The organism is Peribacillus sp. FSL K6-5616 (assembly GCF_038008245.1).
Taxonomy (GTDB): domain Bacteria; phylum Bacillota; class Bacilli; order Bacillales; family DSM-1321; genus Peribacillus; species Peribacillus frigoritolerans.
The window spans coordinates 1373243-1430913 of record NZ_JBBOYT010000001.1 but is presented as its reverse complement, the minus strand read 5'-3'; the positions used below and the strand labels follow the sequence as shown (position 1 = coordinate 1430913).

The following is a 57671-nucleotide window of genomic DNA, read 5'->3' as shown; positions in this document are numbered from 1 at the left end:
TTAAGAAGAAGATCAAACACAAATCCCGTATTCAATAAAGTATACGGGATTTTGTTTAAGGTTAACCTTAAGTGAATAATATGACTAGAAAATTCAAATAGTCTAACTCTCTCGTGGCTATCTTAGTCCATATTGACTTGGACTTGCCCAAAACTTTCGAACTTCTGAGTAAAATAACTTGTTGTAAGATCAGAAATATGAACTCCAGTATTCCTTGTTGTATGAATAAAGCGACCCTCCCCTAGATAAATACCGACGTGGGTTATCTCTCGACTTAAGTCTGTATCTCTAAAAAATACTAAGTCCCCTGCCTTTGGTTCTCTGAGTTTCGGCAGCAAGGAATAATAGTCCGCTGCCGAACCACGTTTAAGGGAAATGCCCTGCTCCTTCATGGCCCAATAGATAAATCCGCTGCAATCCATTCCAATCATAGGATCATATTCTCCGAAAACATAGGTAAATCCACGTAGAGTATAGGCATACTTTATGACATCATAAGCTTTATCATAGGAAGCCTCTTGATTTGCATAAAATGGATACAGGGGACTGCTGTATATTTGAAGATACTGTCCCTGCATCAAGCTATCAGTTGGTAAAGCGTTACGCTTTTTGATTGTATCCACCGATACACCGTAATTATCCGAGATACTTTTAAGGGTCTCATTATTTTGAACGACATGCTCCCCTTTTGGTGTATACGTTTTATACTCGACTTGGTATTGTGCAAAATATTTTTCTGTAGTAGATCTCACCTGAACTGTCTCTGCTCCGTATCCAGAATTAACGAACTGATTTCCCCCCAGAAAGATCCCTGCGGTCACGGCTTTTGAACTTCCCTTTTCCAGAAAAAATATAATATCTCCAGCCTTAGGCGCATTTGTATCCATTCCTTGCTTATAATAGCCTTCAACTGACAAACGGTCGATAGGCACCTTTTGTCGGGAGAGCACCCAATGAATCAATCCGCTAGAATCAAATCCTTTGATAGGTGTCTCTTCTCCAGCCGTTTTTTTAAATCCTGTAAAAGATTTAGCATAATTCCCAATTTGTTTCCCTCTCTCTGACCACTGATAGTTCGAAGGAGTATAAGCAGTCTGAATGGTTAACTTCTGGCCAATATATAACTTACCATCCGGTAAACCATTCATATTCATTAATTGCTCTGTCGATATATCATAGATCGCTGCAATCGATTCTACCGTTTCTTGAGAGGATACAGTATGCACTCGATCTGCTGCTTCAACTTTTAAGCCAGATAAAAAAGAAAAACTAACCATGCCTAGTAATAAAATCAACATACTACCTAATATTCTTTTCGCCATTAAACCCTTCCTTTATCAACAGATTTTGTTCCTTCTTAAGGAAATCATGTAATAAAATATCAACTTTACAACTTTAACATAAAAATACTATTAATTGGATTTACTTACCCTATTATTATTGAACTAAATATAATTTATATAAAGGGATGGAAATGGTGTATACATCTACTAAAAGATACCCGGACGTATATAAAAGTTATAGAGAGCTATTAAGCGATATAGATCGTAATCTAATAATACGATTGGCCTTATTATCTTCTCCCCAACTGCTTGTATCGTTCCTTCTTCCAAGGAAATGTTTTTAGCATTCCCGGGAATTTTTTCATTATATGCAAAAAAAGAGCCCTCCAGTAGAGTTGAGTAATCTAAACCACTCAACTTACAGAAGAAGCTCTATTAGGCACCTCAAACCTAAATTGACTGATTGAGAGACCGAGCGAATAATCCTTAAAATTTATACTGCCGTATATCCGCCGTCGACCATTAGGCTAGTGCCAGTAACAAATGATGCATCGTCACTTGCAAGGAAGAGAACGGCTTTAGCCACTTCTTCCGCTCTGCCTAAACGGCCGATTGGATGTAAATCAATCAAACCTTGTCTTATTTCACCTTGTGCTTCGGCAATAAGTGGTGTATCAATATATCCAGGGCAAACTGCATTGACACGAATGCCATCTTTCGCATAAGTCGCACCTAATGTTTGTGTCAATAGTTTGACACCGCCTTTAGCAGCAGAATAGGCTGTTACCCCCGGTTTCCCTGCATGGCTATGGATGGAGCCTGTATTGACAATGGCGCCGCCAGTAGATTGTTTTTGCATTTGCTCTATCGCATATTTATCGGATAGGAAGACACCGGATAAATTAATATCAATCGTTTTTTGCCATTGTTCATAGCTTAACTCATGGATGTTTCCGTCTCTGGCAATTCCTGCGTTTGCGAACATGATATCCAGTTTTCCATATTTGTTAACCGTCTCTTCGATCATATTCTTTACGTCATTTTCATTCGTCACGTCAGTTTTAACAAAAAGAGTATCATACCCTTTTCCATTTAACTCTTCTGACACAGCTTGTCCATGATCAGCAAAATCGGCAATGACCACCTTTGCTCCTTCTTCTGCAAATAATTGAGCCGTACTTGCTCCAATCCCGCTTGCTCCCCCTGTTACGATTGCCACTTTGTTTTCAAGTCTCATCATATTACCAGATCTCCTTTTCTTATTTCCTACGGATTCCTTGAGCAACAGAAATCTCCATCCCTAGAGGTTCTCCCTGGACGACCATTCTTATACAAACAAAAAGCTGATGACAATGTTGAAATAAAATGGCCATCAAATAGCTTCATTCTGTGTTCATACATTTATTTTACTCCTTACAATTTGAATTACTATCCTATAAAGTGCTGTATAATAATAGGGTTAGTTCCCCCTTTTTATAGGGTATTTTGTTTTTAGGAGAAGGAATTCACATGGCTCATCCCTTTCATGCATATGAAGAAATAACATGGCAGCAATTCATATTATTCATTAAAAGTCATAACAAACGGATTGAAGAAAATATCAATATTCATTTGAATCTAGAGCCCTTCATATTAGAACCTGAACGTAAGATGATACAAACATTACTGGAATCATTTTTACTATTTTTATCCGCTCCAAATATCGACGACATAAAAGACACATACGAAGAGCATTTGGATACTTGGCTTCAATCACATTTACCCCTTTTAAAGGATAATCATTTCAGCATGTTCCGATTGATCTTTGAAAAGGCCATCGTTACCTCATTGGTAAACCTGAAACATGCCCAAACCCTTTCCATCCTTATGTTCTTATTATCCATTTTCTCTCATCTCATCCATAGCTATAACAAGTGGACAGGCGACGAACCGGAGCAACACCACAAAACCAAACAAGAGAATGAAGAACTTAAGAGACTGCAGCTACTGGACCAATTAGATGAACTTTTAATTATCTCAGCAGGATTTAAGGATTTTGCTTTTATCCTAAAAAAATGTGAAGATTTCTTTAACTATAAAAGATGTGTTTTTTATGCTTATATTCCTTGGTCCAATCAATTATACGGCACCATTGGATCCGAGCTGCCAAAAGTTCAAAGCATGAGGGGGCAACTCAGCTCCAAGCAATCCATGGTGTTCAATTCAAAAAAGCCGGTATTTTTAAAGAATCCCCATAATTACATTAAAGAGGAACATATACAGCTATTTAATCTTTCATCTGTCATCTTTGTACCGATTGTTCATGACCAGCAAGTGTTCGGCTGGCTGACCTTTGATCAATTAGGGGAGGAATTCGATTATTCAATGGATGAACTGACTTTACTTGAACAGGTAGGAAAACGGCTCGGTTTATATTTATCAAGAAAGGATGATGAGGTATCAATAGGTACCGACATACAATTGACGGAACGTGAATCCATGATTTTATATTTGCTGGCTGAGGGCTATAACAATAAAAAAATGGCCGAATTGCTGCAATTAAGCGAGCATACAGTTAGAGATTATGTAAGCAGTTTAATGACAAAGTTTAAAGCTAAGAACCGTACACAGGCAGTCGTTTATGGTTTTCGGTTAGGCCTACTGAAGTAAAATTGAATTACTGATTTTTATGACGATTTGTCAACATTACAGAATCTATAAAGAACCAAAAAAAGACCGAAAAATATTTTCGGTCTTTTTGAAATTTTCATTCATTTCAAAAGAATATACTTTATTTACCTTCACTTTTTTTCACTGTTTTTCCAGATAAAAACCATCCGCCTATAGCGATAAGAAGCATGACTGACCAAAAGATTATATTCCAAATCGGTCCTTCAACAAAATCGTGAGAGATAATGTGCACGGCTGGATGCGCAAGGGTATGCATTAATAACTTAACCCCTACCCAACCAACGATTAACATGGCTGCCGTTTCGAGGCTTGGTCGCTCCGTCAGTATCTTAACGAAGTATCCTGCCGCAAACCGGATGACGATTAAACCTGCAATGGCCCCTAATAAAATAACAATGAACTTTGCCCCATCCATACCTCCTATATCACCCATTGGCGTATCTGGCAAGGCAATCACAAGAGCGACAGCAGCTAAAATGGAATCAATAGCAAAAGCAATATCAGCTAATGCAATTTGCGCAACGGTCATACGGTAGCTTTTCCCTTTTTTTTCTTTGTCACCGTGGTCCCTTTTTAGTAAATGCTTTAATGAAATGAAAATCAAATATGCAGCCCCAATTGCTTGAACTTGCCAAACATGGAAAAGGTACGAAATGATGAAGATTGCACCAATCCTAAATATAAAAGCCAAAAGCAACCCAATATTAATCGCTTTTTTTTGCTGTTCTTTTGGTAAATGCTTTGACATTATGGCTAAAACCAATGCGTTATCAGCAGATAATAAACCTTCTAAAAAAATTAGAATAATTAACACCCAGCCATATTCCAATAATAACGATAGTTCCATGATACCCCCCTAAAAGCATGTATAAGAATGCGTATATGACTTCAAACCCAACAACACTTTCTCCTCCAATATTGTCCCATCTTCTCTTCTTCCTTATTCAATCCTTCCGTCCAATTAGCTTCATTAAAATAAGGTACCGAAGCCACTCCCAATTTAAAGTAAAGCATCCGTCAGCTCTATAATATTCTTTTATGCTTAGACTTCATTCCAATTAGGAAAAGTTAGGATTTACATCTTCGCACTCCGAAAAGCTCCAACTCAATTCCTATTCTGCCATTAAATGATATTTCTGTAAAATGTTTTGTGATGTTCCTTGCGTCTGCAATTGTACCGGGGAAATATTCGTAACAAAAACATATTCACTTTCCTTTGACTCAATATTTTAAGATTAAGAATTCCCATCTTTTCATACAAGCTTAATTAAAAAAAGAGCTACGGCGGATGTTCCTTATATGCAACCTTAAACAAATGAATAAAATCAAGGCTTTTTCTAAATAATAGGAAGACTAATTAACAGGGAGGGATTTATATGGATGCTAAGCGTATAAAGCAGATTCTTTCGTCTTCATCTGACATTGAGGTTAGATATAATGGGACTTCAGTTTGGATTGATAATTTAAATGAAGATGGAAGAACGGCTACAGTACATCTAAGAGGCCCATTAGAGGAAAGATCAGACGTAGCAATAGACGAACTTAAAGAAATATAATATCCATGTTAAAATAAGCTCCTCTTAATAAGAAGAGCCAGTTTGTCTACAGTAAATTAAGGTTTTGTACAAACGTTGATCTACTCTCCAGGCATTCGCTTTCCGCGGGCGTTCCGGGAAGCCTCCCCGGCGCCTTTGCGCCTGTGGGGTCTCCCCTGGACTTGCTTTTCCCGAAGGAGTCTCGCACACCCGCTCCCCTCTACTTTGTTTTTCCCTTTTGAAAGAACCCATACCCCTCGTATTAAAAAATTCCTTTACTCATTTCAGCCTTAATTTTTGACCGATATAAATTTTGTTTGGGTCTTTAATTCCGTTCAGACTGACAAGCGAGTTTACGGTTGTTTTATGTTTTTTTGCAATGAAGCTAAGTTTGTCGCCTTTTGTTACAGTATAAGTTGAGGTTGTTTCAGTTTTCAATGCACGGGGTTCGTCAGTCCTAAAAGTATTTATGGTATTTGTAAAATCCCTATAGGCTATATTCAAATCCACCTTTGTGCTGATCCCACTTACCTTACCTGAATCAGAATGCTGCCAAATGTCCGTGCTGCGTCCCAACGTCCTGTTGTATCTGGCAATCCAAAAAGCGTAGTTCTTCAACCTTGATTCATCTAAAGTATTTTCGAGAAAGTATTTACCAGTATACAGCATAGCCGTGTATCCAGCTTTTTCAATGGCTTCTAAAAAAGCGATCGCGGCATCGGTCAGCGTTTTTTTATTTGCCTTTTTTTTATTTTCTTCAAGATCAAGAACAACAGGGTAATTTAAAGCAAAAGAGCTGATTGAATCTAAAAAATAAGCAGCCTCAGCCTTTGCTTCTGCAACAGTTGCAAACTTTGCATAATGATAGGCCCCGACTTTCAATCCCGCTGCCAATGCTAGTGGTGCATTTTCTTTGAAATAGGAAAGCTTAGAATAACTCGTTCCCTCTGTTGCTTTAATGAAAACGAACTTCACGCCTGTCTTTGCAACTTCCCCCCAATTTATAGCACCTTGCCAATGTGAAACATCGATTCCCTTGATATATTCCATATTAAAGTCCTCCTTAAGGAAACAACCCTATGGGGGTAAATGTTTTATCATTTTAACATAACCCTTATAAAAACATCATAAAGTGAAAAATGCAGTCCTGTTGCCCACGGCCAACTTTATAATAAGATATTTGATTGAGTTAAAACAATTATAAATCTTTAAATTTGGCTCTTTTCGTAAAGATTGTTGTTTTTAAAACGAAACTATTTAAGGTTGATTGGAGCGGAAGTGCGAGACTCCTGCGGGAACAGCGGGACAGGTGAGACCCCACAGGCGTTTACGCCAAGGAGGCTCACCGCCCGCCCCGCGGAAAGCGAGCATCTGGAGGGGAAATCAACCACACCGCACTACTTGGTAAATAGCAACATAGTATGTTAAAACAGCCTTAAATTTAGATTGAAAGCAAAGTAATATGTTGTTTCCTTTTGTTTTAAAATATTATTTTATGCTATACTGATTTTATTAATATCAGAAGGGATGATGGGTGGCCGATGATTAACTAATCTTATTTTTAAAATTTGAAATCGCATATTTCAAATCATACAAAATAGGATTAGTCTGCCCATTTTCTATAAATTTTAGAGCTATCGTGAAAATAGCTCTTATTTGATAATGCACAGGTACGACTAATCCTTCCATATGAACTGGGAGGATTTTTTTCATTCTCCCTTAAAGAGAGGGATGGATTATATGAAAGAACTTTTAAAATTAACCAATATTAGTTATGAAGTATTGGACCTGAACATTTTTGAAAATGTTAATGCTACAGTTCAACAGGGCGAGATCATCGGTATCATTGGTAAAAATGGTGCCGGAAAATCTACGTTGTTGCAATTAATCAACAATGATTTAAAGCCTGCACATGGACAAATCCAATGGCTGCAGCAAGACGTGAAAGTTTTTATGGTTGAACAAGAAGTCGAGTCCCATTCTTCAGAAGATAAGACGCCTTCAGAAGTTAAATTACTTGATAAAATGCAAGTACCAAGCCATGACTTCCCACTACTAAGCGGGGGAGAAAAACTGAAAGCCCGGTTAGCAAAAGGACTTTCCAAAGATGCTGACCTTTTACTATTAGATGAACCGACGAACCACCTTGATGAGGAAAGTTTAGAATTCCTCAAAGGACAAATTAAAAATTATGGAGGTACCATCATTTTTGTTTCTCACGATCGTTATTTTTTGGATGCTGTAGCAACGAAAATTTGGTCGATTGAAGATAAAAAGCTAATTGAGCACAGAGGGAATTATTCTAGTTATATGGAGGTTCGGAAAAGACTTACACAACAACGTGAATATGAAAAACAGCAAAAAATGATTGAACGGATTGAGGGACAAATGAAAGAAATCACTTCTTGGTCAAAAAAAGCCCATTCCCAATCGACCAAAAAGGAAGGGATTAAGGAATACTATCGCGTAAAAGCAAAGCGCATGGATGCACAGGTAAAATCTAAACAAAAGCGTCTTGAAAAAGAGCTTGAAAAAGCAAAAACTGAACCTGTTGAGCCGGAATACACTGTACGCTTTTCAATTAATGCAAAAAACAAGATGGGAAAACGTTTTTTGGAAGTTAAGAATTTAACTAAGTCTTTTAACGGTCGAACACTATTTAAAAACGTCAATTTCACGATTCAGCATGGTGAGAAGGTTTCCATAATAGGTCCCAATGGCAGCGGAAAGACGACATTATTAAAAATAATCCTTGGACATGAAACTTATGCGGGCGATGTATGGATTTCACCATCTGCGAAAATAGGCTATTTGACGCAGGAAGTGTTTGATTTACCACTTGAACTAACACCCGCCCAGCTATTTCATAAAGAAACTTTCGAGTCTAGAGGGCACGTTCAAACTTTAATGAAGCATTTAGGCTTCACGGTATCTCATTGGACAGAACCCATTAAGAATATGAGTATGGGTGAGTGAGTAAAATGTAAGTTAATGGAATATATATTAGAGGAAAAAGATGTGCTCATTTTGGATGAACCGACAAATCACCTGGACTTAGCTTCACGGGAACAACTTGAGGATACCTTAGCACAGTACACCGGAACGCTACTCGTCGTTTCGCATGATCGATATTTTCTCAAAAAAACGACAAGCAGCAAACTCGTCATATCGAATAATCACATTCAAAAGCAATTGTATGAATCATACGCAAAAAGAGATGATCTAGAAGAACTTCGACTAACGCTTGAAACAGAAAGACAAGAAGTTTTAGGAAAGCTTAGCTTTATGACTCCAAACGATAAAACGTACACAGAACTCGATAAGAAGTTTAATGAGCTTACGAAAAAAATAAATGAACTTGGTGACAAATGACTATCAACTGTAACTTATTGAAACTGATAAATTAAATGTAGAAACCCTTAGAATGATTTAAGTCTAAGGGTTTTTTAGATAGGCTCTTTTCGTAAAGATTGTTGTTTTTAAACGAAACTATTTAAGGTTGATTGGAGCGGAAGTGCGAGACTCCTGCGGGAGCAGCGGGACAGGTGAGACCCCACAGGCGTTTACGCCGAGGAGGCTCACCGCCCGCCCCGCGGAAAGCGAGCATCTGGAGGGGAAATCAACCACAACTCACTACCTGGTAAATAGCAACAAAGTATGTGAAAACAGCCTTTAGATAAGACTCAAATCGTCCAGGATTTTTGTACACCCCTCAGTTCGAAATCCATTTCCCTTCCTTTATACTCGCTTACTTTTCTTCAAGAACATGGATGAATCACGTTATTTCCCCTACAAGAGAAAACAAAAAAACTCACCGGTTTGAGGTGTTAAAAGGATATCGGTAATGATAGGATTTGCAATTTGAACAGAATAATAATGCCCCCTCGTTAATATGCTTTTAATGATGGATTTGTTAAAAGGGGGCATTAGTTATGAATGAGAACACACAGGAAACCACCAATATGAGGAATAACTCGGGAATGTTTGTTGCACGCTCTTTAGATGAGATTCGTTTTTGGTCAAGAATAATGAAGGAACACTCTTTATTTCTAAGACTAGGTTTCAGATGTGAAGATACACAGTTAATTGAGGAAGCTAATCAGTTTTATCATTTGTTTGAACGGATAGAACAGCAATCCCATTCATTAACAAATCAAGCTGATCCCGAACAGATCAGGAGATTTAACGCGGAGGTGCAGCAAGCTGCTACAGGCATATTTTTATTTAAAAGGAAGGTATTGGGATTAATACTCACCTGTAAATTGCCTGGTGCAAACAACTTCCCACTTTTAGTCGACCATACAAGCAGGGAAGCCAATTATTTTAGAAAACGATTAATAGAATTAAATGAGGGTAAATTGAAACCACTTGCAGATGCGATCATCAAGGAAAATGTTTTCTTTTTAAGAATAATGGCGGATCATGCAAAATTCATCGGACATCTCCTTGATCCATCGGAAAGAAAGTTGGTGGATATGGCGCGAAACTTCAGTAATGATTTTGATCAATTAGTCTTTCAAGCTGTAGACTTAGAGTCCATGAAACCGCAATCTCAAACCGCCCCTCTTTTGGATCAATTTCTAGATCAGAACCGTGTTTCCGTCGTATCACTTCGGGACTTTAAGAAAACCGCCAGGGATTTAATCGAAGAATGCAAAATCAAGAGCATTATCCATCCACTGTTAGCTGATCACGTTTTCCGTGAGGCCGAACGCTTCCTTGAAATCATCGATATGTTTGAATCCCACCTTACAGGTGAAACATACAATTAATTAGAGGTTTTTATATTATTGCTATTATGGATTAATATATTCAAATAAAAATTGACCCTTCTCGATATCGAGTTTGTCTACAGTTTTTTTTGCTTGTATAAATTTGGACGTTGCTTTCCACTTCAGGCACTCGCTTTCCGCGGGCGGTCCGGGTGCCTCCTCGGCGCACATGCGCCTGTGGGGTCTCCCTTGGACTCGCTATTCCCGCAGGAGTCTCCGCACCTTCCGTTCCAATCCACTATGTTTAAAAATTTGGATAGAACTCCTTTTTCCTACAGTCTTTTTTGTTTTAAAATAGATTTATTAAAACTTGTAGTGATGAGGATTCTATCGAAACATCATTCTATTTAACGAGATCAACTTGAAATGATTACTTTAGACCAACTGGTGCCGGCGAACTATTTGGTGCGTAAAATTGAGGCTTCCATTGACGTCACTTTCATTTATGACTTGGTGAAAGATATGTATTCAAAGGTAGGACGCCCAAGTATTGATCCAGTTATTTTAGTTAAACTGACATTCATTCAATATTCCTTTTGTATTGGGAACGATTGAACACCTTAATACACATGACAGTCATATTTTGGAGCCACTTATTGAGCAAGTGTTTGAGAAAGTTGGAAAACCAGAGCAGTTGCCGCAGGTGCAGCTTATCAAACACCAACGATTACAAGCTACCTATTTAACAAAGAAATCACACCTGCTTTACCCTATACACGTCCTCGAACAAAAGAAGGATCCTATCGCAAACATGACTATGTTTACGATGAACACATTGATTTTTACCTTTGCCACTTCGGGCGAAACTTTAAAGTACTCAAACAACAAATAATGAGGGCTATCGCGAGTACAAATCGTCAAAACAAATTTGTGCAACATGCTCATATATATATCACGGTGTACAGAAAGCAAAGACCATCAAAAAGAAGTGACACGGAATATCTGGCAAGCAAGGTATACGTTGGACAACTTTAAAGGGACTTAAAAATTGTCGATGCAAGCGATGCTTTAAAGAAGATGGCCACGAGGACATGGCAAGGTCCTAAAATGGCATAACATAGTGACTCCAAGAGCCTAAATCTATTAACCTTTGGTCAAAATGTCAAAGGGAATTTTAAAAGGGGTTCGAAATTTTTTAATTCCGAACCCCCTTTGTCTACAAACTGGGCCCTTCTCGATATAGAGAAGGGCTTTGATATGTAAAAAGTTAAGATTGGGAGTTCACCAATGTTTCAAGTTTCTCTTTATCAGAAACAGAAATCCATGGTAAATCCTGATTGACATCATTAATACCAGGTTGGATAACGCGGCTATTTAAGAGGTCACAAATACACTCATTTATTAATTGGATATCCTGGTCTGATATTTTCCGGTTATATGTAGCGGCTCCTGTTTGTGTGGTCATCCCCCCTATCAAGCCTCTTTGATTTAATGAACTCCTGATCACTTCTCTGATAGCCTCTAGACTAGTCAACGGAAATACATCAAGGTGCTTAACAATCATTCTAAAAATATCCTCTCTAGATAAATCCTGTTCAAAATGTTGTCTCAAATAATCCACCCCCATTGGTCAAAACATTCTCCAAATGAAACGTAAAATCCTCCTATTAAGAAAAACCATTTAACAAATCCCAAAACAAAAAACCCTCTCAATTAAGAGAAAGGCTTTTAACAATGGAGGAGTACCACTTAGGGGGTAGTACAATATTATAATTATCGCCAAACGAATACATTTATATTCACCCCTTCCTCAATTTGGTGAAAACAACTTTACCTACCATCTAGACATTGAAAAATGACGCCTTAGTCGTTCCCACTCTGCCCTTGCATTACTTTTTTTCTTTGTTCCATGACCATTCTTAAATCCTTCTATAATAAGATCCCTATTATAACGGCCCTTTAATGTTTTTTGAATGGAAAATAGCGTTCATTTTCCATTGATCGGAGTGCCGCCATTGCATCATATTAAGGGGTTTAATTGATTAAACGGATGGATGGTCCTATCTTTTGAATTATGGATGCCTCTTACACTATTTAATTTTCACCATGTTTCTGATATGCTTTTATCAATTGAAAAAAGAAAGGTGTAGTTACAATGTTAAAGGAATTCAGAGAATTTATTACCAAAGGAAACGTTCTCGATCTTGCGATAGCTGTAGTAATGGGTGCTGCTTTTGGAAAGATCGTTTCATCACTAGTAAATAATATTATCACACCGCTAATAGGAATTTTATTAGGTGGGGTCAATTTTGCTTCGTTATCTATCACAGTTGGAAAAGCAGATGTTCAATACGGTCAATTTGTCCAAGCTGTGATTGATTTCTTGATCATTTCATTCGCGATTTTCATGTTTATGAAGGTAGCGAATTCTCTTATTAGAAAAAAACAAGCGAACGAGGAAGAGGTATTGGAAGCGGTACCTGCATCCGAGCAATATTTAAAGGAAATCCGTGATCTTTTACAAAAAAATGCACGGCAGGATGAAACATCATAATTATATAAAGAATCAGTGAAAAAGTGCAGAAGTAGTCAAAAATCAGAATAAGCAAAAGCCCCTCTCTTAATTGAGAGGGGCTTTTTAATGTCATAATGAACTACGTATACGTTACTATAACAAGACAAGCGACACTTATTAAATAACCGTGTGTCGGAATTCGTAAAGCAAAGTGACAGTAATGTTGGCAATCAAAAGAGGCTCTCTATCAACCCAATAGCAAGTACTGCTGTAATAATTTTTATTATATGAACAGAATTATCCCCTCCCCCTGCTTCTACATATTATTTATCGGCAATATTTATCGCGTAAAGCAAGGGTATACTTAACCGATTGCTCTGTACCTTTTTCTTGATCTTCAATCATTTGTTCTAAAAGTTCTTTTGGAGGATAATAGTAATCCAATGGTTTAATGACACTTAAATCATAAGGAGGTTGTTCGACTTTGAAAGCTCCTTCTCCAACCGCAAAGACTCCGCCAGCACCAAGCTCTCTCTTGAAATTAACAGCATATGGAAAACACATTTCAACGTTGATTCTAGTTAGGGTAGATTTCTCAACCAGTATTTTAAAACATTCTTCAGTATCAATATTGCCTGTCCCTACTGGTACACCACATACCCTATAATCCTCGCCATCATGAATGATAATATGATCTTTAAAATGGGTTGTGAATGCATATGGCGCTAATTTTCTTACAGCTTCAACCGGATCCTCCCATGCCATCATTCCGTTGCCCACATCACAATGAGCGCTAACCCAAGGGCTGTTGACTTCATTTATTATTTGGATAACCTCAACTGTTAACTCTTCCTCATGATTTTCCACAGCTAGTTTTATCCTGTATTTCTCCAATAATGGTACAATTTGTTTGATATCTTCTGGTGCTTTTTTCAATCTTTCCGGATCATACTCTCCTAAGCATGCATACGTACGAATCACATCCGCTCCGATTCTATGTGCTGCCTTAATGACTTCTTTTAGATGTTCCGGATCGCTTCCATTTGTGTCTATTTCAGCGAAAAATCCATACTTTTGAATTTCTTTTCTTACTCTGTCTAAATATTCCGGTTCAAATGATTCTAAAGTGCCCCATCCTGACAACCCTGGCCATGGAACAATATTGATCATGACTCCGTCTAATCCCAATTCAGCTGTTTTTCTGATAAAACCGAAAATATCCATTCGCCCTGTAATAAATTGCAAGTGATAGCTTTCTGTTTCTAATCCAATTTTCATTTTTTCCCCACCTTCAATTAAGTATTTAATTTTTTTGTTGATTTTCTTTTTTCTTGTTTACGATTTTATCTAGCTGTTTCAAAAAGTATTTTTCGATTAATGTCCAGAAGTCATTTTAATACCTATAGCCCCTGCAATGATACACATAATGAAGAGGTTCAATCTTAAACTTCTAGGTTCATTAAAGAAAATCATTCCTGCTAAAACACTTCCAACTGAGCCGATACTGGTCCATATTGCATAGGCAGTCCCGACTGGAAGAGAAGTTAATGACAAGGATAGAAAATAAAAGCTTAAACTACCCAAAAAAAGACACGCTACAGAGGGGAGCAATTTTTTAAAGCCGTCTGCACGTTTCAGGCTAATAACACTACCAATCTCGGCAAATCCGGCAATAATAAGAAAAAACCAAGCCATTGAATCATCCCCTAACCTTGTATATCAGTTCATTTCCTTTATTGTTTAGGCTCTGCTGGATTAACTTTTATTCCAATCATCCCCAATATCATTAAAGCCATAAAAAATACTTTCAGTGGATTAATGGTCTCACCCAAAAAAAGCATCCCAATTACTACAGTTCCAACCGTTCCCAATCCAGTGAAAATGGCGTAACCAGTTCCTAAGGGTATTGAATGTAGAGCTTTTGAAAGTAAAAAGAAACTAAAGATTATAATAACTACCGTAAATATACTAGGTATAATTTTGGTGAATCCGTGTGAATATTTAAGACCAATCACCCAGACAATTTCCAAAAGTCCTGCCATTATGATATATATCCATGCCATTTTATCGCTCTCTCCTTTGGCATTGACACTTATTTTTGAACCACGAAGTTCTCCATATATCGATAAATCGCATAAGCTACCCCATTTTCATCATTATTAAGGGTTGTCGTTGTACAAACAGTTTTTATGACATCTTTTGCATTTCCCATCGCTACGCTGTATCCAACTTTCTGGAACATGGATAAATCATTGTTGCTGTCCCCGATTGCCATTGCCTTATCTAATGAGCCATTCATCAAGAAAGCCAATTTTTCAAGGGCTATTCCTTTTGAAGCTCTTTTACTGGTAATTTCAATGTTATGATCAGCAGATGAAACGACCATCAACTCATCAAACTTTTTGAATTGGTTCCAGGCTTCCTCTAATTTATTTTCATCAAAAGAACATGCTAAAATGTTATAGAATTCTTCCTCCTGTTTTAAGATATCATGATAGTTTTCAACTAAAACATATCCAAACTGGTCAAATTGCCTTTCCGCTATTTCAACTAATTCTTTCATATCTGGATTCAAATCTGCGCTTTTCAAACTTTTAATCTCGTTATGGAACTGTTCTCTTCCTTTTTTAAGAGTATAGATGGCTTTATCAGTGAACACTTCGTAATAATAATTCCGTTCATCTAACCATTGGAGAATGGATTCAACACGATCTTTAGTTATCGTAATAGAAGAAATGCACTTTGCGCTTTTTGAATGAATGGTTGCTCCATTTGTCCCGATTACAAATGGGGATATCCCGGCTTTTTCACATATTTTTTGAACGTCAAAATAAGCCCGTCCTGTTGAAATAACTACTTCAAAGCCTCTATTTTGGGCATATTGAATCGCCTTTATATTTTCTTCACTAATTTCATTCTGGTCGTTTAATAATGTTCCGTCTAAGTCTATCGCAATGAAACTCATGCTATATAGCTCCTTTTCATTCTATCTATTAAATTTTCTTTCTAGCTTTTTTTTGCTGCTATCAAAAAAAGAGAGTACTCCCTCTTCCATCTCTTTTATGGGCTATGCTTGAATCCAATTGACTTCCTCTAATTTTGAATCATTTCTCCATTCCTCTGGAAATGGCTGCTCGCAGACAATCACATCTACTTTTTCTAGAGGACAAACTTTACAAAAGGTGTCGACACCGATTTTAGAGTAATCCGTTAGCAATATGACGTGCTTTGATACCTCGACCATTTTGCGTGAAACTAATGTTTCACGTAAATGATAATTACTAACACCACTTTGAATGGAAACACCGCCAGCTGAAATGAACGCTTTATCGATATTAAATTGATTTAACATCTGTTCAGTGAGACCCCCGCATATGGATTGATGCTTTGGATCAATTTGTCCTCCCAGTAATAGAATTTGTCCTGTAAACTTATTTTGATTGAGCAATTCGGTCAACACAGACGACACAGGAAGAGAATTGGTTAAAATCGTAATGTCTTTTTTATTTTCAATACACTGGGCAAATTCAAGCATGGTTGTACCTACATCAATGGCAATCACATCTCCGTTGGAAATGAGTTCCACCGCTTTTTTCCCAACCTTGATTTTCGCTTCTTGATTCACCGTTGTACGCTGTGTAAATGGAGGCTCCTCAAATTCAAAGACTGTTTTAATCGCTCCACCGTAAACCCTCTTTAACAGTCCTTTTTCCTCTAATATCATCAAATCGCGTCGAATCGTTTCCTCTGAAACATTAAATTGATCAACTAATTCTATTACTTTTACTTTTCCCATTTTGTTAAGTTCTTTTAAAATTTCATTCTTTCTTTCTTCAGGCAAAACAGACATATTTCTCCCCCTAAATCATCAATACTTTATAACATAATGCATTCTTTCTTCGGTACAAGAATTTGAACGCGTGCTCCTTGCTCAAACATTTCCCCACGGTGGTGAGGATAGTCTACATGAAAAGCGCACTCCTCTGTTTCTACTTCATATCTTAAAACATTACCTGCCATGGTAACATCTTTAATAAATCCTTTAATCCCCCAATTCCCTTGTAAGTCCAAGCTGTCTTCACCAACAGAAACTAATTGTAAAACTTCTGGACGAATGGCAACTTCATTCCCTTTTAATTCTTTGGTGCGAACAAGTTTTCGGAAAACTTCCATATTACAGACATTATAATTCCCGATAAATTTGGCAACAAATGTATTGACTGGAGAAGTATAAATTTCTGAAGGAGAACCGGATTGAACAACTTGTCCTTTATTCATGACAAAAATTCGATCAGACATCGTCATTGCTTCTTCCTGATCATGTGTAACAAAAATAGTTGTGATATCTAATTCTTTCTGTATTCTCTTTAATTCTTTTTGCAAACTTTTTCTAATCTTAGCATCTAATGCGCTTAACGGCTCATCCAGAAGCAGTACTTTTGGCTCCATGACAAGCGCACGGGCAAGAGCAACCCTCTGCTGTTGTCCACCAGATAATTGATGAGGATAAGACTCTTCTTTTCCTATTAAATCAACCATATCAATCATATTTTTCACTTTTGACTTAAGATTTTTCACCTTTTTCATTTTAAGGCCGTAAGCGATATTATCAAAAACATTCATATTCGGGAAAAGCGCATAAGACTGAAACACCATTCCGACTTCACGCTGACGCGGTGATAAATCAGTAATATCTTTTCCATCAATTAAGATTCTTCCTACATCAACGTCTTCAAGTCCCGCAATGGAACGTAATAATGTACTTTTTCCGCACCCGCTTTGCCCAAGAAGTGTAGCAAATTCACCTTTTTTTAATGTTAAAGAAATATTATTTAAAACTAATTGATTGTCATATCCCTTAGTCACTTGTTCGATGGTTACATAGCTCATTAGTTTTCACCTTCTAAAGTAGTATTTTATGACGGTATTTTTCTTAAAAAAATGAAGGAATTCGCTTCTTATTTTGACCCGACAGGATTTCTTTTGTTTCTAAACGTAAGCTTTAATACAGTCCCCGTTAAAAGTAAAATCATTGAATAATAGGTAATAACAATTGCACTTGTTAAGTGACCACTGCTGTTTAGTTTGTCGGACAGATAAATTTGAAGGGTTTCGAATCGGCCCCCGACAAGCAAATTGGCAAAAGCAAACTCACTAAATAAAAGAGAGACAGATAATAAAGTAGACACTAAAATTCCAGATATAATATTTGGAAACACCACCGTACGAAAGGCTTGGAATTTTGTGGCACCGAGTAATTCAGCTGCATCAACAAGTTGTACAGCATTAAGCGTACGAAGGCTGTTACGAATTCCTTGATACATAAATGGTAGAATGGTTATGAAATAAGCACCAATTAAAATCCAAGGTGTTCCGGCAATTTGAATCGGTCCAGCAGAATATAGCTTGATTAATCCAACGGCTCCAACAATCGGAGGAACTCCATAAGGAAGCATGGCTGCGGCTTGGAGCAATCCTTCCCATTTACTGAAATATACCGTGATAATAAAAATTGTCGGAAGCATAATAACAACACTAAGACCTACAGACATGACAATTAAAAACAGTGTTCGTCGGAAAGCATCATAAAACCGTTCATCTTGAAACAATTCAATATACCATTTCAGCGTATAACTCTCAGGTAAAATCGTATGATCCCATTTACCAGCAATCGAGAATAAAAGTGTACCTACAAGCGGAATTAATAAATATATAACTAGTAATCCAACAAACAATTTATGAAATGTCAATGAAGACTTCATCGTAAATCCCTCCTAACTCTACGCATCATTCGTTCATTGAACCACATCGCCCCTATCATGGTCGTTGCTAGAAGGACTCCCAATGCACTACCTAGCTGCGGCTTTAATGCAACATCACTAGCAACTAGAGAAGCAATTTGCAATGACAATATGTTATAGTTGCTGCCCACCAATGCATAGGCTGTTGCGTAGGCTCCCATCGCATTAGCAAACAAAATACTGAATGTACCTACAATACTAGGTAAAAGAACTGGAACCCCTATCCGAAGCCAAAATGAAAATGTTGACCCTCCTAATAATGAAGATGCTTCTTTCCATTGTTGCCTAATTCCTTGATAAGACGGGTAAATGAGCATAACGGCAAGCGGAATTTGAAAATAAATATAAACAAGAATGAGGCCTGTCCAGGAATATAAATTAAAATCTGCAAACAGGTCCCAACCAATCTTGGCAAATAGCAACGTAAACAACCCATTGTTTCCAAGTAAGATAATATATGAAAATGAAAGGGGAATCCCTTCAAAGTTCGACGTCATATTGGTAACCATCAGTAGTCGGTTTTGTATTTTTTGAGAGAACTTTGTAAACGAATAGGCTGCAATGACTGCTACAATCACAGAAGTTATAGCAGAAAACAAGGAAATGACCAGGCTATTTTTAATGGCTTGTAAGTAAAATTCACTTTTGAATATGGTTAAGTATTGATCAATCGTAACTTGAATTCCATCATCTGCATAAAAACTATTTTTAATCATTGCCACTAATGGTCCTATCTCAAATCCAATCACAAAAATAATAAATGGCAGTAAAAGAGCTAATAAGTAAATTTTTTGTTTTTTTATTTTTCGCAAGACTTCTCGCTCCTCTATGTTCTCTAACAATTTGGGAATTGGTCTAACAGTACATTCGTTAAACCAATTCCAGTCAATCTTGAATCATCATTTAATGTTTTTACAGGGTGACTTTTCCTTTCAGACCTGGAAATTGATATGAAATCATTTTATCGGACGGCTCAATATTTAATAGTTCACAAACGAGCGGTGCAAAAGCTAATTGCGGAACCACTTCACCATAAATGCCAGGCTCAACTTTTGGACTAATGATAAAGAGCGGTACATCACGTTCACCATCAGTTATGCCGCCATGGTTGCCATATTCACTCATGCCATGATCCGATGTAATTAATATGTGGTAACCTTCTTTGATCCAAATTGGCAATAGTTGTGCCAACAAGCTTCCCATTTTTAGGATTTGCTCACGATATTCTTTTGATTCCGAGCCAAAAATTTCTCCTTTTACATCTACACCGAGCGGATGAATATATACAAAGTGAGGGTCATACTTTCTGCGTAAAGCTTCTGCATCCATTAACACATGGCTATCTGGATAGTCATCGTCCCAATAAAATTTTCCGTATTGAATTGGATTGGATTCATCTTCTTGCTCACGGTCTTCAATAAAATGGAATGGCGCACGATTATAAAGTTCGCTTACCCAGTAATAGGACACTGTTCCGTTTCTTAACCCGTTTTCTTTCGTAAGATGAAAGAGACTTTTCTCAGTAGATAAACGAACGGCTCGATTGGACGTAATCCCATTCATTGAAGCCGGCGTACCTGTTAACAACACTTCATATAATGGACGGGAAAGACTTGGAAGCTCCGACTTAACTTTGTAAAGTGACGCTTGATTCGTTTCGACTAAATGCTGAATAAATCCCAGCGCTTCGCATGCTTTATCGTATCTCATACCATCAACAACGATTGCTATTACTTTATTTGACATGGACTAACACCTCTTCTTGCCAAATCTGAGGTAAATTTTTAGCCGTTTCTTCCCAAGCTTTGTAATCTTCAATTGGTTTTGCATTTTTGTACTGTTCTTCTGGAACCATTTTTTCAGCTACTTCTTTCGGAAGTTCTACATCGCGAATTGGACGGGCAAACCCTTTAGCTAAATTAATTTGTCCTTCATCGCTTAAGATATATTCTCTAGTTGCCATCGCCGCATGCGGATGCTTTGCAAATTTGTTAATAATGGTTGCGTAGCCGCTTACGACTGAACCTTCACTTGGAATGGTCACTTCAAATTGATCGCGGTTAATTTGGTCAGCGTAACCAAGAGCATTGAAATCCCAAACAAGTGCAACTTCCACTTCCCCTTTTTCGATGTTAGCCGGCTTGGCATCAGTCAAGCTAAGGCGGCCTTGCTTGGCAAGCTTAGCAAAATAGTCAATTCCTGGTTGGAGATTTGTTTCATCACCGCCGTTAGCGATAGCGGCAGCAAGTACGGCCATTTGATTCTGTGTACCACGCTGAACATCTCCAACTGTTACTTTATAATCCCCTTTTAATATGTCATCCCAAGATTTAGGCGGGTTATCTACTAATTCTTTATTAGTAAAGAATGCAATCGTTCCTTGGTAGCCAACAATCCAATCTCCATTGTCATCTTTTGCCCACTCAGGTACCTCGTCCCAATAGGAAGTTTTATATGGCATCGTTAATTCTTTTTGTTCCGCGATTGGCCCAAAGGACATCCCTACATCGCCGATATCGGCTGTTGCATTCTCTCCTTCAGATTCCATTTTGGCAATCTCTTCCGCACTGGACAAATCTGTATCATTGTGTTCCAATGTATATTTTTTCATCACTTCATTCCAAGTTTCGCCCCAGTTAGCCCATGAATCAGGCATACCAACACTATTAATGGTCCCCTCTTCATTTGCCTTTGTTTCAATTTCTTTCAAGGTTAACGAACTTGGATCCTTAACCACTGGAGCAGCCTCCTCATTAGTAGCTCCACAAGCAGCTAATCCCAGTACACTCACCCCTAAAATCAAAGCTTGAATAGACTTGTAACAATTCTTCTTGAATGTGCGATTCATAAAAAGTGCCTCCATTTAGTGTGGAATCTTTAATGTTTATTACTGTTTATTACGGTTTAATCATAATCAGTAAACATTAATTCCACATAAACCAAATGTTAAGATTTTGTAAATCAGCTCTAATTTCTCCTACTCATCAGCTTTTATCTCCATAAGCATTAACAACAATCCGCAAACAGGACCAAGTAAAAGCAAGTCTATAAAAGAGAATGGGAAAAATCCCCACGCAAACACATCACCCTTTTGACCCTCTTTTTAGCTCGTCGTTAATAAAACTCCATGTTAGCTAAATAACTTTTCATGCAAAAAAACTCTCTTGATACAAGAGAGTTTTACATAGAACTTATTAAACAGATAGAATTATCAATGTGGCTATATAATAATTGTTCTGGGCGGAGTTTTTATGCCTCATCCATTCCCCAATTATAGCGCACACTACTAAACTGACAATTACAATATAAAAGTCTTTAATCTTCAAAGCCATGTCGAGACTATGAATTATAACAGCCACAACAAATACAACCATCACCGTTTATTTCATATGTTCTGAATCCTTACAAAAGCCCAATTACTGTGCCGAGCACTATACCTAGTGCATTAGCTGAGGAAGCACTTTTTTACCTTTTCTTGTAGAAATCCCATTAACTTTCGTACAATAATTCGTCAATTCACTATCCTTAGCGCTTTTCTTTTTCCACTTATTTAACTAAAGGGAAGCTTCCTCTGCACAATGAAAAGCTCCTTCCCCCCTGCCTAGACTACACCATTTCATTCATTTCAGACTGGGCTAAATCACCAGCTGCTTTCACACGAATACGGGTTGCATTCCCAGGCATATACGCTAAAGGTACATCTTCTAATTTCCGAGTGATTTTTTATTATTCCTTAAGAGATTCGTCACTGGTCAAAACAAACTAATCCTTTGGCAACATCGGTATTAGTTTGTACTTTTTGTTGGATCCAGATAGCCGATTCACGGTTCAAAAATCATTTTGTTTATATTTCCAAAAAAAACAAAAAATCCATTTATCATTAAATAATGAAAAATGGATTTTAATAAACTTTTATAAGATTCTAGTTATACACCCAGATAATTCGTTTTAAAGACTCTTCCGACGGCGCGCAGAAATCTACTGGTAAAGGTTAGAAAGGTTTTGCTTGATTATCCATACCCACTTTTTACCTAATGGATATGCGCATGATCATAAATCTCCTCTCTCCTTATATTTTTACATTTATTAATATAAGGAGGAGGATCATTTAGCAAGCTACAGGTTATAAATGGTTCTCTTATTTAATTACACTTTTAAACATTAAAAATTCCGTTGTAATGAAGGAGAAAAAATTCGAAAATGAAATATTCGTTTCCCTCCAGAGGGGATGCACTTACATTGTTTCATAGTTTTTTATTTCAAATTCATTTAAAGGCCGATTAATCGACTTACTCAATTTTTTAGTAAGCTCTTGGTAATCCTTAGTATCATTTGGATCTATACCTTCTCTGACGTTTAGTATCTCGTATCGGTCATACTGTTCTGGAATAAGTTTTCCGTCTACATGGATATAAAGCCTATATTTGATCCTCAGATTCATATTACCATCTCCTTTACTATCAGTTCGATATAGGGAGCTATTTTCCTGCAAGAAAAAATGCCTATATGTGATGCTCCACTATTATTCATTTTATGACCTGAATGTTCGTAGTTCGTATTATCTCAAAACCTCTTATTTTATATGTATTACATTTAAGGAGCACATATACCCGTAGAATCATAAGGAGGAATTGTTATATAAATTATAGAACAGCATATTAATGAATATACTGCATTGAATAATCCTGAATACTTTGTTCTTACTGCATAAATTGTCCAATCCGAAAAAACTAGTGTATATGGAGGTTTTTTAATGAATCACCCCGAGCCAGTATTAGAAATGTATAACTATCACGCATGGGCAAATGGAGTCATCATCGATCGGTTAAATGAACTTCCAGAACACGTTTACCATAAGGAAATTCAGAGTGGTTTTTCGTCGGTATCAAAAGTGTTGTCTCACATTTATCTCACAGATTACGCGTGGTTTGATATTATCTCTGGTAAAAGTATGGATGAAGCAATGGCATCTTCTAGTGAATTAAAAGAAGAGGTGGAAAAGAAAAGTATTGAGGAAATGAAAAAAACATTTATGGACTTGTACGAAAGAAACAAAGCACTTCTGAGTACAGTGGATATGGAAAAGGTAATGGTTGTGGATAACCCATATGCTGGGTCGCTTGAAACTACCATTTCCGAATCTGTATTACACGTTGTCACTCACGGATCATATCATCGTGGCAATATAGCTACCATGTTACGGCAAATGGGGCACACTTCCGTTATGCAAGATTTTGGCCTTTACCTTTATACAAAATAGAACACCAAACTATATACCATTTCCTGAATAGGGGGATGTATCGATGGAAGAACTAGTTGGTTCTTGTGTTCGCTGTGCACATGATGTGTATTGTACGGCTGGTTTTCTGAACGGTATTCTTTTAGATAACAAGAATATCTTATGTTTTAATTGTAAGGATATTTTAAATGCGATGATCAAAGAAGAAAGTTTGGAGGAGGAAAATCAAAACTAGATGTTTAAATAGGTCATGCCAAATTAATGGCATGACCTATTTTGCCCGATGAACAGTCAGATTGACCTTGTTGGTTTCACACATGAACGTTGAGAGGTGCACAGGCTGGTCGTTTGCATCGAAAGCAATCTTCACTATTCTAAATAAATTTGCGCCAATATCGCATTCTAAATATTTAGCATGGATTTTTGTAGCACCAATCACGTCTATAATTTTATCGTTACTGACTATTTCGGTATGGTAATCTTCCAATAGGATCTTATAAGTTGATTCATCCCTTGCAATCTTCTTTTCCAAATCCGGAAAACGAAGTAACGAATAATGAGCGGTATCGTAGAAAAGCGGACGCTCATCTACATACATGAGTCGCTCTAGTTCGAGAACGGGGCTTCCTTCTTCAATGAGGAGATGACCTGCAACATCTTTTGGTGCGGCTATGACCTCACTTCTTAAAATCCGGGAATTCGGTATCTTCCCAAGCTGATGACTAAACTCTGAGAATCCACTTATGGATAACAACTCATTATGAAACTTATTAGATGCAACAAAGGTACCCCTGCGCGGAATACGTGTCAGTGTTCCTTCCTTCACCAATTCCTCGATTGCTTTTCGTATGGTGATGCGGCTAACGTTATAAGTTTCACAAAGCTCTGCTTCGGTTGGGATTTGTTCATCTGGTTTGTATTTACCGTTCTGAATATCATTCTTCAACATTTGCCTTATTTGCATATATAGTGGCTGGGGGGTTGAAGGATTTAAATTCATATTAGATTCATCCTTATCCGTCAAAATTTATTATTTACTACCTATTATACATGATTTACAGTCCCAGTCACCACGCACCGAAATAGCTAATGGTTTTCGCAGCAGACTCTGTACCCAATTCTAAGCAATTTTCGATAGGTTGGCCTTTCAATAATCCATAAATAAAACCGGAAATGAAGGAATCCCCCGCACCCATTGTATCCACCACATTCGCTTCAACGGCACCGCATTGATAAAATTGAATGCCGTCATAGGCAAGTGAACCATTTTCACCTAAAGTGGCGACCGCAATTTTAGATCCTTGATTTTTTACATCCTTTAAAAATTGGCGGATAAAAGCATCATCCTTCGTATAAGAGAAAAAAGGATAATCAACAAACTTCGGTAAAGTCTTCACTAGATCGTGATCTAGCTGATCTGAGAAATCAAAAGACGTGAGCATTCCATTTTCTTTAAATAAGGAATAATACTTATCCGCATGTCCCCAAATCCCTGAATGTATGAGCTGGTATGTTTGAATGTAATGGAGCTCTTCCGTCGTTAAGCAGAAATGTTTCATGACACCTTCATCGTATTCTCCAAACCTGCGGTCATTTCCTACCATTTCAACAAAAGTAACAGCTGTTTTTCCTTCTTTCCGCGAAAGATGAGAAATATCAACACCTTTTTCCTGTATCGCTTTAACCATTTTTTCACTGTATTGATCGGAGCCCACCCAGCCGATATAAGCAGAGTCAGCACCTAACCCTCTTAAATAGACAGCCACATTTAAAGGATTACCGCCAGGATAGACCTCCCCGCTCTTTTGATAAACATCCATACAGTTATCTCCGACTGTAACCGTTCTCATCATTTTCCCCCGCTTTCTTTAAACTTAAGAGCACTACTAAGTAGTGCTCCACTTATCTTAATATTCCATTTGGCGATAGTATCTTCTAAGTGTTAATGGATGATTTCTCTCACGCTCAAGGTATACGCTGATTCGACTTAATACTGACCAGTTGATGCTAACTGAAAAGTGCTTTCTGAATTCTTCGCTGATGCCTTCCATTTCAAAGCTTTTGGTATCAATAACCGTTATATTTTTTGAGATTTTTTCTACAAATCTCTCTACACGGTCCATCAGCGGTCTAGTTTCATCTTCCCCTTTTATTAAAATAACACTTGTATCTTCAACAACAAGTTCAAGCGTACCATGGAAAAACTCTGCAGCGTGGATGGATTTCGCTTGGATCCATTGCATTTCCTCTAAAATGCACATGGCATATGAATAAGTGTTTCCCCATAGGTTACCAGAACCGACCATCATGTGGTAATCCGTGTCTTTATGTGTAATGGCAAATTCCTCTGCTTTTTTGTCAAAAGATTTAACGGCATCTAGAATTGCACGCGGAAGTAGAGAAACCTCATTCGTGAATTGTTCATATTGCGGGAATTCATTGTTGTTATGCATGAAACGGAAGACGACCATGTACAAAAGCATAAAGAAAGTATCAAAAGAGTGCGTTTCAGAACCAGTCGTTATACAGTAATCCGCAATTTGTGTTAACGGAGTATTTGGCTCTGCAACTAAAGCGATTGTAGTGGCGCCTTTTTCTTTACAATATTCAGCCGCTGCAACTGTTTCTTGAGTAGTCCCGGATACAGATGTAAAAATGCAGACTGAATCTTTGCTGAAATGCTTATGATTCATCACCATGAACTCAGCAGCAATTTCTGCATGGACATCGATGGTAGAATTTGATTTTAATATGTATTCATATGGATACATCATGGCTATGGTGCCGCCAGCACCGATAAGGAAAATATTGCTGTAGCCCCTTTTTGTGATTCCATCTACGATTTCTTCAATCTGGCCTCTAAAAGCAAGGCCCTCTTTTTCTACAAGATTTAGAAATAACTCCTCATCAAACTTTAGCATTAACAGCTTCCTCCCTTATACCTGTTTATTTGTTATGTCTTGTATTATATCTAAACATAATAATTTGCACAATTGTTTTATTTTAAAATTTTTTTGGTTTATCAAAAGAAGGCCTAACTTCCCTTATCATTCTGCTAAGCCACGATATCGCTGTCGTTATTTTTCTTTGATCCATATTTCCTTTCCCAATAATAGTATACCGGCAGACCTGTTACGATAACGATCAGCGCTGCAATCACTCCTTGAATAGGCGCCCAAGTAAATGTTCCCCAGGCCAGCCATGATGCTCCAAGAATAGCTAAAACCGTCGTTAACCTCCACATTGGCATACGATAGATTGGATTATAATCATCCCTTTTACGGCATTTATAAACAGCGGCAAAGTCCAGGATGTTAATTACCAATTGAATCAGTGTGAAATAGCCAAGTAACACAGTTAAATTACTGAAGCACACAAGAATACATGCATACGTAACCTGAACGATGATAGAGAAACTTGGAGTTTCATATTTAGGATGAACTCTTGCAAAACGTTGAAAGAATAGTCCGTCCTTTGCCATTGCGTACTCAAGGCGGGGCTGAAACATTATGCAAGAACTCAGCGAACCCAAGATAACAATAATCGCCGTAATGGCCACGAATGATGATGCAATATCAGATAATCCCGGAATATATTTTACAGCTTCAGAAACAGCCGCATTGGAGTTGATTAATTCATTAAACGGCATCAAACCGATGACACAAACGGCTAACAGTGTATATAAAGCCAACACGATGAATACCGAACTAATAAGAGCTCGTGGAAGTATTTTCCCTGGATTTTTGAACTCCCCAGCCATGAAACAAATCGCAGCCATTCCCGTATATGCCCATGTGGTTGCGGATACACCACCTATTAAACTTGACTTTTGGGCACCTGGTCCTGGTGTATAAGCAAAGTTATCAGGGTTCATGTACATAATTCCCAAGACAATGACAATCAGGAAAGGAATGATCTTGATAGCCGTGATAATGACTTGGAAAAGACCTCCTTCCTTCACACTTCGATAATGAATCGATGTGATGAGCAGGATGATCGCAATACCCAATAATTTCCCGGCGACCCCAGAGAAAAATGGGAAAAAGGTTGCTAAATAAGAAACGATCGCTAAAGCCATAATCGATATGGATGGAGGATCCAACGCCCAGAAAGTGGCCCATCCATATAAAAATGCCAGAGGCCTCCACCCAGCTTTATTTAAATAAACGTAACCGCTTCCATTTTGGGGGTATGCTGTCGATAACTCCGCCAGCACCATTACTTGCGGAATGGCAATCACCCCGCCTATTATCCAGGCTAGAATGGAAATGGAAGGAGTACCCGCAGCCTTTGCAACATCACCGGATGAGACAAAAATACCCGACCCTATTGTAGTTCCAACAGCAATAGCCAGAGCAGACCAAAAACCCAGTTTTCGTGTAAGTGTGCCATTACTCATAAAGAGTTCCTCCAAATTAGATGATTAAATTCCCAATTCCCTAACTTTTTCAATTGATTTCTTGATTGCATCGCTTGGATTTTGATAATAATTTGATCCCATAATCTCTAAAGTACAACTTCCTTTGTAACGATGGCTTTGAAGGCTTGTTAAATATTCCCTCCAATTTAAAACCCCATCATCCAGTGCCAAATGTGCATCTGATTGACCATCTCCGTCCATTAGGTGAAAATGGCCTAATTCGGGAAGGAAGGAATAGTACTCATCAGGTGTTTCACCTGCCAGATGCATGGAAACCGTATCTATCATTCCTTTTAATGAAGTAGATTGGATTTCCTCTAACATTTTCTTTAGCCCTTTTGAGTCGATTACAAGATTGGATTCGTACTTTGTCAATGGCTCTAAAACAAGAATCAAACCTTCCATCTCAGCTACTTTGGTTAATTGAAAGATTGAGTCACTGGCATATTTCCATGATTCCTCTTGTGAGACAGAAAAGTCCCCTATTCCAGAAGTGATAAGCATCATGTTTGTGTCTAACTCCAGCGCGGCATAAAGATTTTCCATAAAATACTCCATGCTTTTTTTTCGCCAATGAGCATCCGAGGATGCAATGTTATAAGGATAGATACATTGTTCTGGAGTATAGCAAATGATTTTCATATTTCTAGACTTAATTTCCCTTCTCAAACTCCTAATATTTCCTAATATGTTTCGATAAACATACAAATGTGGCTCCCCACCCCATAACTCAATGCTATTAATCCCAAGGTTGTCCATGCAATCCAAAAAATAATGAAAAGGGAAATGCCTAAATGTTATATTCATCCCTGCAATATTCAATTATTTCACCCCCTCATAATGACTTTTATTTGTTATGCTTTGTATTATAATTAACCAATACATTGATTGCAATAATTATTTTGAATATTTAAAAAAATAATTATTCGCAAAATACGGAAAAGTCGTGATTTTATTGTTCAACATTAATTAACTATTTTTTAGTGAATGCGAATGGTAGAATGTTAAAGTATTATACCTAGTGCACAAATTTCTCTGGTACATTGTAAGTATTATATGGGTGATTATTGTTTGAAATATGATATACCTGTAGAATGGATGTTAACCTGGGGGATTTCCAAGAGATAATGTATCCTGAAATATTGTAAGTGAGTGGTTAATAAAGAATAAACACCTCAAAAAAAGCCGTAATTGAGGTGAATCTATGCTGTATTTTACCGGAAAATATAGGTGGGTTTACACTAATACTTCGTGAGACGAATTAGTTTCTAAACTTTTAAAAATAGCAGGCAGTACAATTTGTACTATCCTAGCGGAAAGGACGTGCCATAATAATGAATCACGACAAAACAGCCATCACTAAAATCCGTACAGGTCCCATGTTTGCGGTGATGCTGGCTGGTGCTCTAGTCGCTTTCTTAAATCAGACTTTAATCAATATCGCATTGCCTCAATTAATGACTCATTTTGACATATCAGCTGCAACAGCGAATTGGCTTACTACTATCTTCTTATTGGTCAATGGGATTGTCATCCCGATTACCGCTTTCTTAATGGAACGATTCAATACAAGACAATTATATCTAGCTTCGATGGGACTCTTCGCCTTAGGAACTTTTTTATGCGGAATTGCCCCCAGCTTCTCCGTCTTATTGATCGGACGTGTGGTTCAAGCAGCAGGGGCGGGGATTTTGTTCCCGTTGATCACAAATGTGATTTTCACTTTATTTCCGCCTAACAGACGCGGTTTCGCAATGGGTATATTTGGTATCGCGATGAATTTTGCCCCAGCTGTAGGACCTACACTATCAGGATGGATTATCCAAAACTATTCTTGGCGGGTTCTGTTTTTTATCATTTTCCCATTTGCCCTGCTTGACTTCATCTTTGCCATTTTCATCATTAAAAAGGTAGGGAAAACCAGCCGACCTAAACTAGATAAACTGGGTGTAATTCTATCCACAATCGGATTTGGCGGGGTTCTATATGGATTTGCTACTGGCGGTACCAAGGGCTGGGGCAGTCCCGAAGTACTGACGATGTTCCTTGTTGGAGGAATCAGTTTAGTTTTATTTGTCTGGAGGCAATTTACTGTCTCTCATCCTATTTTGGAATTTAGAATTTTTCGGTATCGGATGTTCACTTTAACGACAATCATCAACATCATCGCAACCATGGGTATGTTCTCTGGAATGATCATCATGCCAATCTATATGCAGAATATCCGTGGGTTCACTCCGATGGAATCCGGTCTCATGCTATTGCCTGGCGGGATTTTAATGGGGATCATGTCCCCTATCACAGGTAAGCTGTTTGATCGATTTGGTGCAAGATGGCTTGCGGTGAGCGGACTTGCCATCACTATCATTACAACCTATCTTTTAACGCGGCTTCAAACAGATACGTCCTATTCTTATGTGGTGTGGGTATATACCATTAGAATGTTCGGAATGTCGATACTGATGATGCCTATCTTCACAGCCGGATTAAACGAATTGGCACTTAGCCTAAATAAATACGGCACAGCAATGGTCAATACATTGAGAATGGTGGCAGGTGCTGTTGGCATGGCATTCTTTGTGTCCATCATGACAAACCAAGGAACGAAACATGTTCAGGAAATCTTATCTCAAAGGAACATATCACCGGATAATACATCACAAATGGCGATGGCCATTAAACAAGGCAGCGTAATGGGAGTGGATGATGCATTCATGATAGCAACAGGTTTGACCATAGTTGCATTCATACTTGCCTTTTATATACGGCAAACTTCACCACAAGAAGATACCATTACAAATCGCCTATCAAAAAAAACATCTTGAATTAACAAGGCTAAATCCAACCTATTTTCCATGGTATAAAAAATTCTTATATTATTAAACTGACTTGCCCCATGAAAACAAGGCAAAAAAAAAGAGACTCTTTTAGTGTCTCTCTGGTATTATCCCCTTCAGGTAGACAGAGAAAAAAGAGAACATGATAAAATGTTCTTAACTGTCAATCTGGAGGGGATTTTTGTATGGCAAAAAAGGGGCAAACGTTTCAAGCGTATACAGAAGGATTAAAGAGAGAAGTGGTTCGTCTGAAAGTGGAGGAAGGTTGGTCATATCGCCAGATTCGTGAGCGTTTTGGTATTAAAAGTGATGCACAGATAGCGAGTTGGGTGAAGAAAGTGCAGAATAACGAGTCTTTTGAAGATCAACGTGGTGTATGGAACCGTAAGAATTTTTCTAGTGTCGAAGAGGAAAATGCCTATCTAAAAGCGCAGGTGGATTATTTAAAAAAGCGCAATCCAAATCTACATGGGAAGGAATGGTCCTGAAAGCCGAAAGGTTTCAAATAATCGATGGTTTGAGGAAAACGTACCCACTTTCGTGGCTATTAAAAATCGCTGAAGTATCAAAGGCTGGATACTACAAATGGCGGAAGACACATTCTGCTCGTTCTTTGCGACTTGAGAAAAATTTATGGATAAAAGAACATATTTTAGCCATCCATAAGCTACACCCCTACTACGGATATAAACGGATGACTGGAGCTTTGTCCAGAGAAGGAATCGTTGTAAACCACAAGCGTGTTCGTCGATTAATGAGAGAGTTGGGGGTCCAATCTGTCATTCGGAAGAAACGCCCTTTCTACGGTCGAAGAGGGTCAGTTGTATTTCATAATGTCTTAAATCGTGAATTCTACGCAGAGATGAGGTTTCATAAGTTAGTAACAGATATAACCTATGTACGGATTGGAAACACGTTTGCCTACCTTTCCGCCGTTTTAGATTTGTATAATAATGAAATTGTTGCATGGGAAGTTTCTACACGAAATGATCTTGAATTGGTTCATAATACGCTAAACCAGCTAAGGGACAAGCCGTTTAGCAAGGGGGCTCTCCTGCACTCAGATCAAGGATTCCAATATACGACGAAATCATATGAAAATCAGGTGAAGGAACTCGGCATTCGAGGAAGCCACTCTCGTCGTGGCAATTGTCACGACAACGCGTGTATAGAAAGCTTCTTCTCACATTTAAAAACAGAAAAGTTATATTTAACATGTCCAAAAACAGCAGAGCAAGCTTATCTAGCTATTCAAGAGTATATAGAGTTTTACAATACGGCTCGCTTTCAGGAGAAATTCAACGGCCTTTCTCCAATTGAATATCGAGAAAAGGCCGTAGCTTAAAAAATACTCTTTTTTTATTGTCTACTTGACAGGGTTATGTGCACTCAGTTTGTAGACAAAAGGGGTTCGGAATTAAAAAATTCTGAACCCCTTTTGAAATTCCCTTTGAATTTTCGCCTAAAGTTTAGAGATTGGGGCTCTACGAGCCCACTATGTTAGGCCATTTTTGGACCTTGCCATGTCCAATTGGCCATCTTCTTTAAATTAATGGCAGCGAAAGTAAGCATCGCCTGCATCGACAATTTTTTAAGTCCCCTTAAAGTAGTCCAACGCATACCATGCTTTTCTTTTGCATCTGCGAATACACGCTCAATCGTTTCTTTACGTTTTGCATATATAGGTTTTACATCTTGATGATGACGCAGATGATCTGCTTCTTCCACATGTGTTTGCCAGATATGCCGTGTCACCACTTTTTGACAGTCTTTGCTTTCTGTACACCGAGATAAAAATGAGCATGTTGTACAAATTTGTTTTGGCGATTTGTACTCGCGATAGCCCTCTTTATTTGTTGTTGAGTACTTTAAAGTTTCGCCCGAAGGGCAAAGGTAACAATCAAAATGTTCATCGTATACATAGTCCTGTTTGCGGAAAAATCCTTCTTTGGTGCGAGGACGTGTATAAGGTAAAGCCGGTATGATTTCTTTGTTAAATAGGTAGCTTGTAATCGCTGGTGTTTTATAAGCTGCATCTGCGGCAACGGCTTCCGGTTTTCCAACTTTCTCAATCACTTGTTCAACTAGTGGCTCTAAGATCTGACTGTCATGTGTATTTCCAGGTGTTACAATCGTTCCCAATACAAAACCGTTGCGGTCTGCGGCCGCGTGGAATGAATAGGCAAACTGTTTTGTTCGTTCATCTTTCACATAGTAGCCACTCTCAGAATCCGTTGTACTTTCTTTAATCTCTTTGGTCTCTTCTTTATCAAATTTATCTGGTGGAAAAGGCTTTTTTCCATGGTTTTCACGATCTTGATTGATTTCTTCTTGAAGACGTCCTTGATACGCTCGTGTTTCTTTACGAACGATTTTCTTTTCAAATTTCCGTTTATTCGCACTGGCTTTCACATGTGTGGAATCCACGAAAACGTGTTCAGCACTTATTAACTTTTTATTAGCAGCTGTCATTAAAATGCGATAGAAAATCTGTTCAAACAGATCTGTATCTTTGAAGCGTCGCTCATAATTTTTCCCGAACGTAGAGAAATGAGGTACTTTATCATGGAAACCATAGCCTAAGAACCAACGGTAAGCCATATTGGTTTCAACTTCTTCAATCGTTTTACGCATGGAACGAATACCGAAGGTATATTGAATGAAAGTCAGTTTAACTAAAATAACTGGATCAATACTTGGGCGTCCTACCTCTGAATACATATCTTTCACCAAGTCATAAATGAAAGTGAAGTCAATGGCAGCCTCCATTTTACGAACCAAATGGTTCGGTGGCACCAATTGATCTAAAGTAATCATTTCAAGTTGATCTCGCTGAATAGAATCATGTTTAGAAAGCATCCTCATCACCTCAAGTTTTAATACTTCTATTTTAAAACAAACATGACTCCAGGCAAAAGTGTTCTATCTAAAAGGTAAGACAAAGTTGATTGGAGCGGGTGTACGAGACTCCTGCGGGAAAAGCGCGTCTAGGGGAGACCCCGCAGGCGAAAGCCGAGGAGGCTCCCCGACCGCCCGCGGAAAGCGAGTGCCTGGAGTGGAAATCAACGTCCAAATTGTACAAGCCATAAAAATAGACAAACTCGATTTTCATCGAGTTTGTCTACAGTCTGAGAGACTCTTTTAGTGTCTCTTTTTTTTTGCCCTAATTACATCATGGCCTCAACGAGAACGCCTTTATTTTGATTAGCGTACTCCCATGTGGATTAAAAATATCTTATGAAGAACAAATAGCAATCGTAATTTCCAATCAGCTAAGTATATATTTAGATTCCTCTCATATATTTTAAGATAATGATTTGGACAAGGGGAATGTTTTTATGAAAAAGTTTGTTACGCTGCTTTTTTCAAGTTTTTGCATTGGAGTAGGTCTTAACTTATTTATAATCCCCATTCATCTAATAAATGGCGGGATATTTGGCATAAGTTTATTAATTAAATATGTTTGGGGAATCCAGGTTGGACATACCATGATCATGCTCAATATTCCCATATACCTTCTATCTCTTCTATACGATAAGTCTTATTTCTTTAATGCCATCCTTGGGTTAGCTTTCACTTCAACCATTATTGATTGGCTAACACCACTAAACGGTTTGGTTCATCTGCCGATCATAACAAGTGCCATTATCGGTGGAATGACGATTGGGATTGGTGTCGGTTTTATGCTGAGACAACATATTAGCCCAGGTGGAGTGGATTTACTAGCACTATTAATATCTAAAACCACAGCAACCAATCCTGGAATTATTATTTTTATCATTGATTCTCTCATAGTAATTGCGGGAATCATTATATTGAAAGACTTAAAGTTAATGTATTCCCTCATCACGATATCCTGTGTCGGGTTCTGCGTCATTATAATCAATTCTTTTAAGACAATAAACTTTTTAAGATAAAGTTGTTCCTACAAGTGCTGAACAAGTAAGGCTCTCCCTTACGATATACATTTTACTCGTACTGTACCAATGATTTCGCACATTTACACGGGGTTTCGCGCCATTTACTCGTAATTCGTGCTGCACTTTTGATTTCGCACGATTTCGCACGATTTTGTGCCGTTTACTCGTGAGTTTTGGCTGTTTACTCGTGAGTTTTGCTGTTTTACTCGTGAATTCGACCTATTTACTCGTGAGTTCGTGCTGCACTGGTGATTTCTCTTCGTTTACTCGTGAATTCCTGCTGTACCCATGATTTTGCACCGTTTACTATAGCACTTGCCAGTTCTCTTGCATCTCTGGTTTTAAGTTGATAACCTTTTTTAGATATACAATAACCTTTATAGGAAATTCCATATATGTCCGTAACCAAACCGCAAAGCTTAAACAAGTTCGTCTTATTGATGGATTTATATCCTTTTCACACCTGACTCTTAAACCTGGAGGTAGATATTGCACATTCCTTGTGGTCATATAATCACCTTTAATTTCATTTTATTCGCTATCTTACCGAAATTTCCTTCTCCCAAACCTGCCCCGTTAGTACCATAAGAAAAAGGCTGCCTCAGCAACCTTCCTTTTTAGAGTAAGAAACCCATTAGGTGAAGATCAAAGTATTATTATACAAGACACTTTAATCCAGAAATACCCAAACGGAATTACAGCTATGAGACCTGAGATTAATACTATTTTTGTCCTAAAGATTCGACTCTTTGTTTTTTCTGAATGAAAATTTGCTCTTTGTTGTTGTTCACCTGCCCATGCTCCGATAAAACCCCTGAAATAACAATACTTAATATTCCAACAATAAGAATCCTTTTATATTATATTTTGTGTCCAGTTTATGTGAATTTTACTATTTAAATAATTTGACTTTCTTCTGAACTTTTAACATTTCTTCTCCATATATTCTCCAACTGTTCAAGAGTCTTGCCTTTGGTTTCAGGAACCATTTTCCAAACAAATAGGGCAGACAGCACGCTCATTGAACCATAGAAACCGTATGTTAGTCCCCCGCTATATTCCATCATCATAGGGTATGTAGAAGAAATAAAATAGTTAGCCGCCCATTGGGCAGCTACAGCAATAGCTACAGCCCGACCTCGAATTTTATTAGGGAAAATCTCTGAAATTAGCACCCAGCAGATTGGACCCCACGACATCATAAATGAAGCTGTATAAATAATGATAAATATAAGCGTCCCTATTCCAATTATATTAGAAAAGGCCATGCTTGCTACACCAAACATACCAATTGCCATACCGATAGAACCTACTATTAATAATGGTTTTCTTCCCCATCGATCGACTGTTAAAATCGCGATAACTGTAAAGATAACATTCACTAATCCCATAATAATGGTTTGCAGCATAGAAGAATCTTTAGCTGCTCCCATGCTTTCAAAGATACGCGGTGCGTAGTATAAGGCTACATTTATACCTACAAATTGTTGAAATACTGAAAGCAGTACACCTACAATAATAACTAATTTTCCATAAGCGAATAATTTTTCGGAAGAAATATTGATAGTGGTCGTTTTTTTAATATCACTCAAAATCGCTTTCGCTTCTGAAGATCCATTGATTCTTGTAAGTATAGCTAAAGCTTTTTGATCTTGATTCTGTATTGCCAAATAGCGAGGTGTTTCTGGAACTAATAACAAAAGTACAGCAAAGATTAAAGCTGGTATCGCTCCTGAAGCAAACATGTATCTCCATCCTACATCATTTATCCATTCTAACGTTTCACCATTTGCAATACCCCAGTTTACAAAGTAAACGACTAACATACCAAAAATAATCATAAACTGATTAAATGATACCAATCTGCCGCGAATATCAGCCGGAGCAATTTCTCCTATATAGATTGGACAAATGGCAGACGCTAATCCAACACCAATCCCCCCTATAATTCGATAAAAGTTAAAAGCTAGTAATAAAGAAAGTGTTGGTTCACCTTTTGTAAAAAATAAAAATTCAGGATAAGAAGCACCTAATGCTGATACTATAAAAAGAATCGCTGCAAGTATAAGTGATTTTTTACGTCCTAGTCTTGATCCAAAATAGCCGGAAATTAATCCTCCGAAAATACATCCTATTAAAGCACTTGATACGGTGACGCCATGTGCCAAAGGTCCTAACCCTAAGCTATCGATTAAATATACCTTTAAAGATTCTTCAGCTCCAGAAATTACAGCTGTATCATATCCAAACAGTAATCCTCCAATTGCGGCGACTAATGTAATCGAAAAGATATATAATGAGTTTCGTTTTTGCTTCATGTTTTACTAAAAACAGTTATGAATGAAGTCTATTTAATATTAAAGCGCATACTTTTGGTTGCGCTTTCAAAATTAATGAACAAGAAGGACCTCTCTTCCTTCACCCATTCTACTAACTGCTTTTATCCTCCCTTCCATTGTAGATTTTCATTTCACTAAAACAAAATTAGACCATTGAATACCAAAGGTTTTTACTCGACGGTAAACGTAAAACGAGTTTTGGAATGATACTCTTGATTTTTTTCTAATAAAATAGAAGGTAATTGCTGATTATGAATGGCATTTGGCGGATGTTGAGTTTCGAGACATAAGCCAAGGTGTTTTTGACAAGGAATCCCTCTAATTAGAAAAGTATCTTCTAACATATTTCCCGTATATAAAACAACATATGGCTCATCTGTTTCCACTATCATTTTCCGTCCGTTAGAAGGATTAACCAAACAAATTTCTTTTTGATGATTTTCACTTAATAAGAATGGATGGTAATACCCATTTCCAACTATTTCATTTTGTTGATGTTCGGATTTTACTCCTTCAATAATTCGCTTTCCTGCTCTAAAATCAAAAGGTGTATGTTCAACGTCTATTAAATTGCCTGTTGGCAGTAAGGACCGATCAAGCTCTAAAAACTTATCACTTTTCATAGTTAATTCATGCTGTAAGATATCTTCTTTTAAATTGCCACTCAGATTAAAGTAAGTATGATTGGTTAAATTTAATAACGTATTTTTATCTGAAATACCATGATAGGTTATTATAAGATCATTATTTTCAGTGAGCGTGTAAACGACGCTTACCTCAAGATTTCCAGGATAACCAGCTTCTCCGTCTGCACTCATATAAGTAAATGTCACACTAGCCTCATCTACACTCTCACTAGTAGAGGATTTCCAGATTACGTTATGGAATCCCTCAGGTCCACCGTGTAAATGAGTTCTCCCTTCATTTTCAGCGAGGAGGTATGTAAACCCTTCCATATCAACGCTTGGTGGATTAACTCTGCCTGCAACTCGACCGATTACTGCACCAAAATAAGGGGAATGATGCAAATAATCTTCTGCTGAATCAAATCCTAACACGATATTTTCTATATTCCCTTCTTTGTCTGGTACATCAATTCTAGTAATCGTACATCCATAATCAATACAGGTTACTTTTATGTTTTGATTGTTCATGATTGTATAAGACTTTACCAATTCTCTATTCATTTCACCGAAAATTCCCTCTTCTATTTTCATATTAATCTCCTTTTCGAAGAAAGGGATGCATGATACTAATGCAACCAGTTACTTTCTGCTAAATTGATTCAGCCTTTTGCTTAAGTCTTTTGTTTGGTAATATACCTCTTTATATAAAGCATAAAGTTGTTTATACACTGGAACATTTTCTAATTTAGGTTGATATGTTTTTGAAGTAGATATGAATAAATCTGCGCATTCTTCTAATGAGTTGTACCACCCACATCCATAAGCGGCTAACATGGCTGCCCCAAGCGCCGGTCCTTGCTCAGTAGATAGTTTTATAATTTTTGTGTTAAAAACGTCTGCTTGAATCTGAAGCCAACTATCGTTTTTTGCTCCCCCGCCAATTGATACAATAGACGTAATTTCTTTTCCATTTTCTCGAATAATTTCTATTGATTCATTTAATGAGAAGGTAATTCCTTCAATGACTGCCCTTGTAAAATCCCTCTTTTTATGAGAAGCATCCATTCCTATAAAGCTTCCACGTATAGTAGCATCTGCATGTGGTGTTCGTTCCCCAACTAAGTATGGAGTAAATAGAAGCCCATTTGAACCAATTGGAACATTGTTTATATCAGCCAGTAGTTCTTCAAATGACTCATTTTCAGCAAAATTATCTCTAAACCAACTTAAACTATGGCCAGCAGATAATGTAACTCCCATCGTATAAAAAGCATTTTCTTTTCCATGATTGAAATAATGCACTTTCCCAGCAAAGTCCCTATCATTTCGCTCCTCATAAGAAAGTACGACACCAGATGTCCCGATGCTGCATAACGTTTCTCCTGATGATAGAATACCAGCCCCAATTGCTCCACAAGCATTATCAGCTCCACCCGCAAATACCTTAGTCGATAATGTTAGCCCTGTTTTTTGAGAGAATTCTTCATTAATTGTTCCGACACATTCACTGGATTCCACTAGCGATGGGCAAATGCTGATATCAATGCCCACTAATTGACAAAGCTCTTCGCTCCATTTTTTCTCACCCACGTTCAACAATAATGTACCGGCAGCATCTGAATATTCACTATGAATTAAGCCTGTCATTTTGAAGCGTAAATAGTCTTTAGGCAGCATAAATACAGCTGCTTGATCAAATATCTCCGGTTCATGCTCTTTAACCCATAGCAGCTTAGGTAGTGTAAATCCTTCCAAAGCTTGATTTTTTGTTATTTCTAAAAGACGTTTCTCCCCAATCATTTCATATAGCTGATGACACTGTGCTGTCGTCCTTGTATCGTTCCATAAAATAGCATGACGTAAGAGATTATGATTCTTATCCAACAGTACGAGACCGTGCATTTGCCCAGAATAACTTATTCCTTCTATATCTTCTGGTCTTACACCGGATTTGGAGATTAGCTCATTTAAAGCACTAGCAGTCTGCTGAATCCACTCCTCTGGATTTTGTTCACTATATCCTGTTTTTTCATGCAGAAGAGGGTAATTTTTAGAAGCTTCTGCACAGATCTCACCTTTTGTATTAACTAAAACAGTTTTGACAGCGCTCGTTCCTAGATCAATTCCTATAATATATTTCATCTTGATTCCTCCACTTTTATAAAAGAGAGCAGAATTTATTTCTACTCTCTTTTATCCGTTAAACTTCTAAAATATATTGATTTAAGGTGGCTTTTAATCGTTCCTGTCTTCCTGAATTATTCGTAATGTTTGGATTATTCAATGCATACTGCTCTAGTGTTTGGAAGTTGGCTCTTCCTTCAACAATCTCAAGACCAATTCCTTTTTTGAAACTGCTGTAGCGTTCATCAATGATGTTTTCAAAAACACGATCTTCCAATAATTTATGAGCCACTTTTAAACCTCTAGCGAACGCATCCATTCCTGCCACATGAGCATATACTAAATCTTCTTGTTCAAAGGAACCTCTGCGCACTTTTGCATCAAAATTTAACCCTCCACTACCTAATCCTCCATTTTGTAGGATCTCATACATTGCTAAAGTTGTAGAATATAGATCTGTTGGGAACTCATCGGTATCCCATCCTAAAAGAGGATCACCTTGGTTTGCATCCACTGATCCCAAGAAGCCTTGAACTCTGGCTACGCGTAATTCATGTTCAAACGTATGCCCAGCTAAAGTAGCATGGTTAGCTTCAAGGTTTAATTTAAAATGGTTATCTAATCCGTATTGTCTTAGGAACGAAATGGTCGTAGCTGCATCGGTGTCATACTGATGCGTTGTTGGTTCCTTTGGTTTTGGCTCAATTAAGAATTGACCTTTAAATCCAATTTCCTTAGCATAATCTACAGCCATATGCATAAATCTAGCCAAGTTATCTAACTCTAACTTTAAATTTGTATTGAGCAGTGTTTCATAGCCTTCACGGCCGCCCCAGAACACATAGTTTTCTGCTCCTAATTCTTTTGCCGTTTCGAGTCCTTTCTTTACTTGGGCTGCTGCATAAGCAAATACATCTGCATTACAAGAAGTTGCTGCACCATGAACGAAGCGAGGATTTGTAAACATATTAGCTGTGTTCCACAATAACTTTACGTTACTTGTTTTCATATATTCTTTAATCATGCTAACGATTACATCAAGATTTTCATTCGTTTCTTTCAATGTGTTTCCTTCAGGTGCGATGTCTCGGTCATGAAACGCAAAGAAAGGAACCCCTAATTTTTCGAAAAGTTGAAAAGCTGCCTCTACTCTAGCTTTTGCTAAGTCCATTCCATCATATTTATTCCATGATCTTTGCATCGTAGCTGCACCAAAAGGATCTGTCCCATCAGCTGTAAATGTATGCCAGTAAGCAACTGAGAATCGTAGTTGTTCCTTCATTGTTTTACCGCCTACTACTTCTTCTGGGTTATAGTATTTAAAAGCTAAAGGATTTTTAGAATCTTTTCCCTCATATGAGACTTTGTTTACGCTTTCAAAATAATTAATTTTATTAGTATCAGTTTGAATCATGTGTTACTTCCCCCTTTAATTAAAGTGAAAAACTTTCTTCAGAAATATGAAATGAGAAAGTTTGTTGTGTCAATAAACTAACTTTATTTCATGATATACAAAATAATTAGTTATTTCAATGTTTTTTTAAGAAAATTAACGTTATAATATGAAATATACTATTTCCATACTATATTTTTGTTAAACAAAAAAACACTTAGTCCAATGGTAAAACAAAGGAGCGATTATCATTCCGATAGCAGATCAAGCATTAGTAAAGAAAATGAATCAAAAGTTGATTTTAAATGAAATTTTAAAAAACTCACCAATCTCAAGGGCAGCCCTTTCTGAGATTACAGGGTTAAATAAATCCACTGTTTCTTCCCAAGTAAATGAATTAATTGAAAAAAATCTTATTTTTGAAATTGGAGCAGGACAATCTAGTGGTGGCAGAAGACCTGTGATGCTTGTTTTTAATAAAAATGCAGGCTATTCAATAGGTATCGATATAGGTGTTGATTACCTTAATGGAATTCTAACCGATTTAGAAGGCAACATCATCCTTGAGAAGGCTTCTGACTTGTCTAGCCCTTCAGCTGGTGAAGTGAAAGAAATTCTGTTTGCACTTATACATGACTTTATCATTCATATGCCCGACTCTCCTTACGGTTTGGTGGGAATAGGTATTTGTGTACCAGGTCTTGTGGATAGCAATCAAAAAATTATTTTCATGCCCAACTTGGAATGGTATATTGAAGATTTGCAACTCTTAATTGAAAGCGAGTTCAATGTACCTGTTTTTGTTGAAAATGAGGCTAATGCAGGCGCATGCGGTGAGAAAGTGTTTGGAGTTACTAAAAACTATGAAAACATCATTTACATCAGTATTAACGTTGGAATTGGAGTCGGAATTATTATTAATAATGAATTATATAAAGGAGTAAATGGCTTTTCTGGAGAAATGGGCCATATGACGATAGATTTTAATGGTCCCAAATGCAGCTGCGGGAACCGAGGATGCTGGGAATTATATGCATCAGAAAAAGCATTACTGGATTCTTTTTCTAATGACGAAAAGAATATGTCACGAAAAGAAATTGTTGAACGTGCAAATAAAAATGATGTAGCCGTCTTAAATGCACTCCAGAACTTTGGCTTCTACGTCAGTATTGGCTTAACAAATATTCTCAATACATTTGATGCACAAGCTATTATATTAAGAAATAACATTATCGAATCTCACCCGATAGTGTTAAATACCATTAAGAATGAGGTTTCTTCTAGGGTAAATTCTCATTTGGAAAGTATGTGTGAACTATTGCCCTCTTCATTAGGAAGAAATGCACCTGCATTAGGGGCAGTTTCAATTGTAATGGAACATTTTTTAAATGTTACTACAAGCTAATCTATTTCAGAGTATAGATGATAGATGTCTGAATATCTTTCCTAACATAACAAGAGAGGTCTTTCTCTACCTAGGGAAAGACCTCTCTTGTTTATTTTCGCCCCTACATCCAGAAATGATAATCGTATTAAATGAGTTAGGTTCTAGATAAAACAATTTGTTGTACATCCATCATTTGGATACCACTCTCTTTCATCATTAATAATGATTCTTTTGGTTTGGCTCCAGACACAGTTCCTCATCTATATCCTAAGGAGGAATATAATTTCTTTCATTCTTCAACGGAGAATAAGAAGTGGCACCACTCCTATTGGCATTGGAAAAGGAGTGGATTTCTGAAATCAACTGAATATTTCCCTAAATACCTGAAGGCGAACTCGCTTTTCCTCAAGTTATCCTACAGCCAAGCGCGATTCCTAAAGGATTGCGACACAACTGTTTAAGATTAAGATTTTTAGAATGCATTAAAAAAAGAAAAGTGGAATATGATTTAAATGTCAATCTAAGGGAGGGAATCAGAATAAATGAAAAAAACAAAAATTATATATTGGATTTTCACAGGACTTTTGGTGGCACTAATGGTTTTGGGTTCTATTCCGGATATAATGTCTGTTCCCGATGCAGTCGCTTTATTCAATCATTTAGGTTATCCTACCTACCTCCTGCCCTTTATTGGGATTGCCAAATTATTAGGTGTCGTGGCAATACTTATTCCTGGCTTTCCGAGAATCAAGGAATGGGCTTATGCCGGTTTTGTATTTGATTTGACGGGGGCTATGTATTCAAGCATTTCAGTGGGCGACCCTGCCAGTGGATGGCTGATTTTCATTATCGGGTATATATTGATAGCCGGCTCTTATATTTACCATCATAAAATATTAAAATCCGCTTCATCTGGCACATCGAGCAATAAGAATAGTTTAACAATATAAATAAATTGGCCATGAAAAAACACCGTGAAAGGTGTTTTTTCTAATTGGTTTAAAAGTAGAGGAAGTGACATCATCTTCGCTTTTCTTTCTAATAAGAAATAAAATCAAAAGCGTCCCAATAGGTTTCCTTATTGGGACGCTTTTTTTAGTACATTTGATTAACTTACTGTTTTTGAAGTTAAATACGCGACAAGGATATAGCGTTCAGGTGCTGACCCAATATAATCAAAAGGGTAACAGGTACTGACTGTTAGCGTTGCCCGTGGCTTTGGTACGATTACGGTTCGATCATCCTCATCCACAATTCGAACTTTGTTGACTTTGTATGTGAACTCTCCTGCCGATGTTCTTACTATCAACAAATCTCCTTCGCCCACTTGCCCGAGTTTACGGAATACCGTATCTCTATGACCGGAAAGTACGGAATTGTCATTTTCGCCAGGTAACACACTTCCTGCAAAGTGACCAACGCCTTTTTCCAATTCATCCTCATTTGTGCCATGGAAAATAGGGAGTTTTGTTTTTAGTTTGGGTATATACAGCTCCCCGATTTCTTCACCCGTTTTAGGGCGGACAGGATATAGCTCTTTCTTTGTTGTGTTATTACTTGGTGTTTTATCAATTGTTGGTTTATCACTTGGTGGTTTCTGTACAGTTTCATTTACTTGGCTACTTGGAGCATGAGTCTTGTAAAGAAAGTAGCCTTTTGCAAACTTATACATATTGGATGTTGAAAACCAAACCCCAAATAGAATGATGGCAATTGTACAAGAAAGCAGCAGTAACCGCTTTTTCTTTAATTGTTTCATATTAAGCTTTCCTGATTTTTCGATACATCAAGCTTCCGAACAAGACTAGAAATAGTCCGAAAAGGGCACTAGGCAAATAATTGGAAGCGGTATTTGGCAGTTTAGCCCCTTTTACGGTTTGATGTTCTGAATTAGTATGGCCACTGATTTTTTGTTTTACTGGTTTAGCAACTGGTGCCTTTTCAATGGTCTTTTGTACATCTTTCGCAGATTCCTTTATTTGTCCGCCTGCATTAGTAAGATTATCAGAATCGACCATATCACCTGTTATTAACAGATCAGCCAAGAACTTCCCGTCAGTATTATATATCGATATTTTCAGGTTAGCACCCTTCAATTCTTCCAATTTCATTAAATCCAAAAGGGATACTGGTGATTCCGAGCCACTTTTCACAAGGGAATATGAGACATTAAGCTTAAAGATGGAAAGTAATTCTTCATAGATTGAGGCCATTTCAGCAATCTGTTCGGCTGTAAGCTCTGTTGCTACATCAAATTCCTCGAAAGCCATCATGCGGTTGCCCAATTCTTCAAGTTGCTTGACTGTTTCCGGGTTGGAAAGATGGTCTTCCAAAGACATCAAGTGGTCTTCAAGCTGCTGTAGTTCCTCTTCCGTTAGACCGAGTTCCTGCTCGAAAATAGGTAGAAGATCTTCGGCAACTTCGCCATCAATCCCTCCGCCAGTAAGGTTCCAAACAGTTTCTTCAAGATTATCTATGTATATATAATCGTTAATATTTTCACCATTTTCTTTTAACATTTGAATCAAGGCTTGTTTATCCAATCCATAATTCTCATTAAAATAATCTAAGTTGCTTAGATCTGCCTTTATGACGTCACCTAGGAATTCGCTAAGCTCTTCGACAGATTCAAATTCTTCCGTACTAAAATCATAGGGTTTCAATGACGCTTCGATATCTTCTTGTGTTACTTGGAAGCCTCTTTCCTTGCTAACCTTGGCTAAATAATTGACTAATTCTTTGTCAAAGTTCGGATCGCGTTCAAAATCGCCCTCTTCTGTCTCTTCTGTATAGAAATAAACAGTTTCATCGAGGTCCCAGATAAAGATATAATCGTCTAGTTCTTCGCCATTTTCGTGTAATAGATTAATTAGGCTCTCTTTAGTTAGATTATAATCTTCATAAATGGCATCTAAATTACTCAAATCAGCCTTAATAACTTCGCCCAAGGCTTCTTTTAGATCACCAATAGATTCAAAGTTCTCAATACTTTCATCGTAAAAAGAAAGTGATGTTTCAATATCATCCTTCGTCACTTCAAAACCCCTGACAAGGCTTACCTCTTTTAAATACTTTGTAAGTTCTTTCTCAAAATTCTTGCTTGGTGCCGCCGATGCTAATTGCGGGAATAAGCTAATTAACAACGTAAATGAAACTAAAATGGTCCACAGTTTTTTCATACTTTTCTCCTATTCATAACTTTTCATATGTTTCTAGAAAATTATAAGGTAATAACAATAATTTAACAATGAAGTTATTTTTTCCAATAAGGAAAAATTGCTATATTACTTACTTTGAAAACAAACTTTTTTTACAGTATTTACATTTGTTTACGTAAATCTATCCGTATTTCTTCCTATTTAATATAATGAATACAAAAAGAGGGATTAAAGCACTCCCGCTACTGTGACTCCAGATAAAAGAATTATTAATATTTTAGGGGAAACATAACTTAGCTCAAGCAAAATGAATATAAATTCACCACCGGGCTACATCAATTTCAAGTAAAGTAGTCAGTCTATAAGTATCAGACCTCATATCCTATAAATTTTACGCTTAGACAAAATAGACATACTCCACCCTGGAATGGGTAGATTATGTCCAGACACCGATCCAGCTTAATGCTCCTTCTTCTACAACCTAGACAAAAAACTACAGGTTTTTTATCATTATTTAATCTCCGGTATTTACTACTAATACTAAACCGCTTGAGAGATTTAAAATAAGTATTTATTTAATGAGGTCCCCGTATCATATCTAAGACTACTTAAATAAAAAAATGAATCAGGAAGTTATGCAGTATTACCTGATCCATTATTATTATTTTATTTCCTTTATTGAATTCCTTTTACCTTGTTAAATAAAGAATATAGATATTTTACGCAAAGATAAATTGTTTACCATCTCCCACTCCTTTGAAATTATCTAGGTGTACTCACCCGTACAAACCTCCTAGTGCCGATACGTCGTTTAAAACATAAAAGGAGAACGACAGCCCCCTTTGCAAGTTAATTATTTTGTTCGCTAATCCAATCATTTAACTTCATCTATAATGATTCCTGGTTAGTTAATCCATATCCAGCTTGTGAATTATAAGAGTAATCACCATTTTTAATCGGCTAGAAAACTACTTATTGTCCTTCAGGGTTTTTGCAACAGATGATTTAAAAGTAATGAGTTCAGAGCAAGCGTTCAGCATTTTTTAAATTACCAAAGCCGAATTCATTGCTGAACCCGGCTTTGGCTAATTCTACTATTTTTCGAAAATTGCATTAGATAGAAGACGGAACAAGTAATCCGGGTGGTCGCGGAAACCTGCTTCTAACCCAATAAGAGTTACATCTTTATTCTGTTCTTTTACGATTACGGCTTGGCCCTTGGCGGTTATGTTATTTTTCCAGTGACCAGCTACGAAGAAATTATCTGAATCTGCAAGGGTCGCGACAATTTCATCATTATCAGTATCCGTGAACCATGTTGGACGATAGACAAATCCGATATCATTTTCTCCATAACCTGCTGTTAAACCAGTTCCCTCATAATCGACTTTTACGATACCATTACTGTTGGAACCTCCTACATTAATGATGTCGTCTGTAAGACCGAGTGTCTTAGTTGCTCTAGATGCACCAGCACCTACAGCTATATATTTGCCTCCTTCATTTAAGAAGCTTGTCACATTGTCTTTAAATGCATTAAGTTGCCAGGCGTTCTGTAATCCAAATTCTTTATTAGCTTCGGAAAGGTTAGTAGAAATGAGACTTTCCGTTCCACTATAGACAAAAATATCAAAACCGTTAAGGGGATTTTTAGCCACTTCGACTGGCGTAATTTCTGTCACATCAAAACCTAGTCTTTTCAAAGCAAGCTTTGTTCCTGCGTGTGATTTCTGTTTACCCATACCTCCATCCTTTAATATAGCCACTTTTAAAGACGTAATAGCCACTGCATCTGCTGGTACATCGGCAGTTCCAACCTGTAACCCAGATTCTTTCACCGCTGCTGATACCTGATTAGCTACTGTTTTTGCAAAGAAGTTACCTTGTGCATCACGTACAATAGGTATTCCTTGCTTAAGCAATCTATTTACTAAATTCACCGATTGGACAGAGCTGTTCGGAATCATAAACGGTCCTTTTCCTGAAACCTTGCCTTGACCTGTAATCTGGTTTACTTTCGTTGCATTGACTTTAAAAGGATTTTGTGTGGCTACTGCCTCGAATCCCCAAAGCTCCGGTAAGCTCCATGCGGAAATGTCGTACATTGCTGGGGTATCGTTCGTGATGTCTTCCCCATCCCAGAGCATCGTGTTTGCTAATCCGGCTTTCGCCTGGTCCATCTCAACGAGATAAGTTCCTTTTGGATATAACACTCCATCCGCTTCAAATGCATTCACAGCTTGAACAACTTCAATATCATTATTGATCAAATGATTTACAGCCTTATTCGTAACAGTCGGATCCTTAGGGTCTAGTGGAAGTATGTAGGCTTTTGGAAATAACCCTTCCTTATGAAAAGGATGGTCAAAGTTAATTCCTCTTTTAAAAACTTCAATTTGATCAGTAATCATGGATTGCTTGTTGGCTGTTGCAAATTTCAGTGCTCCCATAATCGAATTATACATCCATCGTACGCCGTCCCAATCATTTGTTGGAGCTTCTAATGTATGACCGTAAGCACCATGATACATCGCATACATTGGTGTGAAAATTGGTGGGTAATCATCCCAGCCAGCAGAGTCATCGCGCAGCGGAATATAGGTACCTTTCATGTCTTGATACAAGGATCCTGAATAGTTCTCATGATCCTTCATTATTTCCGCTTCCATCGCTTCTGCCTGTTTATAGGCCCATTTTCCGTATAAGTCATACTCGTAATTAGGATTATGCGGTGGCGTACAAGGCTCAATTAACCCCTGCAGATTTGGCTGATAATTCTTCACATAACCATGAGTATCAAGGAACACCATCGGGTTCCATTCTTTAATGAGCTCAACCATCTCTTTCGTTTCTGGCTGCGATTGGGTGATAAAGTCACGATTTATGTCAATTCCTTCGCCATTAAAGCGGGTGGCATCAATACGTCCATCAGGGTTTTGTACGACATTGAAAATAAGAATATTATTCTCTAAAACGTCTTTGGTTGTTTCATCATTTTGGGTAGCAAAACGTTCAATTAATTGAAGGATTGCATCGCTTCCGACAAATTCAGTCCCATGAATAGAACCATTAATCATGATTGGAACTTTAAAGTCAGGATTATTGGCAACCCATTCTTGAGCTTTGCCTGGATTCTTAAACATTTGCTTTCTAAGTGCCTTCACTTTTCCGAACTTCCCTTGTGTTGTTGGGTCGGCAATCGTGACAACATAGAGTGGGTTTCCATCAGCTGATGTTCCACGGACTTCAACTTTCACACGGTTTGAAAGTTTTTCAATCTCTTTTAATTTGGAACCAATTTGTGAAAATTTCACAAAGTCATAGTTTTCGCTATTAAACTTGCTTCCGTCCTGTTCCTCATATGTATTCACATTTGTCCATTGAGGTTTCTCAGCATGTCCAGAACTCCACGGAATTACTGTTAGTAAACTCACAGCCATCAGGCCGGATAATGCTTTTTTCTTTTTCATCCTAAAACCTCCAGTATGTATATAGTGATTTTTTTTGTATATATCCCACCAAGTCGTTCAATGTTTATTTCAATTAAAATATGTATTGTGTTAATTAATTAATTAACACAATACCTAAACCCGCATTGGCTACTGTAGCTGATTAAATTCCTTTCTAGACTAATTAAGTTCTCCTTTTCTGCACCCTACTAATATTTTAAATTTCCATAATGTTTAAGAGTATCGCCTCCTTATTAAGAAATAGTAACCCGCAAACTTAGATAACTGTTTTTAATATTATACACTTATTTTTATGCGAATTAAGAATTTTCAGTTAATAATAATTGAATTATTATCCTTTTTTAATACTTCAGAAACATAATATTATTTACAAATAATTCCCATGCGCTAAATTGATAAAACGTGGTCATTGTTTTAAAGATGGTAATAAACGAACTTCTTATTTTATTCACCTTCTAAGATTTGAACGGCTAAGATTTAATCGTTCCGGATGAAGAAGTCTTTAGTTTTATCATGCTCATAGCAAACGATAAAACGAGGACGCCATTTAAAGAAGCGGTGTATTAGGTTGAAGCTCATATGCATAAACAAGAAGAATAGTCACTTCCGGTAACAATCGGAGGTGGCTATTTTTGTGTTCTCATTTAAATAGAAGAGGAGTTTTCCAAATGAATTACAAAATGATACTTATGTTATCCGCTGATACTCCGGAGCAGTCACGCTCAACCGTTGTAGACAAAGTTATGCTAGCAACTTATGAACAATATTGTTTCCAAGGTTCTAAAGATTATATATTGTCACATAGATTACAGGAACGTAGTCGTGAAATAGGTTCTTTCCCTTTCCCTCTACTGATAATAAAAAAAACGTATAACCCCATTGCTTTCACAAAAGAATTATACGTTTTCCAATTATAAACTTTAACAAATTCACTTTTTCTATTAGTTAAGACCTAGACCTAAACATTTATCTATAATTTTTAGTAATAAATATAAAACAACTGATTATAACTAAAGTTCAATCAACTTGATTTCTCATACTATAAAAAACACAATAAATGATAGTCAGTATGAAAAGAATATAAGAAGAAATCATCTTTAACAATTTTGGTATGAAGTCTAGAATATCTGTAAGGGAAAAAACTATTAAACACACCACTGGTAATAAGCATATTAACCATATATATTCTTTATTTCTAATTGTTTTAACCATAGTTATTATTATAAATACTGCACCAATCACTATATTAGACAATTAAACCACCTTATCGCTTTCTTTTTTTATAACTTTTAGCTCCTTTATAGTAAGCACGACCATAAGTATAAATATCGCCACCCCAGGCGGCAGATCCTAGGATCTCTTCTTGTTACTTTGAAAGCTAATCTACTTGGCTTACTCTTCTTCAATACCCTACCTCTGGCTTTCTTTACAGACTTTTTATTCTTCCTGTAAGCGTTAGTCGCCTCATATGCGCCACCAGAAGCTCTTCCAACAAACCCACTATAACCATCACTCGTATATGATTTTTTAATGCTTTCATTCCTTTTTTATGGGCGTACATGTGTCTTTTATTTCCAGTTAAAACTAATGTCATCCCATATGCCCTTTCCCCATCAGGATCAACCAACATAACTGGATTATTCTGCGTAAGAATAACTTTTTTGAGTAATTGGATTCTCTTTTTCTCCCAGTTGGGGATCTAATGTTAAAAACCTTCCAATTTCAGAATTATAATAACGCTGTTGTAAATAATAAAGCTTCGTTTCAGAATCATATCGATATCCTGCATAACGGAATGGTACCAGTGAGGTAAAATTACCGGATTCCTTTAGCTGGTTGCCCCATGCATCGTATTCAAAACATGCCACTACTGTTCCTGCAGCATCTGTTACTGAAGTAATATCTCCATGTGCATTTGCATGGAATGTATAGGTTTTTCCGGACTTCGTCATCGTTAGTGGACGGTTCCCGTTGTCGTAAACATATGATGCAAGAACTGCTCCACTTTGATCTGTTTCGAGTACAACATTGGCATTCTCATCATACGTATAATTAACAGTTGTAGATCCTGTTGTTTTGCTAATGCCTAGTCCTTCTGAATTATACTGATATTTGGCAACCGAAGTCGTTCCTTCTTTGACCTCTACTAACCGGTCTTCCGCATCATACACTAATATCCGCTTTCCATCATTGGTTAAATTCCCATTTTTATCATGTGTAATGGTCGTCCCGTTAATAGAGGAAAGCTGATTCGCTGCATCATACGTATAATCAAAAGATTCAATCAAACTACCACTAGTATTGTTAGTTAACAAACGAGTAAGCAGCCCCGCACCGTCATAATCGTATAAGCTAAAGGTTCCATTTTTATTCTTTAATCCAGCAAGTTGATCATTTTCCGTATAAGTGAAGGATTCTAGTGTACTTCCACTTGAAATACTTGTAACTTGATCATTCTTATCAACACTTTGATTGATGGCAATCACTGATGTACCAGATGCAAATGTACTGGTGAGAAGGTTTCCATTTTTATCATAAGCGTACATGTTCTTTTTACCAGTCGAGTCGTTCTTTTCTTTTAATTTGTCATCCGCATCATACACAAAATTTGAAATTACTCCTGTTAAGAGATCCTTTTCACTTAACTTATTCCCATTGGCATCATACGTAAATTCATAATGTTTTGTCCCATTATAGGATGTAGATGTTTTACGATCGACGTTATTATACGTATTGTCAATTACACTTCCATTCGGGGAGGAGACTTTCGTTTCATTTCCTATTAAATCATAGGTATAAACGATACTTCTACCTAGCGTAGCGCATCAATTAAAGTTGTAATGTCATTTCTTCTGTCATCACCAATTTTGGACAGGAGCTTTTCGCGATCCACATCAGTTAGGTCTAACTTCAACCCTTTTCCTCTTGTCGTCGTAATTGATGGATAATTATTTTCTGCCAGATATTTATTAATCAGGACCAGTTCGTTTCGAAAAGTACGCTCGCTAATATTGAACTCTTTACTTAAATCCTCACAAGTCAAAAAGGTATTTACTGTCAAAAACCTGGTAAGTACTCGTTGAGTCCGTTCTTCATGATAGTAACTCCTTTCATAGTTTCATTATAATTCGCAATATTCAAATAGTTCACTTATTGCAACTTCAATTTGCAAAAATGTAAGCGTTAACACTTTTTATTCAAACTATAAATCAAATATCTATCGAAAAAAGATGTATCTCTTATAGGGGTACAGACACATACCCATCAAGCTAACACCAATGAGTACTTAAAGTAGATCCATTTTTACAAAACAATCGTTCATACCACTAAAGAAAGATCTGCCAAATAAGCCTTCGATATGTCATTTTGCTTTTGAAGGGATTCACTTAATTATAGTGGATGAAATCGATCTACTGATACTGCAACACTTAGAGCAACTTCGTGACATCTATAATCAACATGACTTAGCTATGATATTCATCGGGATGCCAGGGATTGAAAAATAGAAGATATAACTTTTAGACAAAAAAGGGGTATGAGCATATGAAAGTTGGATATGCAAGGGGATAGTTGGACATCGCTTGAAAGCCAAATTGAACAATTAATAGAATATGGTTGCGAAATAATATATATGGAAAAAGAAAGTGGAAAGAAAACAGATCGCCAGGAATTAGACAATGCAAGAAAAGCATTAAGAAAAGGTGATAAATTAGTCGTTACTAAAATTGGCCCGTTCTGTTAGGGACCTTCATAATATTGCTATTGAATTGGAAGCTGAAGGAGAAGGCAATAAAAACCGTCCTTTTCAAATCGAACAGTGATGTGTTCAAAAAAGGACGAGTTTTGGAACAAATAATAACTTATTTATAATATCGTGCTTAATCGATAAAAATCATAAACGCCAATCCATAGATATGGGTTGGCGTTTTGGCGTACTTCTTAAAGTTACAAATATGATTAGTTCATTTTATAAACAACATATTAAGAAATGTTTTTCAATTCCTCTGTTAATCGTAGGAATTCTTCTTTGTTTTGATCCTGTAATGACTGGTCAATCTCTTTTCGGATTTGCTCTTTTCGGAAATTAAGAAGGGCATTGTTTAACACCATTTCAGCAAATTCAGAATCCTTAACGTTTATTTCAGGTTGTGGTGGTGTATTAGCCAAATTCTTTTCCATAGGAAACCAACTCCTTGACCTTTTTTCTATTATATCACCATTTTCAGAATATTCAAATATTTATCAAAGTAGTTCCAGTAATATATCTATTAGACAGATTGTTTTCTTCCATTTTTCTATTTTTGTTTATGTAAAAGCTTATTTTTCATAAATAATGGGGACTAATTCCATCCCCACCTTTTGGGCTGCAATATAGCGTCTGTAACCGTCCCTAAGGATCTTTGTATCCCTATTTATCATAATGGGTTCATCTAAGCAGCCTGTCCGTATAGCATGATTTAAAACTTGTAGTGTTTTTTCAACACTCGGATTGGAATTTAAAAACTCTTCCGTTACAACAATCTGATTTAGTAAAATAAACTCTTCTGTTTCATCTGGTTTCATTTTTATTTTCACCCCTTTCTGAAGTCTAATTATATTCTTTATCACCTATTATAAGACCGAATCAGCTATTGTCACTTTTCTCATCCTAAGGCCACCATTTGGCAACCCTCTTATGGCGCTAACGCATCCTATAGTGTAAGTACATTTGTTCACATGTTAGTTCAAATAGAAGATAAAATTTAAAAAGAGCAGATAATTTTTAGGTATCTGCCCTTCCTTTTTAACAGTTGGAATGACTATTGATTGCCTAGACTAAAACATTATCATTACGACCAAACGTCCAACATTATATCCCGCTAATACTTATCCATCAAATATATATAGATACTTGCTTTAATAAAATTATTTTGTTCATTAAATTAATAAAGTTTTTAAATTGATTTTCAAGGTATATCCCTCTTTCATAGTCGAGCTAATTAAAGGGGACTGATCCTATTTCTCGAAATAAAAAACCGGGCGGCATCAGCCGTCCGGCCCATTCTGTATTCCATTATTGTTTGCGATGTTCAAAGGTTTTACATGCCGTTTCCTCAACATTGTCAGCGTCATTGTTATCAAGGCCCACGACATAAATGGAGTCGGCAACACATTGATTCCCCTCGGCCCAGTACGTACAATTCTCTACGTTACACAAAACTTCGAGTTTCATAAAATGTCTCCTCCTCTTTATCGTTTAGTAACATATCCCCGTTTTTGTATATGGATAAACTCACATAAGCTTTTTCCTTCTTCTATGGAACTACCCGAATGTCTGTAAAACCAAGCTCACACTCGCCTTCTTTGCTGACCATAAGAGAGCAGATAGATTGGAATTCACCATGCCTTCAGCTGTTTCTGGAGGCAATTATCAAAAGTCTGACGAAGCAGCCATACCTACTTAATCTAAACCAGCTAATAGGATGTCAATATCTTTTTCTAAAATTTTCAATTCCCTTATGGTATACTATTTTTGTTCATGACAAATAACCCTCCAAGGATTTTTCTCTGTTTCACAAAATCGTTAATCAGGCTAAATCTAGGAATGCTTCTTTTCTCTTTAATAAAGCGTAAATCCAATGAAGCAACTTATTCATACAGGCAACGATTGACACTTTGGCCGGTTTTCCTTCTGATTTTTTCTTATCATAGAAGGCTTTAAGCTTTTTGTTCCTTGAACTTCTTATGCCGCATAGTACGGCAAGATACAGAGAATGACGTAATCTACTTGAACCTCTTTTAGTAATACGATTAATGGTTGCCGTAAACTTACCCGATGAGTGAACACTTGGATCTACTCCAGCGAAGGCAACCAGTTTTTTCGGATGATTAAACCGATCGATTTCACCTATTTCAGAGATAATCGTGGCTGCGATTTTTTCTCCGATACCGGGAATCGATTGGATGATCTTATATTCTTCCAGTTCATTTGCCAGGGCCACTATACGATCTTCCAACTCAGAGAGGTGTCCCTGGTAATGAAAAAGCAACTCAATATACATACTAATATTGATTACGTGACTTTGATACACGTTTATTTGAAATGGATTTCGAGACGCGGATTAATTCTTATCAGGCAAAGAAGTCCAGCTTACGGAAGGTGAAAACGGACGCTATCGATGCGTACCAGTTGTGTGTGCTGTATTACAAAGAGGATTTAGAACCTCATAAAATTAGAGGAATTCAGCTATTAGACCTTCGGAATTTGTCCAGACAACGGGAAATCGTAACGAATATGTATGTGGAAGCTAAACTTCAGTTTCACACGATTTTAGATCAAGTGTTTCCTGAATACCGAAAGGTTTTTTGGGATCTATATTCAAGGGTTTCTTTATTGAAATTAAAGGAATATCACACTTCAGAGGCGGCATTAGCAGCCGGGGAAAGTAAACTAGCACAGAGTGTTATAGAGTTCTATCCTAGCAGATCGGGTCAATGGGCATGGGAAAAAGCAAAAAAAATAATGGACTCAGCATTTAGTAAGATATATGGAATCCCTTGTTCCTCCAGGTATTGAATAACAGGAGAATGGTAATGCCCTGTAGATTCTAAAATGACCATAGGCATTTGCCCTGTCACCTCTTCAATTTCTTTTAGAAATTCTAAAAAATGATCTAACTCCTCTTTGATATGCTTCATTGAAAAGCTCTTTCCATACGGTTTAGATTGATCTAAAAATGCCTGAACTTGGCTCTCTCCTTTTGCCACATCCAGACCAACAACTGGATTCATTGTTTTTTCCTCCTTTACTTACTAACCAGTACCCCTAGTCCTCCATGTAGTGTCATAGCTCCGCTTGTTATTCGAGATCTGTGTCCCAACCAGCCTCAAACATGTTTCTACAAGTAAGGGGCGGACAGTTTAGTTCTCGGGATCAAGTCCCACGCACCCGTTAGTTCTATAACATATAGTTGAGTTGACACAAACTGTGAAATAAAAAAGTTACCTTTCAGAAACTTAGGAGTAGAAATCCATTATTTATATTTAGGAAGCCAGTCAATTAATTGGTCATAGTTACTTGAGAAGATTGCGTTGTCTTTAGTATTAGACTGTTCAAGTGAATTAGAATCCAGCCACTCATCTCAACTTATCATCTAAATAGGGTGTCATCTCCTTATTCAGTTCTTTTTTTCTCTATATCTCAAAACCGTTATTTGGCTAAATCCAAAAGTTTTTTCAGCCGTTTTCATTTCCTTAAATTAAAATTAAAGTCATTCTACCTTAACCTTAATTTTATCAATGGCATTATACCCATAACCTTTCTTATTCCAAAAAGGTAAATTAGGTTGAATTTGACCAAATGAATCTGTTGCTCTGGATTTAATCGTGTACTCACCTTTTTCTGATATATTCCATTCGAATGACCAACTAACCCATCCATAACCAACATTCTTACCAGGTAATATACCGGCGTTACTCCATGTATTTCCATCATCCATACTAATTTCCACCTTGGTAATAACTCCTTTTCCTGTCCATGCAATCCCTTTGATTAAATGCACACCTGTATTAATTTTTTCCATATCCAGCGGTTTTTGGATAGTCGAATTGATATTTATTGCTGTGACCGGAAATGCATTTTGATCATTGTCTTTATTTGGATAATACATATAATCTATGGTTTGAAAAGGTCCAGTGAAAGTAGTATTAATAACACTTATCTGCTTTATCCACTTAACAGATGCCATTGCATACCACTGCGGAACGATTAATCTCAATGGATAACCATGTTTAAAAGGAATTGGCTGGTTATTATACTCATATGCAATGATTGTATCCTGATGCAGCGCCTTCTCGATAGGCAAACTCCTCGTGTAGGTGTAAACCTCATCCAGATCGGTCCTAAGGCCATAATCATATCCCTCCACGACAACTTCTTTTGCCCCTTCTCCTATGCCAGATAATTCAAGTAATGTCCGTAATGGTACACCTTTCCACTTACCTTGACTAATGGCCCCCTTTTCCCATTGTTCTCCAAATATTTTAGGTTCGAAGAGATTACGCTTGTCTCCCGAGCATTCAAGGACAACTTCAACCGTTTTGGATGGGTATTGAAGAATGTCTTGCATGGACAGCAGTAATGGAGCTGATACTACTCCATTTATAGGAAGCCAATAGTTTGAATAAGAAAGTGTCGGATAAGTAAAGTGGTTCCTTCTAAAAAATAATTGGTTTTCCACACTATCATTATTGATGAATTGAA

The 57671-nt window shown here is 37.2% G+C and carries 48 protein-coding genes and 6 pseudogenes (1 of these 54 cut by a window edge); 17 read left to right on the top strand and 37 right to left on the bottom strand.

The genetic code is table 11. The features are described from left to right. Positions 1 to 122 precede the first annotated feature (122 nt). Both MHB45_RS06910 and MHB45_RS06905 read right to left on the bottom strand, forming a co-directional pair. Positions 123 to 1322, bottom strand: coding sequence for a C40 family peptidase (locus tag MHB45_RS06910; protein ID WP_072272782.1), 1200 nt, complete (start codon positions 1320 to 1322; stop codon positions 123 to 125). 454 nt (positions 1323 to 1776) lie between these two features. Continuing rightward, the gene (locus MHB45_RS06905; RefSeq protein ID WP_072273769.1) at positions 1777 to 2520 is read right to left on the bottom strand and encodes an SDR family NAD(P)-dependent oxidoreductase; all 744 of its coding nucleotides are present in this window, start codon (positions 2518 to 2520) and stop codon (positions 1777 to 1779) included. 272 nt (positions 2521 to 2792) lie between these two features. On the opposite strand from MHB45_RS06905, the gene MHB45_RS06900 reads away from it, so the two are divergent. Then, complete coding sequence (locus tag MHB45_RS06900) at positions 2793 to 3932, top strand: LuxR C-terminal-related transcriptional regulator (protein ID WP_161922661.1); 1140 nt, start codon at positions 2793 to 2795, stop codon at positions 3930 to 3932. A gap of 121 nt (positions 3933 to 4053) precedes the next feature. Here MHB45_RS06900 and MHB45_RS06895 read toward each other — a convergent pair whose 3' ends face one another. Then, the gene (locus tag MHB45_RS06895; RefSeq protein WP_048679576.1) at positions 4054 to 4800 is read right to left on the bottom strand and encodes a TerC family protein; all 747 of its coding nucleotides are present in this window, start codon (positions 4798 to 4800) and stop codon (positions 4054 to 4056) included. Positions 4801 to 5329: 529 nt separating this feature from the next. Between MHB45_RS06895 and MHB45_RS06890 the strand changes: the two genes are divergently transcribed. Next, on the top strand, positions 5330 to 5509 hold the full coding sequence (locus MHB45_RS06890; RefSeq protein ID WP_048679567.1) for an H-type small acid-soluble spore protein: 180 nt from the start codon (positions 5330 to 5332) through the stop codon (positions 5507 to 5509). A gap of 258 nt (positions 5510 to 5767) precedes the next feature. On the opposite strand, the gene MHB45_RS06885 is transcribed toward MHB45_RS06890, so the two are convergent. Beyond that, a complete protein-coding gene (locus MHB45_RS06885) occupies positions 5768 to 6538 on the bottom strand; it encodes a GH25 family lysozyme (protein ID WP_053087361.1) in 771 nt (256 codons plus the stop codon). Positions 6539 to 7228: 690 nt separating this feature from the next. Between MHB45_RS06885 and abc-f the strand changes: the two are divergent. The 3 genes and pseudogenes from abc-f to MHB45_RS28245 form a co-directional block, all read left to right on the top strand. Then, positions 7229 to 8860: pseudogene (gene abc-f / locus MHB45_RS06880) on the top strand (ribosomal protection-like ABC-F family protein). A gap of 560 nt (positions 8861 to 9420) precedes the next feature. After that, complete coding sequence (locus MHB45_RS06875; RefSeq protein ID WP_072272779.1) at positions 9421 to 10260, top strand: DUF2935 domain-containing protein; 840 nt, start codon at positions 9421 to 9423, stop codon at positions 10258 to 10260. A 366-nt stretch (positions 10261 to 10626) separates the two neighbouring features. Continuing rightward, positions 10627 to 10803: pseudogene (locus MHB45_RS28245) on the top strand (IS5/IS1182 family transposase); the annotation flags it as partial. Between the two features lie 664 nt (positions 10804 to 11467). On the opposite strand, the gene MHB45_RS06865 reads toward MHB45_RS28245, so the two are convergent. Further along, entirely contained in the window at positions 11468 to 11812 is a 345-nt protein-coding gene (locus MHB45_RS06865; RefSeq protein WP_142398552.1) for a hypothetical protein, read from the bottom strand. 543 nt (positions 11813 to 12355) lie between these two features. Between MHB45_RS06865 and mscL the strand changes: the two genes are divergently transcribed. Next, positions 12356 to 12754 carry a large conductance mechanosensitive channel protein MscL gene (gene mscL / locus MHB45_RS06860; RefSeq protein ID WP_072272777.1) on the top strand — a complete coding sequence of 133 codons (399 nt, stop codon included), beginning with the start codon at positions 12356 to 12358 and terminating at the stop codon, positions 12752 to 12754. Positions 12755 to 13042: 288 nt separating this feature from the next. Here the strand turns inward: mscL and MHB45_RS06855 are convergent, their stop codons facing one another. The 11 genes and pseudogenes from MHB45_RS06855 to MHB45_RS06805 all read right to left on the bottom strand — a co-directional run bounded on the left by MHB45_RS06855 (position 13043) and on the right by MHB45_RS06805 (position 22957). Continuing rightward, positions 13043 to 13993: a sugar phosphate isomerase/epimerase family protein gene (locus MHB45_RS06855; protein WP_048678093.1), complete on the bottom strand. Its 951-nt coding sequence runs from the start codon at positions 13991 to 13993 to the stop codon at positions 13043 to 13045. 96 nt (positions 13994 to 14089) lie between these two features. After that, positions 14090 to 14410, bottom strand: a complete 321-nt coding sequence (locus tag MHB45_RS06850; protein ID WP_057276213.1) for a DMT family transporter — start codon at positions 14408 to 14410, stop codon at positions 14090 to 14092. Between the two features lie 38 nt (positions 14411 to 14448). Continuing rightward, positions 14449 to 14778, bottom strand: a complete 330-nt coding sequence (locus MHB45_RS06845; protein ID WP_048678100.1) for a DMT family transporter — start codon at positions 14776 to 14778, stop codon at positions 14449 to 14451. Between the two features lie 29 nt (positions 14779 to 14807). Beyond that, positions 14808 to 15680: a Cof-type HAD-IIB family hydrolase gene (locus MHB45_RS06840; protein ID WP_072272776.1), complete on the bottom strand. Its 873-nt coding sequence runs from the start codon at positions 15678 to 15680 to the stop codon at positions 14808 to 14810. A 102-nt stretch (positions 15681 to 15782) separates the two neighbouring features. Then, the gene (locus MHB45_RS06835) at positions 15783 to 16565 is read right to left on the bottom strand and encodes a DeoR/GlpR family DNA-binding transcription regulator (protein ID WP_048678105.1); all 783 of its coding nucleotides are present in this window, start codon (positions 16563 to 16565) and stop codon (positions 15783 to 15785) included. 26 nt (positions 16566 to 16591) lie between these two features. Further along, on the bottom strand, positions 16592 to 17605 hold the full coding sequence (locus MHB45_RS06830) for an ABC transporter ATP-binding protein (RefSeq protein WP_340907552.1): 1014 nt from the start codon (positions 17603 to 17605) through the stop codon (positions 16592 to 16594). A 68-nt stretch (positions 17606 to 17673) separates the two neighbouring features. Beyond that, positions 17674 to 18477 carry an ABC transporter permease gene (locus MHB45_RS06825; RefSeq protein ID WP_034313149.1) on the bottom strand — a complete coding sequence of 268 codons (804 nt, stop codon included), beginning with the start codon at positions 18475 to 18477 and terminating at the stop codon, positions 17674 to 17676. A gap of 140 nt (positions 18478 to 18617) precedes the next feature. Then, a pseudogene (locus tag MHB45_RS28240) lies at positions 18618 to 18740 on the bottom strand (ABC transporter permease); the annotation flags it as partial. 688 nt (positions 18741 to 19428) lie between these two features. Next, entirely contained in the window at positions 19429 to 20262 is an 834-nt protein-coding gene (locus tag MHB45_RS06815; RefSeq protein ID WP_072272775.1) for an alkaline phosphatase family protein, read from the bottom strand. Then, entirely contained in the window at positions 20252 to 21364 is a 1113-nt protein-coding gene (locus MHB45_RS06810) for an ABC transporter substrate-binding protein (RefSeq protein WP_161922664.1), read from the bottom strand. The genes MHB45_RS06815 and MHB45_RS06810 overlap by 11 nt, the downstream gene beginning before the upstream one ends. A gap of 1386 nt (positions 21365 to 22750) precedes the next feature. Beyond that, complete coding sequence (locus MHB45_RS06805) at positions 22751 to 22957, bottom strand: hypothetical protein (protein ID WP_048678486.1); 207 nt, start codon at positions 22955 to 22957, stop codon at positions 22751 to 22753. A 312-nt stretch (positions 22958 to 23269) separates the two neighbouring features. Here MHB45_RS06805 and MHB45_RS06800 point away from each other — a divergent pair, with 312 nt between their 5' ends. Both MHB45_RS06800 and MHB45_RS06795 read left to right on the top strand, forming a co-directional pair. After that, positions 23270 to 23776: a DinB family protein gene (locus tag MHB45_RS06800; protein WP_048678488.1), complete on the top strand. Its 507-nt coding sequence runs from the start codon at positions 23270 to 23272 to the stop codon at positions 23774 to 23776. 43 nt (positions 23777 to 23819) lie between these two features. Next, positions 23820 to 23990, top strand: coding sequence for a hypothetical protein (locus MHB45_RS06795; RefSeq protein ID WP_176702845.1), 171 nt, complete (start codon positions 23820 to 23822; stop codon positions 23988 to 23990). 36 nt (positions 23991 to 24026) lie between these two features. On the opposite strand, the gene MHB45_RS06790 is transcribed toward MHB45_RS06795, so the two are convergent. The 5 genes from MHB45_RS06790 to MHB45_RS06770 all read right to left on the bottom strand — a co-directional run bounded on the left by MHB45_RS06790 (position 24027) and on the right by MHB45_RS06770 (position 28997). Continuing rightward, a complete protein-coding gene (locus MHB45_RS06790) occupies positions 24027 to 24755 on the bottom strand; it encodes a GntR family transcriptional regulator (RefSeq protein WP_048678490.1) in 729 nt (242 codons plus the stop codon). 67 nt (positions 24756 to 24822) lie between these two features. Further along, a complete protein-coding gene (gene frlD / locus MHB45_RS06785; RefSeq protein ID WP_072272773.1) occupies positions 24823 to 25605 on the bottom strand; it encodes a fructoselysine 6-kinase in 783 nt (260 codons plus the stop codon). Between the two features lie 57 nt (positions 25606 to 25662). After that, the gene (locus MHB45_RS06780) at positions 25663 to 26676 is read right to left on the bottom strand and encodes an SIS domain-containing protein (protein WP_072272772.1); all 1014 of its coding nucleotides are present in this window, start codon (positions 26674 to 26676) and stop codon (positions 25663 to 25665) included. 134 nt (positions 26677 to 26810) lie between these two features. Further along, on the bottom strand, positions 26811 to 28154 hold the full coding sequence (locus MHB45_RS06775) for an amino acid permease (protein WP_048678497.1): 1344 nt from the start codon (positions 28152 to 28154) through the stop codon (positions 26811 to 26813). Positions 28155 to 28178: 24 nt separating this feature from the next. Continuing rightward, positions 28179 to 28997: a TIM barrel protein gene (locus MHB45_RS06770; protein WP_072272771.1), complete on the bottom strand. Its 819-nt coding sequence runs from the start codon at positions 28995 to 28997 to the stop codon at positions 28179 to 28181. A gap of 512 nt (positions 28998 to 29509) precedes the next feature. On the opposite strand from MHB45_RS06770, the gene MHB45_RS06765 reads away from it, so the two are divergent. Both MHB45_RS06765 and MHB45_RS06760 read left to right on the top strand, forming a co-directional pair. Next, complete coding sequence (locus tag MHB45_RS06765; protein WP_072272770.1) at positions 29510 to 31000, top strand: DHA2 family efflux MFS transporter permease subunit; 1491 nt, start codon at positions 29510 to 29512, stop codon at positions 30998 to 31000. A gap of 197 nt (positions 31001 to 31197) precedes the next feature. Continuing rightward, positions 31198 to 32357, top strand: a protein-coding gene (locus tag MHB45_RS06760) for an IS3 family transposase (protein ID WP_424765136.1) whose coding sequence is annotated in 2 segments (ribosomal slippage) — positions 31198 to 31456 and positions 31456 to 32357 — 1161 coding nt in all. Because the reading frame shifts where the segments join, the coding sequence is not laid out codon by codon here. A gap of 155 nt (positions 32358 to 32512) precedes the next feature. Here the strand turns inward: MHB45_RS06760 and MHB45_RS06755 are convergent. After that, entirely contained in the window at positions 32513 to 33871 is a 1359-nt protein-coding gene (locus tag MHB45_RS06755) for an IS1182 family transposase (RefSeq protein ID WP_072272405.1), read from the bottom strand. A 479-nt stretch (positions 33872 to 34350) separates the two neighbouring features. Between MHB45_RS06755 and MHB45_RS06750 the strand changes: the two genes are divergently transcribed. Continuing rightward, complete coding sequence (locus MHB45_RS06750; RefSeq protein ID WP_072272769.1) at positions 34351 to 34929, top strand: YitT family protein; 579 nt, start codon at positions 34351 to 34353, stop codon at positions 34927 to 34929. A gap of 899 nt (positions 34930 to 35828) precedes the next feature. Here MHB45_RS06750 and xylE read toward each other — a convergent pair. The 4 genes from xylE to xylA all read right to left on the bottom strand — a co-directional run bounded on the left by xylE (position 35829) and on the right by xylA (position 41435). Then, positions 35829 to 37250 carry a D-xylose transporter XylE gene (gene xylE / locus MHB45_RS06745; protein WP_048687057.1) on the bottom strand — a complete coding sequence of 474 codons (1422 nt, stop codon included), beginning with the start codon at positions 37248 to 37250 and terminating at the stop codon, positions 35829 to 35831. A gap of 191 nt (positions 37251 to 37441) precedes the next feature. Continuing rightward, positions 37442 to 38488, bottom strand: coding sequence for an aldose epimerase family protein (locus MHB45_RS06740; RefSeq protein WP_072272768.1), 1047 nt, complete (start codon positions 38486 to 38488; stop codon positions 37442 to 37444). Between the two features lie 48 nt (positions 38489 to 38536). Continuing rightward, positions 38537 to 40039, bottom strand: a complete 1503-nt coding sequence (gene xylB, locus MHB45_RS06735; RefSeq protein ID WP_048687054.1) for a xylulokinase — start codon at positions 40037 to 40039, stop codon at positions 38537 to 38539. 58 nt (positions 40040 to 40097) lie between these two features. Next, positions 40098 to 41435: a xylose isomerase gene (xylA, locus tag MHB45_RS06730; RefSeq protein WP_048687052.1), complete on the bottom strand. Its 1338-nt coding sequence runs from the start codon at positions 41433 to 41435 to the stop codon at positions 40098 to 40100. Between the two features lie 229 nt (positions 41436 to 41664). Here xylA and xylR point away from each other — a divergent pair, with 229 nt between their 5' ends. Next, entirely contained in the window at positions 41665 to 42819 is a 1155-nt protein-coding gene (gene xylR, locus MHB45_RS06725) for a transcriptional repressor XylR (protein ID WP_072272767.1), read from the top strand. A gap of 524 nt (positions 42820 to 43343) precedes the next feature. After that, a complete protein-coding gene (locus MHB45_RS06720) occupies positions 43344 to 43751 on the top strand; it encodes a DoxX family protein (RefSeq protein ID WP_048687048.1) in 408 nt (135 codons plus the stop codon). Positions 43752 to 43909: 158 nt separating this feature from the next. Here the strand turns inward: MHB45_RS06720 and MHB45_RS06715 are convergent, their stop codons facing one another. The 3 genes from MHB45_RS06715 to MHB45_RS06705 all read right to left on the bottom strand — a co-directional run bounded on the left by MHB45_RS06715 (position 43910) and on the right by MHB45_RS06705 (position 49429). Next, the gene (locus MHB45_RS06715) at positions 43910 to 44560 is read right to left on the bottom strand and encodes a class D sortase (RefSeq protein ID WP_072272765.1); all 651 of its coding nucleotides are present in this window, start codon (positions 44558 to 44560) and stop codon (positions 43910 to 43912) included. Position 44561: 1 nt separating this feature from the next. Next, positions 44562 to 45980, bottom strand: coding sequence for a processed acidic surface protein (locus MHB45_RS06710; RefSeq protein WP_072272764.1), 1419 nt, complete (start codon positions 45978 to 45980; stop codon positions 44562 to 44564). 1073 nt (positions 45981 to 47053) lie between these two features. Continuing rightward, the gene (locus MHB45_RS06705) at positions 47054 to 49429 is read right to left on the bottom strand and encodes a M14 family zinc carboxypeptidase (protein ID WP_072272763.1); all 2376 of its coding nucleotides are present in this window, start codon (positions 49427 to 49429) and stop codon (positions 47054 to 47056) included. A gap of 668 nt (positions 49430 to 50097) precedes the next feature. On the opposite strand from MHB45_RS06705, the gene MHB45_RS06700 reads away from it, so the two are divergent. After that, positions 50098 to 50346 (top strand): hypothetical protein, encoded by a 249-nt coding sequence (locus tag MHB45_RS06700; protein ID WP_048687042.1) that lies wholly within the window; start codon positions 50098 to 50100, stop codon positions 50344 to 50346. A gap of 720 nt (positions 50347 to 51066) precedes the next feature. Here the strand turns inward: MHB45_RS06700 and MHB45_RS06695 are convergent. Next, positions 51067 to 52032 (bottom strand): RHS repeat domain-containing protein, encoded by a 966-nt coding sequence (locus MHB45_RS06695; RefSeq protein ID WP_048687038.1) that lies wholly within the window; start codon positions 52030 to 52032, stop codon positions 51067 to 51069. Between the two features lie 209 nt (positions 52033 to 52241). Beyond that, positions 52242 to 52523 (bottom strand): annotated as a pseudogene (locus MHB45_RS06690) (BglG family transcription antiterminator); the annotation flags it as partial. Positions 52524 to 52800: 277 nt separating this feature from the next. Between MHB45_RS06690 and MHB45_RS06685 the strand changes: the two are divergent. Both MHB45_RS06685 and MHB45_RS06680 read left to right on the top strand, forming a co-directional pair. Next, a pseudogene (locus tag MHB45_RS06685) lies at positions 52801 to 52932 on the top strand (AAA family ATPase); the annotation flags it as partial. A 53-nt stretch (positions 52933 to 52985) separates the two neighbouring features. Next, positions 52986 to 53171 carry a recombinase family protein gene (locus tag MHB45_RS06680; protein ID WP_053087438.1) on the top strand — a complete coding sequence of 62 codons (186 nt, stop codon included), beginning with the start codon at positions 52986 to 52988 and terminating at the stop codon, positions 53169 to 53171. Positions 53172 to 53410: 239 nt separating this feature from the next. Here MHB45_RS06680 and MHB45_RS06675 read toward each other — a convergent pair whose 3' ends face one another. The 4 genes and pseudogenes from MHB45_RS06675 to MHB45_RS06660 form a co-directional block, all read right to left on the bottom strand. Continuing rightward, positions 53411 to 53608 (bottom strand): IDEAL domain-containing protein, encoded by a 198-nt coding sequence (locus MHB45_RS06675; protein WP_072272761.1) that lies wholly within the window; start codon positions 53606 to 53608, stop codon positions 53411 to 53413. Between the two features lie 138 nt (positions 53609 to 53746). Then, on the bottom strand, positions 53747 to 53992 hold the full coding sequence (locus MHB45_RS06670; protein WP_072272760.1) for a hypothetical protein: 246 nt from the start codon (positions 53990 to 53992) through the stop codon (positions 53747 to 53749). 490 nt (positions 53993 to 54482) lie between these two features. Continuing rightward, the gene (locus tag MHB45_RS06665) at positions 54483 to 54641 is read right to left on the bottom strand and encodes a DUF1540 domain-containing protein (protein WP_065421195.1); all 159 of its coding nucleotides are present in this window, start codon (positions 54639 to 54641) and stop codon (positions 54483 to 54485) included. 355 nt (positions 54642 to 54996) lie between these two features. Continuing rightward, a pseudogene (locus MHB45_RS06660) lies at positions 54997 to 55530 on the bottom strand (IS110 family transposase); the annotation flags it as partial. Here MHB45_RS06660 and MHB45_RS06655 point away from each other — a divergent pair. Then, entirely contained in the window at positions 55512 to 55985 is a 474-nt protein-coding gene (locus MHB45_RS06655; RefSeq protein ID WP_373689719.1) for an IS110 family transposase, read from the top strand. The pseudogene MHB45_RS06660 and the gene MHB45_RS06655 overlap by 19 nt on opposite strands. On the opposite strand, the gene MHB45_RS06650 is transcribed toward MHB45_RS06655, so the two are convergent. Both MHB45_RS06650 and MHB45_RS06645 read right to left on the bottom strand, forming a co-directional pair. Further along, positions 55901 to 56200, bottom strand: coding sequence for an IS110 family transposase (locus MHB45_RS06650; protein WP_445670620.1), 300 nt, complete (start codon positions 56198 to 56200; stop codon positions 55901 to 55903). The genes MHB45_RS06655 and MHB45_RS06650 overlap by 85 nt on opposite strands. Positions 56201 to 56679: 479 nt before the next feature. Further along, a protein-coding gene (locus tag MHB45_RS06645; RefSeq protein WP_048680987.1) for a sulfite oxidase crosses the window boundary here: on the bottom strand, positions 56680 to 57671 show its 3' portion. The gene runs 73 nt beyond the window's last position; the window shows 992 of its 1065 coding nt (coding positions 74–1065); its start codon lies off the right edge, out of view; it ends in the stop codon at positions 56680 to 56682.

What these genes read in the sequence shown, in the direction of transcription:
- MHB45_RS06910 (WP_072272782.1), bottom strand. Translation starts at nt 1,322, where the DNA reads ATGGCGAAAAGAATATTAGGTAGTATGTTGATTTTATTACTAGGCATG.
- MHB45_RS06905 (WP_072273769.1), bottom strand. Translation starts at nt 2,520, where the DNA reads ATGAGACTTGAAAACAAAGTGGCAATCGTAACAGGGGGAGCAAGCGGG.
- MHB45_RS06900 (WP_161922661.1), top strand. Translation starts at nt 2,793, where the DNA reads ATGGCTCATCCCTTTCATGCATATGAAGAAATAACATGGCAGCAATTC.
- MHB45_RS06895 (WP_048679576.1), bottom strand. Translation starts at nt 4,800, where the DNA reads ATGGAACTATCGTTATTATTGGAATATGGCTGGGTGTTAATTATTCTA.
- MHB45_RS06890 (WP_048679567.1), top strand. Translation starts at nt 5,330, where the DNA reads ATGGATGCTAAGCGTATAAAGCAGATTCTTTCGTCTTCATCTGACATT.
- MHB45_RS06885 (WP_053087361.1), bottom strand. Translation starts at nt 6,538, where the DNA reads ATGGAATATATCAAGGGAATCGATGTTTCACATTGGCAAGGTGCTATA.
- MHB45_RS06875 (WP_072272779.1), top strand. Translation starts at nt 9,421, where the DNA reads ATGAATGAGAACACACAGGAAACCACCAATATGAGGAATAACTCGGGA.
- mscL (WP_072272777.1), top strand. Translation starts at nt 12,356, where the DNA reads ATGTTAAAGGAATTCAGAGAATTTATTACCAAAGGAAACGTTCTCGAT.
- MHB45_RS06855 (WP_048678093.1), bottom strand. Translation starts at nt 13,993, where the DNA reads ATGAAAATTGGATTAGAAACAGAAAGCTATCACTTGCAATTTATTACA.
- MHB45_RS06850 (WP_057276213.1), bottom strand. Translation starts at nt 14,410, where the DNA reads ATGGCTTGGTTTTTTCTTATTATTGCCGGATTTGCCGAGATTGGTAGT.
- MHB45_RS06845 (WP_048678100.1), bottom strand. Translation starts at nt 14,778, where the DNA reads ATGGCATGGATATATATCATAATGGCAGGACTTTTGGAAATTGTCTGG.
- MHB45_RS06840 (WP_072272776.1), bottom strand. Translation starts at nt 15,680, where the DNA reads ATGAGTTTCATTGCGATAGACTTAGACGGAACATTATTAAACGACCAG.
- MHB45_RS06835 (WP_048678105.1), bottom strand. Translation starts at nt 16,565, where the DNA reads ATGTCTGTTTTGCCTGAAGAAAGAAAGAATGAAATTTTAAAAGAACTT.
- MHB45_RS06830 (WP_340907552.1), bottom strand. Translation starts at nt 17,605, where the DNA reads ATGAGCTATGTAACCATCGAACAAGTGACTAAGGGATATGACAATCAA.
- MHB45_RS06825 (WP_034313149.1), bottom strand. Translation starts at nt 18,477, where the DNA reads ATGAAGTCTTCATTGACATTTCATAAATTGTTTGTTGGATTACTAGTT.
- MHB45_RS06815 (WP_072272775.1), bottom strand. Translation starts at nt 20,262, where the DNA reads ATGTCAAATAAAGTAATAGCAATCGTTGTTGATGGTATGAGATACGAT.
- MHB45_RS06810 (WP_161922664.1), bottom strand. Translation starts at nt 21,364, where the DNA reads ATGAATCGCACATTCAAGAAGAATTGTTACAAGTCTATTCAAGCTTTG.
- MHB45_RS06805 (WP_048678486.1), bottom strand. Translation starts at nt 22,957, where the DNA reads ATGAATCTGAGGATCAAATATAGGCTTTATATCCATGTAGACGGAAAA.
- MHB45_RS06800 (WP_048678488.1), top strand. Translation starts at nt 23,270, where the DNA reads ATGAATCACCCCGAGCCAGTATTAGAAATGTATAACTATCACGCATGG.
- MHB45_RS06795 (WP_176702845.1), top strand. Translation starts at nt 23,820, where the DNA reads ATGGAAGAACTAGTTGGTTCTTGTGTTCGCTGTGCACATGATGTGTAT.
- MHB45_RS06790 (WP_048678490.1), bottom strand. Translation starts at nt 24,755, where the DNA reads ATGAATTTAAATCCTTCAACCCCCCAGCCACTATATATGCAAATAAGG.
- frlD (WP_072272773.1), bottom strand. Translation starts at nt 25,605, where the DNA reads ATGAGAACGGTTACAGTCGGAGATAACTGTATGGATGTTTATCAAAAG.
- MHB45_RS06780 (WP_072272772.1), bottom strand. Translation starts at nt 26,676, where the DNA reads ATGCTAAAGTTTGATGAGGAGTTATTTCTAAATCTTGTAGAAAAAGAG.
- MHB45_RS06775 (WP_048678497.1), bottom strand. Translation starts at nt 28,154, where the DNA reads ATGAGTAATGGCACACTTACACGAAAACTGGGTTTTTGGTCTGCTCTG.
- MHB45_RS06765 (WP_072272770.1), top strand. Translation starts at nt 29,510, where the DNA reads ATGAATCACGACAAAACAGCCATCACTAAAATCCGTACAGGTCCCATG.
- MHB45_RS06755 (WP_072272405.1), bottom strand. Translation starts at nt 33,871, where the DNA reads ATGCTTTCTAAACATGATTCTATTCAGCGAGATCAACTTGAAATGATT.
- MHB45_RS06750 (WP_072272769.1), top strand. Translation starts at nt 34,351, where the DNA reads ATGAAAAAGTTTGTTACGCTGCTTTTTTCAAGTTTTTGCATTGGAGTA.
- xylE (WP_048687057.1), bottom strand. Translation starts at nt 37,250, where the DNA reads ATGAAGCAAAAACGAAACTCATTATATATCTTTTCGATTACATTAGTC.
- MHB45_RS06740 (WP_072272768.1), bottom strand. Translation starts at nt 38,488, where the DNA reads ATGAAAATAGAAGAGGGAATTTTCGGTGAAATGAATAGAGAATTGGTA.
- xylB (WP_048687054.1), bottom strand. Translation starts at nt 40,039, where the DNA reads ATGAAATATATTATAGGAATTGATCTAGGAACGAGCGCTGTCAAAACT.
- xylA (WP_048687052.1), bottom strand. Translation starts at nt 41,435, where the DNA reads ATGATTCAAACTGATACTAATAAAATTAATTATTTTGAAAGCGTAAAC.
- MHB45_RS06720 (WP_048687048.1), top strand. Translation starts at nt 43,344, where the DNA reads ATGAAAAAAACAAAAATTATATATTGGATTTTCACAGGACTTTTGGTG.
- MHB45_RS06715 (WP_072272765.1), bottom strand. Translation starts at nt 44,560, where the DNA reads ATGAAACAATTAAAGAAAAAGCGGTTACTGCTGCTTTCTTGTACAATT.
- MHB45_RS06710 (WP_072272764.1), bottom strand. Translation starts at nt 45,980, where the DNA reads ATGAAAAAACTGTGGACCATTTTAGTTTCATTTACGTTGTTAATTAGC.
- MHB45_RS06705 (WP_072272763.1), bottom strand. Translation starts at nt 49,429, where the DNA reads ATGAAAAAGAAAAAAGCATTATCCGGCCTGATGGCTGTGAGTTTACTA.
- MHB45_RS06700 (WP_048687042.1), top strand. Translation starts at nt 50,098, where the DNA reads ATGAATTACAAAATGATACTTATGTTATCCGCTGATACTCCGGAGCAG.
- MHB45_RS06680 (WP_053087438.1), top strand. Translation starts at nt 52,986, where the DNA reads ATGCAAGGGGATAGTTGGACATCGCTTGAAAGCCAAATTGAACAATTA.
- MHB45_RS06675 (WP_072272761.1), bottom strand. Translation starts at nt 53,608, where the DNA reads ATGGAAAAGAATTTGGCTAATACACCACCACAACCTGAAATAAACGTT.
- MHB45_RS06670 (WP_072272760.1), bottom strand. Translation starts at nt 53,992, where the DNA reads ATGAAACCAGATGAAACAGAAGAGTTTATTTTACTAAATCAGATTGTT.
- MHB45_RS06665 (WP_065421195.1), bottom strand. Translation starts at nt 54,641, where the DNA reads ATGAAACTCGAAGTTTTGTGTAACGTAGAGAATTGTACGTACTGGGCC.
- MHB45_RS06655 (WP_373689719.1), top strand. Translation starts at nt 55,512, where the DNA reads ATGGATTTCGAGACGCGGATTAATTCTTATCAGGCAAAGAAGTCCAGC.
- MHB45_RS06650 (WP_445670620.1), bottom strand. Translation starts at nt 56,200, where the DNA reads ATGAATCCAGTTGTTGGTCTGGATGTGGCAAAAGGAGAGAGCCAAGTT.